Source organism: Dinghuibacter sp., assembly GCF_035492835.1.
GTDB lineage: Bacteria > Bacteroidota > Bacteroidia > Chitinophagales > Chitinophagaceae > Dinghuibacter.
Window position 1 is genome coordinate 1 of record NZ_DATJIY010000181.1, and the last position, 57,671, is coordinate 57,671.

Sequence of the window (57,671 nt, forward strand, 5' to 3'; positions counted from 1 at the left end):
GCGGCCCTGGCGGGCTCGCCCCTGCTGCGGGCGGCCACGTTGACGACTCCGGCAACGCTGATGGGTCACCGCTTCGTGACCTTGTGCATCATGATCCGCACCTCCCCCTGGGAAGTATCGCGTGACGTAAAGCTCATCGACCGGGACGAATATTTCGCGCACACCCCGGAAGTGGTCCGAGGCATGCGCGAAGCGTTTGCCAGACACAACCCCAACGGCCGGCTGACCTGGGGTTTTACGCTGAACGCCCTGGAGGACAAACGGCCGCACTATGCGGACATCCGGAAATACGTCGTCGAATGCCAACAGCGTTACGGGGACGAAGTTTCTTATTTTCCGGGCTATTTCCCCGCGATGTACCTGCCGCGGGAGCGCGTAAACCGGGAAATGAGCGAAGCGATACGGGAGATTTCCTCGATGGTGGGCGGTGGCTACCGCCCCGAGTGTATCATGGGCGGTTTTTTGTCCGCGGACAACCTCGCCTACCTTTCCGAAAAGGAAAACATCCACGTCGCGCATTCGGTGATCTGGAGCCAGCACGAAGTCGACGGCGGCGGCGCGGACGGCTCGATCTCCTATCCCTATTACCCGTCGCGGGAGCACTTCTGCAAACCGGCGCAAGGGGCGGCCGATTTCATCGACTGCGTCTCCCTTGACGGCTGGAGCGTGGACTTCCTGAACGCAACGGTGAGCGGCGGCGTCACCGGCACCACCCTGTACAACGGCGCCAGCAGCCGGCGCGGCGTCGGCCCGATCGAATCTTATGGGGAATGGGGGCTCGACATCGGGAACCTTTCGGTCATGCATACCCAGTCCCTCCACTTCGACCGGGGTTTTGAGCTGAACGGTTTTGGCTGGATACCCAATATCTGGGAAGCCGCGCTGGCCAAAATACCCGAACGGCAGCGGCCCTGGTGGGACGATACCTTTGCGAACCGGGCCATGGAGCGCTGGGTCGGATCGACGCTCGAGCGCTGGCCGGACGTGCGGTTCGTTTCGTTCGGGGAATTCGGTCGCCTTTGGCGGCAGCAGTTCCGCAGCAATGACGCGCTCCACTACCGCTTTGAAGAAAAGGGCCTCGGCATCGGCAGCTCCTGGGGGAACGAGCAGATCCGCTGGTTCATGAACAAGGATTTCCGCCTGGCCCTGCTCCGTAACTGGCACAAGAACACCCCGGAGCTGGTCATCGACTTTACCCGCTACGATCTGCCGGCGCGCGAGCCGGCAGACCCCTCTGTCGCAAAACCGGTCAAGGACTGGAGCCTGATGAACAGGATCAACCAAAAGGGGCTGCGTCCGCAGGATACGCCGGTGCCCATTACGGCGCTGAGCGCCGATGACCGGGCGTTGATCGCGCGGCGCCACCCGGAGCTTATGGGGTAAGATGGTATTGGGAAACGAGCTCCTCGTAGCTGGGCGCCTCGCTTTGCCCCGCCACACCCGGCGGGATGATAACATACCGGAATGCGAATTCGTTCAGGTTGTAGGCGCTGCTGCAGAACAGCGAAATCTGGCCCGGCCACAACAGGTCGTTGATGTAGAAGCCGCTCCCGTTGACGTTGTCATAGGGCACCGGATATACGTAACCGTTTTGCCGGACATACACCATGACCGCGGCGCTGTCCAAAACGCCGGTGGTGAGGGCGGGCACCTGCCAGACGGCGCTGGTCCCGCTAAATGAAGAGTCCCACGCGGAGTAAACGACGTTGGCGTTCCCCTTGGCGCCTGTGGGCCCGGTCGGACCCGAAGGACCCGCGGGTCCCGTGGCGCCGGTCGCGCCGGTGGGACCTTGTTTGGTACAGGCCGGAAGCACCAGCCCCAGAGCGAGAAGGCATAACATGAGCCTTGCGATTACGGATTCTTTCACGATGTATTTTTTTACAAAACTATCGCTGCCGCGTAGCCGCGTCAATACCGCAAACCGGTATTGGGCGCAGATTGCGTAGATGTTTGCATAACGCACGCGTAGATATACGCATCGTTTGTATATTCCCATAAAATTTGAATCGAATGAAAAAGCCTGCCGTATTGCTACTCTTGCACCTCCTCCTGTTTTACTCCAAAAGCCCCGCTCAACAAGGGACCCGACCGGCCTCCTGGTCCCAGGACTTCCCGCCCTTCCGTATCGCGGGTAACCTGTATTACGTCGGAACGGCGGAATTGAGCAGCTACCTCATCACTACGCCGCAGGGGCATATACTGATCAATACAGGGCTGGCCGGTTCCGATACCATGATCCGCCGGCACGTCGAGTCACTGGGGTTCAGGTTTACCGATATCAGGATACTCCTCACCAACCAGGCCCATTTCGACCACGTAGGCGCGATGGCGGCCATCAGGAAAGCGACGGGGGCGCGGCTCATGGTCGAAGAGCGCGATGCGCCCCTCCTTGCGGATGGCGGAAACTCGGATTGCACCATGGGTAGCAAGGGACCCCTATTTGAACCCGTCAAGGTGGACCGGTTGTTACACAACGGAGACAACATCGAATGGGGCGGTATGACCGTTACGGTGCTCCACCACCCCGGTCATACCAAAGGCGCCTGCAGCTATCTTTTTACGGTAAAGGATCAACACCGCTCCTACCGTGTTTTGATCGCCAACATGCCCACAATACTCTCCGAGATGACGTTCCCCGAAATGCCCTGCTATCCCGGGATCTGGCGGGACTTTGCGCATACGTTGGATACCATGCCCCGGATACGGTTCGACATCTTCCTGGCCGGCCACGTCAGCCAATGCGACCTGGAGAAAAAATACCGGCCGGGTTATCATCCCGGGGCATTCTTCGACCGGGAGGGGTATCTCGCGTCCCTAAAGGAATTGAAGGAGGACTACCTGAAAAAGACCGGCGACGCAAAGACCGCGAAGTGACACGGTGACGCGGCGCCCGTGAAATAACGCCCGCGGCCAAAAATGCAAAAGGGCCCGAACTTCGGGCCCCGCCATAAGATATGGGATGATGCGCAAAAGGCTTTTGCGGGATATGGATGGTACTTACAATCAGTGTTTTTTCGGCTTCAGCGTCCGGTTGAAACGGATCACTTCGTACGCAACGTACACAGACGGAGCGACAAAAGTAAAAACGGCAACGGCGATTTCGAGTGTAATCGAATTGTTCATAAGCGACGGTATTTGGTTATTAAGAAAAATGATTGCATTCCGGTCATCGTTATCATGCCGGGCACGGATTACACTGGGTACTCAAAAATGATACAAATGCAAAAAAGGAAAATCTGGATCTTAGAGGAGAAGGTTTCGCGAAGGACTTTTGGAGGATAAGCTGGCGTAAATGTAGAGCAAGATTTTGATATATGGAAATCGATTATGTGTGTCTTTTAAAATAGACATATACGACCCCAATTGAGCGTTGGACGTCATAGCATAAATTCGCTGGAACGCAGTATCAGCCTGGGTTTTTGTATTTTATTAACCCCTTTGGCATGATAAAACCGCCAATAACTTGTTTTATGGAGCTGGAAAACGTGGAGTACTTTTACATCGTCATCGGATCAGAACATATGGCAAGACAATCGTAGAGAGAAGAGTGGCAAACAGTTAGAGGTCCGATAAATAGCTGATTTTTAGAACTTTTTCATATGGCAAGCAATCGTTAGAGGCCGTCTGTTTCTACAGGTGGCTTTTTTCTTTGTAGATGGCTGCTAATGTAGGGATTTTTTGACACTTCCAAACAACAAATCGGTCCGGGGGAACCTTATTTTTGCGCCCTGGATGAAAACACTCACAAACCTGGAACAGGCGTTCACCGACGGCAGAACGCTGTTGATCGATAAACCGCTCGAATGGACCTCCTTCGACGTCGTCGCCAAAGTGCGTAGCGCAATCAAAATCAAGAAAGTAGGACATGCCGGTACCCTGGACCCCCTGGCCACCGGCCTGCTGATCGTCTGCACCGGAAAGTTTACCAAACGCATCAATGAATACATGGGTCAGGAAAAGGAATACCTGGCAACCTTCACCTTGGGGGCAAAAACACCCACGTATGACCTGGAGAGCGAGCCGCAACCCGTAGCGAGCCCGGATAACGTAACGCCGTCGGCCTGTGAAGCGGCGGCCCAACACTTCAGGGGCGACATCCTCCAGGTGCCGCCCGCCCATTCCGCGATCAAACAAGGCGGCAAACCCGTCTACCTGGCCGCCCGCAAGGGGAAGGAAGTCCAGCTGGAACCCCGGCCGGTGACGATAAAGACGTTCGAGATCGTTGCGTTGAACCTGCCGGAGGTAGAGGTGCGCGTCGTGTGTTCCACGGGCACGTATATCCGCAGCCTGGCCAATGACTTCGGCGAAGCGCTGGGGTGCGGCGGCTACCTGAGCAAGTTGCGCCGGACGCGCATCGGGGATTTCCGTGTGGAGGACGCGCAATCGGTCGAAGGGTTTGTAAAGGAGGTGCGCGCGGCGCGGGCCGCGGAAGAGGCATCAGGCGCCGCGTCAGAATGAGTACCCGATCCCGAAGCTGAAGTTATAGTTGTTATACCGCCACTCCTTATTATCCTGGCCCCGCCCGAACACGTGCGCCAGGTTGATATCCGGCCACTGCCACCCGTCGTGGAGGGGCTCGTCGGGCTTTTTGAAGCGGAACCCGAAGTCAAAGCGCAGCACGAAATAGTTGAAGTCAAGCCGGAAGCCGACCCCGGCGCCCACCGCCAGCTCCTGGTAAAAGTGCGAGATGTCGAGGGTGGCGCTGTCGTACGCGGGCGTCGAACCCGGGGCGCTGGGCTGTTTTTTGAAGTCCCACACGTTGCCGATATCGGTGAAAACGGCGCCCTTCAAATACATCGAGTTCGGTACGATCTCGGCGATGTTATAGCGGTATTCGATGTTGCCTTCGAACTGGATGTCGCCGAAACGGTCGAAAAAGTAATTGTTGTTCTGGTACCGCGCCAGGTGGGTGGACCCGGGGCCGAGGTTGCGGAAGGCCCAGGCCCGCATACTGTTGGGACCGCCCGCGACGAACTGCTTGAAGAAGGGTAGGGTGGAGTCGCCCCCCAGCGGGATGCCCACGCCGGAGAACAAACGGAAGTCCCAGGAGTTGTTGTTGCGGTACTTTATCTCGTGCCGGTATTCGACCGTGGGCCGGATATACTCGGAGAGCTTGCCAAAGAGCTCGCCGTTGCTGCTTTTTTTGGCGATCCCGGCCAGCAGGCCGGACGTTTCGATGGCGGCCCTGAGGTTACTGGTGCGGTTGGGATGGCGGTGGTTGGAGAATGTCCAGAAAACGGCGCCGTTCTGCGCCATGATCAGCGCATTGGTGTACGCAAAACGCAGGTTTGGGATCGAATCGAGCGCCTTGTTGAAGACGTCTGTCGTATTGTAGAGATAGGTATACTCCACGTCGACGGGGTTGTAGGTCCAAACGACGTTCGGCTTGGTCTTCCACTGGTAGCCATATTTGAAGCTGAGCATGTTCAGGTCGAAGTAACCAACGCGTTCGACATACGTGGCGCTCGTATTGAATATGGTCTGGGCGGCCAACGGGCGGATATGGTTGACGCTCTTCAGCGGCGTGACAAAACGCGGAATGGTGATCGTATTGGTATATCCCACGTCCACGGAAGCGATACCCCAGCCGTAGGCCGGGTTCACCTCGACGCCGCCGTTGACGCCGTTGGTCATGGCGATCGCTTCCTTGCCCAGGTTCCGGTTGGTGATCGATACGTCGGCGTTGGCGCCAAAAAGGTTACCGGTCGCCACCGGGTTGTTGGTCAGGGTGGCGCTGTTGTTGGAATAGTTCAATTCGGCGCCGGCGTTAAAGCTTTGTTTTTTGGCGGGTGTCAAGAGGTAGTAGAAGTCGAGCAGACCGATGGAGTCCCTCCGGTGCGCGGCGAAGGCTTTATAATCCGGCGAAACGCCCCCGGCCAGCAGGGTTTCGTTGTCTTCGTGGGCCGGCTGCGCGCTGTCGCCCCGCAGTTTCGCCGCCTTCCGCGTGCTGTCCGCGACGGCAGCCCTGGCGGCCCGGATGCTGTCTTCAACAAAGGTATGGGCCGCCTGGGAGCTGTCCGCGATGGTTACTTTCCGCGTGCTGTCGGCCACTTTTTGCACAGACGCGACATCCCGGACTTCGCGGGCCTGGATGATGGGCACCTGCCAGACCCCCAGGAAGTTGAGCGTATTGAGCGTCTTGTTGTAGTCGTCCTGGCGGTAAAGGGCCCCGGGCTGGAGGAAGTTGTTACGGATCAAAAAGCCCGGCTTGAAGCGCAGCTCATGATACCGCAGGTTGATGCTGTCCAGGTACAAACCGGTCAGCGGCGTCTTCCGGTTGTCGCGGGTCGTTTCGAAATCGGGGTAGATGAATACCTGCCGGATGAAATATTTTTTGATCAGGTTGCTGTCCAGGTTGGGCGCCAGGGTCAGGTAGAGGTCGGTGGTCGGGTTCTTTTGCTGGCGCTTTTGCTCGCTGAACAGGTGGATCCGTTCCAGGGGATCGATCGCCGGGTTGATCAGCAACGGGTTGGCGGTATCCAGCTGGACCTGGAAGGCGTCCTGGGTGATGGCGTAGTAGCCGTTGTTCTTATAGACGTCGATCAGCCGGTTGACTTCGCCCTGTAGCTTGTCCTGGTTGAACGGATCGCCATGGACCAGCAGCGTGGCCGGGTGAGAGGAGTCGGTCAGGTGCTGCAGCGTGGAATCGCGTATGTCGTAGACGATGGAGTCGAGCAGCGTCCGGGGACCCGCCTGTACAAAGAAGTTCGTGGTGACCCTGATCTTCCGGTGGTGCTTGCTTTTGGCGCGGACGGTGTCGATCCGGTAGGTGTATCCCTGCTCCGGGCTGAAAAACCCCTGGTTGAACATATAATACCGCATCGTGGCCAGCGAGTTGTTGGCATAGCTCGTGTCGTATACGGCGGGGGTCTGGGTGATGTGTATGAGGAAAACGTAGTCCCTGACGTTTGGCTGGAGACTGTCGTCGAGCTGGAGGGCGAGGTTCCGCTCCAGGTCTTTTTTTTCGTCCGGGCTCACGTCGGCAGTGACTTCTATGTTATTTTTGAAAACGAACGGCTTGTCATACTGGTAGTGACTGGCCCGGTAGCAGCCGTATTGGCCGAAACACAGGGCCAGCAAACACAGCCATTGTAAACGAGACGCCACATTCATAAGTTATGCTCAGTAAGGCACAAATTAAATATATTCAAAGTTTACACCAGAAAAAATTCAGGCTCGAGGCCAAGGTATTTTTAGCCGAAGGACCCAAGATCGCCGCGGAAGTATTGGACCGGGCGCCCGGACGGGTCCGGTTGGTGGCGGCCTTACCCGCATGGATAACCGCAAACGCATCGCTGCTGGAAAGGGTGCCGGCGGGGCGGGTATCGGCCGTGAGCGAAGCGGAGCTGGAGCGGATTTCCGCGTTGGTCACGCCCAACGAAGTGTTGCTCGTGCTGGAGGAAAAAGAGGACGCCTGGTCGCTGCCGCCGGGTAGCTGGTGCCTCGCGCTCGACGCCATCCAGGATCCCGGCAACCTGGGGACCATCATCCGGATCGCGGACTGGTTCGGCGTCGGCTACCTGTTGTGCTCCCCGACCTGCGCCGAGTGGTACAACCCCAAAGTGATACAGGCGACGATGGGCAGCTTCCTGCGCGTACATCACGCCTACACCGACCTGGCGGCCGGCATCGCGTCCTCCGGCCGGCCGGTATACGCCGCCACGCTGGAGGGGGAGCCGGTGACCCGGTTGACCCGGCAGCCGCCCGGTTATATCCTGATCGGGAACGAATCCAAGGGCATAAGTCCCGCGCTCCGCGCGTTGGCTACCCGGGAAGTGACCATCCCCCGCGCGGGCGAAGCGGAGTCGCTGAACGCGGCGATCGCGACGGGGATCATACTGTCGCACCTGGTGCAGCCCGCCTAGTTGAAACGGATGGCCCGCACGGGCGAGATGCGTTTTACCAACTGTACGGGTATCAGCATCACGGCAAAACAAATAACCAAGGTAAAGATGTCGGTCGCCGCGATCTGCCACCAGACGATCTTGATCGGGGCGACGGGCATGTAGTAGGCGTCCTCGTCGAGCTTGATCAGCCCCGTCGACTGTTGGAGCCAGCACAACCCGAGACCGAGGGCGGTGCCCAGGAATATGCCCCAGAATGTGATCAGGCCCGCGTGTATCAGGAATATGCCCTGGATGGTGTTGTCGGTGCTGCCGATGGCTTTCAGGATGCCGACCATGCGGGTGCGCTCCAGGACGAGGATGATCAGACAGGTGACCAGGTTCAGCACCGCGACGATGGTCATGATGATCAGCGTCAGCCCCTTCGTCGTGTTCTGGAGGTTCAGCCAGTCGAAGATGTTCGGGTAGACGTCCTGGATGGTCTGGCAGTTCCATTCGGGGGGGAGCAGCTGCCGCACGGAATCGTTGACGGAGGCCATTTCCCGGTAGTCTTTTACAAAAACCTCGTAGCCCCCGATCTTCGTCGAATCCCAGTCGTTCAAACGGCGGATCAGCCGGAGGTCCCCCAAACAGAAATTATGGTCGTACTCTTCGATCCCGGTTTTATAGATACCCGCTACCTGGAGCTTCCGGGCGCGGGGTGGCGCGTTGGGCTGAATAAAATAGATCAGGACGCCATCCCCCACGTGGAGCTTTAGCTGGCTTGCCGTATATTCGGAGAGGTCGATCTCGTGGCTGTATCCGCTGTCGGGGAAGCTCACCCAGTGACCTTGCCGGAGAAAAGCGGAGAGACGGTCGAAATGGAAGTCCTTTTCGACTCCCTTGAATAATATTCCTTCGATTCCTTCGTTGGTCTTTAGCATGGCCGATTTGGTGGCGAAGGCGTCGATATAGCCGACCCGCGGATCGGAGTGGACGGCTTCCAGGACGGTATCGTTTTTGGCGATGGGCGTCTCTTCGGCGATGATGGTTTGCTCGGGTTCGTAGTGCTCGACGCGGATATGTCCCCAGAAGCTGAACACTTTCTGGCTGATGACAGACTGGAAACCGTTGGTAAAGGACAGGGCCACGATCATTGTCGCCACGCTCAGGGTAACGGCGATGATCGCCAGCCGGATGATAAAACGCGAAAAGGTCCGTTCCCGGTTAAAGGCGATGCGTTTGGCGATAAACTCGGCAATGCTCAAAGCGCGTACTTTTGTTGATCTGTAAAACTAATGGATTTGAAGAACTCTTTACTGGCCCTTCTGTTCCTCGGAACTTTCTGCCGGGCAACCGCCCAGGACGACGACGGCGGCACGCACGTATTCAAGCCCAACATCCGGAGCGTACAGTTGTATGCCAAGGGCAGCCAGACGACGCCGCCGGTCATCCAGCTCAGCGGGGGAGACCTCCTGGACCTCGCCTTCGACGACCTCGACGGCGACGTCAAGAACTATACCTACGCCTTCGAGCTGCGCAACGAAGACTGGAGCCCCACCACCCTCAACGCCATGGAATACCTCAAGGGCTTTGCCGGCGTCCAGCTTAATTCCTACCGGATGTCCTCGATCGCGCTTCAAAAATATACCCACTGGCACACCACGCTTCCCGACGCGGGTTATGCGCCGTCCAAGGGGGGGAACTATCTGCTGAAGGTCTATGTCAACGGCGACCCGGCGGATGTCGCTTTCCAGGTGCGCATGCTCGTCGTCAACAACACCATGCCGGTCACCGCCGAAGTCCAGCCGCCCTATTCCAGCGACACCCACAACACCCACCAGAAGGTCCAGTTTTCGGTGGGCCTGGGCTCGCGCACCTTCACCAGCCCTACGCAGGAGGTAAAGGTCGTCGTCGTGCAGAACTGGTGCTGGGCCCTGGCCAAATACGACATCCAGCCCACCTTCGTGCGCAATAATTCGCTGGAGTACAATCCGGAGCAGGATGCCGTCCTCCCCGGCGCCCGGGAATGGCGCTGGCTGGATAACCGCAGCTACCGTTTTATGAGCGACCGCATCGCCCACATCGACGAAGGCACTTCAGCCATCAACGTGTACCTCAAGCCCGACCCCTCCCGCGCCGCGCTGCCGTTCATCGTCTACCAGGACTATAACGGTTTCTATACCATCACCGCCTCCGAGCAGATCAACGTTCCTTACCAGGGCGACTACGGCCGCGTCCACTTCGTCTACGCGCCCCCAGGCGGGGAGCCCTACGAGGGCAAGGACCTCTTTTTATACGGCGAGCTCACCAACTACGAGCTGGGCGACAGCACCCGCATGACCTGGGACGCGCAGCGCCACGTCTACACGAACTCTCTGCTCCTGAAGCAGGGTTATTATGACTATATGTATCTGCTGCGCTCTTCCGACGGCTCCCTTACGACCGACCAGACCGAAGGGAACTTTTTCGAGACCGAGAACGCGTACCTCATCCTGGTGTATTACCGGCCGCTCGGCGGGCGCTTCGACGAGCTGGTCGGGCTCGGCCGGGTGAATTCGCTGCCGCAAAAGAATGCGCAGCAGACGCCGTAGGCGCTTCCGAGCCATGTTGTTGCACTGCGACTTTTTTTCTTTATTAAGATTCCCTTATCTTTGCCCCGGCAAGTCTTATACGACCAGCTCCTGCTGAACTCCCCCAGGGCCGGAAGGCAGCAAGGGTAAGTGGTTGAGCGGTGCGATATAAGTAACTTGCCATTTTTTTTTGCGGGGCATCGTAGTGCAGGCAAACTTACGATGCCCCGCAAAAAAAGGCTAAAGATGGCCCTTCGGGCAGCGCGCCGGCGGCGCGCTATGGAGCGGCCGACGGCCGCTTGGCCCTTCGGGCCGGATTTTGGCGCGCTATATTTCTTATCTTTGCGGGACAAACATAACACCATACGATCATGAAATTCTTTATCGACACGGCCAACCTCGAGCAGATCAGGGAAGCGCATGAGCTCGGTATCCTTGACGGCGTTACGACCAACCCTTCCCTGATGGCGAAGGAGGGCGTAAAGGGGCAGGAGGCTGTATACAAGCACTACGCCACCATCTGTGACATTGTCAAGACGGGAGACGTCAGCGCTGAAGTCATCTCCACGACCTTCAACGAAATTATCGAGGAAGGGAAAAAGCTGGCCGCCATTCACCCGAATATTATCGTAAAGGTGCCGATGATCAAGGACGGCGTAAAGGCCATCCGCTGGTTCACCGACAACAATATCGCTACAAACTGTACGCTGGTGTTTTCGGCCGGTCAGGCCCTCCTGGCGGCAAAGGCCGGCGCCAAATACGTGTCTCCGTTTATCGGTCGCATCGACGACAGCAACTGGGACGGGGTACAGCTGATCGAGCAGATCTCGCTCATCTACCAGACCTATAGCTACAAGACCGAAATCCTTGCCGCTTCGATCCGCTCTTCCCTCCACATCGTGAAGTGCGCCGAAGCCGGGGCCGACGTGGTGACTTCTCCGCTGGAACCCATACTGGGCCTGCTGAAGCACCCGCTGACCGATATCGGTCTGGCAAAATTCCTGGAGGATGCGAAAAAATTCGCGTAAGTCCCTATATTTGCGTCCATGAACATCCACGTACATCACCATCATCATTTTTGCTCCGCTCAGGTGAGCCGGTGATGTTGTGTACGCCACGATAAACAACACTGAGGTTCGCCCAAAAAGCGAACCTCTTTTTTTTTAAAATTATATGAAACTTAGAATCGGCATCCAGAAATCCGGTCGCCTGCACGAGGACTCGATGAAGCTCCTCAAGGAATGCGGGATCGATGTCTCCAACGGAGTGAACAAGCTCAAAACGGAGGCGAGCAATTTTCCGTTGGAAGTTTTCTTTTTCCGGGACGACGACATCCCGCAGTATGTGGAAGACGGGGTGGCAGACATCGGGATCGTGGGGGAAAACGTGGTGTACGAAAAGAACAAGAAGATCACGGTCGTAGAGAAGCTGGGCTTTGGCAAATGCCGTCTGTCCGTGGCCGTGAGCCGCAACGACGACTACGACGGGCCGCGTTTTCTGGAAGGGAAAAGGATCGCGACCACCTATCCGGTCCTGGTGGACCGCTTTTTAAAGGAACAGAACGTAACCGCGGAAATCCACGAGATCAGCGGTTCGGTGGAGATCGCGCCGGGGATCGGGCTGGCGGACGCGATCTGCGACCTGGTGTCCAGCGGGAGCACGCTCTTCATGAACGGGTTGAAGGAGGTGCAGCCCATCCTGCAATCGCAGGCGGTGCTTATCCGCAACAGCGGGTTGTCCGACGCGCAGATGGCGATCCTTCAAAAGTTGTTGTTCCGGATACAATCGGTCAAAAAAGCGCGGAACAACAAATATATCCTGCTGAACGCGCCCAACGACCGGCTGGACGAGATCATCGGGCTGCTGCCCGGGATGAAAAGCCCCACCGTCCTGCCGCTGGCGGAAAAGGGCTGGAGCTCGGTCCACAGCGTGGTGAACGAAAACGAGTTCTGGGACATCATCGAAAAGCTGAAGGAAGCCGGGGCCCAGGGCATTTTGGTCGTACCCATCGAAAAAATGATTATCTGATGCAGATCGCGTATCATCCCGAGCGGGTAGAATGGGAGCAACTGATCCGCAGGCCCCTGGCCGAGGCGGGCGCGCTCCTGCCAAAGATAAAAGCCGTCCTGGACGAGGTCCGGACCAAAGGGGACAGCGGGCTCCGGGAGCTGACGGAGCGTTTTGACGGCGCCCGTATCACGAACCTGAAATTGACGCCGGACGACATCGGTGCGGGCGCGGCCGCCGTAACGGACGACCTCAGGACCGCCATCGACCAGGCGAAAAAGAACATCGAGGTTTTCCACAACACCCAGCGTGAGACGCCACAGGTGGTCGAAACCATGCCCGGCGTGCGCTGCTGGCGCAAAAGCGTCGCGATCGAAAAGGTCGGGCTGTACATACCGGGGGGGACGGCGCCGCTGTTCTCGACCCTGCTGATGCTGGGCATCCCGGCGAAGCTGGCGGGTTGCAGGGAGATCATCCTTTGCTCGCCCCCCGACCACCACGGTAACCTGCACCCGGCGATCCTTTATGCGGCACGGGTCGTAGGGATCGAATCGGTCTTCCGGCTAGGCGGCGTTCAGGCGATCGGCGCGATGGCCTATGGGACGGAAAGCGTGCCCCGTGTATATAAGATATTCGGGCCCGGGAACCAATACGTAACCGGGGCCAAACAGCTGGTCCAACAGGAAGGCGTTGCCATCGATATGCCCGCGGGGCCGAGCGAGGTGTGCGTTTTGGCGGACGCCACGGCGAACCCCGCTTTCGTGGCGGCCGACCTGCTCAGCCAGGCGGAACACGGCGCGGACAGCCAGGTGCTCCTCGTGACCACCGACGAAGGACTGGCGGGTAGCGTGATGAACGAGGTCCAGCGCCAGGTGCAGGAGCTGCCCCGCAGGGACCTGGCCGAAAGGTCGCTGGCCCACAGCCGGATCATCGTCCTGGGCAATATGCCCGAGGCGCTGGAATTGGTCAACGAATACGCCCCCGAGCACCTGATAATCAATTGCGCCAACCCAGGGCTGGTAGCCGATTGCGTCGTGAACGCGGGTTCGGTTTTTCTGGGACCCTGGTCTCCGGAGAGCGCCGGTGACTACGCGAGCGGGACTAACCACACCCTGCCCACCAACGGATATGCCCGCGCCTATAGCGGCGTGAGCATGGACAGCTTCGTACGGAAGATCACCTACCAGGAGCTGAGTCGCGAGGGGCTCGAAAATCTCGGACCCGCGGTGATGACGATGGCCGAAGCCGAAGGGCTCCGGGCGCACGCGCAGGCGGTGGCCTTGCGGCTGAAACAAGGATAAACCGGCGCGCGGCGCCGCCGCAAAACGGCGCCTGGCGCAAAGACAAAACACGAACTATGGACTTCGACATAAACAACCTCCTGCGGGAGAACATCAAACGCCTCGTCCCCTATTCCTCCGCGAGGGACGAATTCAAAGGCGAAGCCAGCATTTACCTGGACGCCAACGAGAACTCGTTCGGCTCGCCCCTGCCGGTCGCGTACAACCGGTACCCGGACCCGATGCAATGGAAACTGAAACAGCGGATCGCGGAGATCAAGGGCGTACCGGCAGAGCACATCTTCATCGGGAATGGGAGCGACGAGGTGATCGACATCATGTACCGGGCGTTTTGCAACCCGGGCGTGGACAACGTGTTGATCTGCCCGCCGACCTACGGGATGTACGAGGTGAGCGCGCACATCAACGACGTTTCCATAAAAAAGGTCCCCCTGACCAGCGACTTCCAGCTGGATATCGAAGGGCTGGAGCTGGCGGTGGATGAACAGACCAAATTGATTTTCGTGTGCTCCCCCAACAATCCGACCGGCAATGCGCTTAACCGAAACGATATCGAGCTTTTGCTGAATAATTTCGGGGGGATCGTCGTCATAGACGAGGCGTACATCAATTTTTCACGGCACCGGAGCTTTATCCAGGAGCTGACCGAATACCCGAACCTGGTCGTCATGCAAACCCTGTCGAAGGCCTGGGGCCTGGCGGCCTTGCGGGTGGGCATGGCCTTTACTTCCACGCTGATCGTGGACGTGATGAACAAGATCAAGCCGCCCTACAACATCGGCCAGGCGAGCCAGGCGCTGGCGCTCGAAGCCTTACAGCGGGTGGACGAGGTGAACGCGTGGATACGCGAGACCGTGGCCGAGCGCCAAAAGCTGAGCGAAGAGCTCGGCAGGCTGGCGGTCGTTCTGGCAGTATATCCCAGTGATGCGAACTTCCTCCTGGTAAAGACCGTCGATCCACGCGGTATCTACCGGCAGCTGGTTGACAAGGGGATCATCGTCCGCGACCGGAGCCGCGTAGAGCTGTGCGAGGGGTGTCTCCGGATAACCGTGGGCACGCCGGAAGAAAACCGGGCGCTCCTGGCGGTGATGGAGGCGATACCGTTGGCGACGGCTCACTAGAAGGTTAGCCTTGACCGGACATCGGAGATCGCTATTTTTGGGGACCAACTATAATGTATGAAGGTTTACAGCACACTTATCGCCCTTTGCATCCTGTTTTTCCTCATGAGCGCCGCGCCCCATAACGGTGCCGTCCCCCAGCAGACCGCCCAAAACCCGCTGGCCGCTCAAATGGCCCGGGGCAAGAAACTTTACCAGCAGCAATGCCTCACCTGTCACCAGGTCGACGGCACCGGCGTGATGAACATGAACCCGCCCCTGGTAAAAACGACCTATGTCCAGGGGGACAAGACGGCCCTGATCAAGATCGTCGTGAACGGCATGACGACGCCGCTGACGATCGACGACTACGAATACCATAACGTAATGCCCCCGCATACCACGATGACCGACCAGGAGATCGCGGACGTGCTGACCTATGTCCGCCGCAGCTTTGGCAACAAGGCGACGGCGGTGACGGCGGCGGAGGTTAAAAAAGCCCGATGAAGCGCATATTGTTTATAGACCGGGACGGGACGCTGATCAAGGAAGCGCCGCCATCCTACCAGATCGACAGCTTCGAGAAGCTGGTTTTTTACCCGCACGTCTTCGAATGGATGGGCCGGATCGCCCGGGAATTCGACTACGAGCTGGTCATGGTCACCAACCAGGATGGCCTGGGTACGGAGGCCTTTCCACTGGCGACCTTCCAGCCGGTACAGGACTTTGTCCTGGAGTCCTTTAAACACGAGGACGTCGTCTTCAGCGCCGTGCACATCGACCGCACCTTCGCCAAGGACAATGCCCCGACGCGGAAGCCCAACACCGGTATGCTTACGGAGTACATCGACAACCCGGCATACGACATAAAGAACTCGTACGTGATCGGGGACCGCATCACCGACGTACAGCTGGCCAAGAACCTGGGTTGCAAAGCCATCTGGCTGAACAACGATCCAGGGCTCGGGGCCGCGGAGGTCAATGACGACATGGCCGCCCTGCGCGCCGTCACGGCACTGGAGAGTCCTCACTGGGCGGATATCTACAGTTACTTCAGGCTCGGTTTGCGCCAGGTGACGCACGAGCGCAACACCGCGGAGACCCGGATCGCGGTGACGCTGAACATCGACGGCAGCGGCAAGTCGGATATTCATACCGGTATCGGGTTCTTCGACCACATGCTGGATCAGATCGCGCGTCACGGACGGCTGGACCTGGCCATAAAAGTCGCGGGTGACCTCCATATCGACGAGCACCACACCATCGAGGACACCGGGATCGCCCTGGGAGAGGCCTTTGCGCTGGCGCTGGCGGACAAACGCGGGATGGAGCGGTATGGTTTCGCGCTCCCGATGGACGACGCGGACGCCCGGGTGCTGATCGACTTCGGGGGGCGGAGCTGGATCGTGTGGGACGCGGAATTCAAACGCGAGAAGATAGGGGAGATGCCTACGGAGATGTTTTTTCACTTCTTCAAGTCCTTCTCCGACGCGGCCCGCTGCAACCTGAACGTCGTGTGCCGCGGGGACAACGAGCACCACAAGATCGAAGCGATCTTCAAGGCGCTGGCGCGGGCCATACGGATGGCGGTGCGAAGGGACCCGCTGAGCAATCATCTGCCCTCGACGAAGGGGATGCTCTAGACGCCCGCCGCGCCGCTGCGGACCCGGCGAGAAATTTTTTTTGCAAAAATGTATTTTCATCCCATATTTGCATCCGATGAACAAGCAAATTCAAAATATGTCCTGGTGGTGGCACGGAGTCAGTTTTCTGAACGCTGTGTAACAGAGCCTTGCATATTTGCAATATATTCTAAACGAAGGCCCGCTGTACACAGCGGGCCTTCGGAATTTTAGCCCGCCCCGGGCGGCAGACACCCGCCGGAAGGCGGTACAACTGGAAACCATGAGTAAAACAGCGATCACGACGACCTACAAAAAAATGCTCTCCGACGTCTTCACGCCGGTCGGCATCTACCTCCGGCTGAGGGACCGTTTCCGGGACACCGTCCTGCTGGAGAGCACGGACTTTCACGCCGGGCAGAACAGCTACTCCTTTATCGGCATCAACGCCATCGCGGGGATGGAGATCTCCAGCCTGGAGCGGATCGAGACAAAGCTCCCCAGGCAGGAAGCCGAAAGCCGGGCTATCGGTAAAAACGACTCCGTCCCGGAGCTGCTCTGGGGTTTTATGCAGCGTTTCGAGGTGAACGCGGTGGAGGAGAAGCCGGTAAAATTCGCGCAGGGTCTGTTTGGTTATACCGCCTTCGACGCGGAACAGTTCTTCGAGCCGATCCGGTTCAAGCCTTCCGACGGTATACCGCTCATGCGGTACCGGTTGTACCAGTACGTCATCGTGATCGACCACTACAAGGACGAGCTCTACCTCTGTGAGAACGGTATCAAGGGCATGGAAAGCGAACGCGCCGTCGTCGAGTCGCTCATCCGGTCCAAGGACGTGCCGGTGTACCCGTTCAAGGTCAATGGCCAGGAGACGTCGAATATGGAGGACGAGACCTACCGGGAAATGGTGCGCAAGGGCATCAAGAGCTGTTACCGCGGGGACGTCTTCCAGGTGGTGCTCAGCCGGCGTTTCCAGCGGCCCTTTACCGGGGACGAGTTCAACGTATACCGGGCGCTCAGGAGCATCAATCCGTCTCCGTACCTGTTTTTCTTTGACTATGGGGACTACCGGCTGATGGGGTCCAGCCCCGAGAGCCAGGTCATCCTCAAACAGCACAAGGCGGTGATCCATCCCATAGCGGGGACGTTCAAAAGGACCGGCGATGACGCGGTCGACATGGCCGCGGCGGAGCGCCTCCTCCACGACCCCAAGGAAAACGCGGAGCACGTGATGCTCGTGGACCTGGCGCGCAACGACCTGAGCCGTACGTGCACGGGGGTCACGGTATCCGAATACCGTAAGGTGCAATACTACTCCCACGTGATCCATCTCGTCAGCGAGGTGACCGGGGACGTGCCCGCCGGAGCCAACCCCTTCCAGCTGCTCGCCACCACCTTCCCGGCGGGGACTTTGAGCGGCGCGCCCAAGTTCAAGGCCATGCAGCTGATCGACGCCTACGAGCCCACGCCCCGCGGGTACTATGGCGGCGCCATCGGGTACGTCGGGTTTAACGGGGATATAAACCACGCGATCATGATCCGGACCTTCCTGAGTAAGGACAACAACCTGTACTACCAGGCGGGGGCGGGGATCGTGGCGGCCTCCGATCCGGAGAGCGAATTGCAGGAAGTCAACAATAAATTGAACGCACTAAAAAAGGCGCTGGAACTGGCGGAAAATCTATGACAAAGATTCTCGTTTTCGATAACTACGATAGTTTCACGTATAATCTCGTTCACCTGGTGGAAAAAATCCTCCACCAGAAGGTCGATGTCTACCGCAACGACCAGATCCCCCTGGAGGACGTCGCGGCATACGACAAGATTATCCTGTCGCCCGGACCGGGCATACCCGAAGAAGCCGGGTTGCTGCTCCCGCTGATAAAAGCGTACGCCCCCACCAAGTCCATCCTCGGCGTCTGTCTGGGGCACCAGGCGATAGGGGAGGCCTTTGGCGGGCAGCTGGTCAACCTGAGCCAGGTATACCACGGCGTGGCGACGCCGATCCACATAACGGTGAAAACACCCCTCTTCAACGGCCTGCCCGAAACGCTGGAAGTAGGTCGCTACCACAGCTGGGTCGTGGGTGATAAAGGCTTTCCCGAGGCGCTGGAGATAACCGCCGTCGACGACAAGGGCATGATCATGGGGCTCAGGCATAAAAAATACGACGTCCAGGGCGTACAGTTCCACCCCGAAAGCGTACTCACGCCCGAAGGGGAATCCATCCTTCAAAACTGGCTGAAGCAATGAAGAAAATCTTACAATACCTGTTCGAGCACAAGACCCTCACCCGGGAGCAGGCCAGGGAAACCCTGGTCCAGATATCCAAGGGCGCCTTCAGCGACAGCGAGGTGACGGCCTTTATAACGGTCTATCTCATGCGCAGCATCACCATCGGGGAGCTGCAAGGTTTCCGCGACGCCTTGCTCGAGTTGTGCGTACGCGTGGATATGGACGGGTACGACGTTATCGACATCGTGGGTACCGGAGGCGACGGCAAAAACACGTTCAACATTTCCACGCTCTCCTGTTTTGTCGTGGCGGGCACCGGGCAGAAAGTGGCCAAGCACGGGAACTACGGCGCCTCCACGATCAGCGGCGCGTCGAACGTCATGGAGCAGCTCGGCTACAAGTTCAAAAGCGACAGCGCGACCCTGCAAAAGGAAGTGGAGCAAAGCAACATCTGCTTCCTCCACGCGCCCAACTTCCACCCCGCGCTCAAGGCGGTGGGCGCCATCCGCCGCGCCCTCGGTATCCGGACCTTTTTCAACATGCTCGGTCCGCTGGTCAACCCGGCCTTCCCGCCCTTCCAGCTGATCGGGGTGTACAGCCTGGAAATGGCGCGCATCTACAACTACCTCCTCCAGCAGGGGGACCAGGCCTTCACCATCATCCACGGCCTGGATGGCTACGACGAGATTTCATTGACCGGGGATACCAAGGTCATCAGTAATACGGGAGAAAAGATCTATTCCGCCGAACAACTCGGCAAACGGTCAGTCCTCCCGGCGGACCTGTACGGGGGCAATACGGTGGAGGAAGCCGCCAGGCTGTTCCTGCGCGTCCTGAAGGCCGAGGGCACCTGGGCTCAACACGCCGTCGTCGTCGCCAACGCCGCGATGGCGTTATATTGCACCGGGAAATACGGGGACTATGCGGCGTGTTACGACGCGGCCCTGGAAAGCCTGGAAAGCGGCAAGGCCTACCGGGCTTTGGAAACACTCATATCGATGCAATCATGACGATCCTGGATACGATAGTAGCGAACAAGCGGGAAGAAGTGGCGGCGGCCAAAAAGGCCGTGAGCGTAAAAACGCTGGAGCGCGCGCCTCAACGACAGACCTTTTCACTCAAGACCTTTCTGGCCGATCCCACAAAGACAGGCATCATCGCCGAGTTCAAGCGCAAATCGCCCTCCAAGGGCGTTTTCCTGGAAGGGGCTGACGCGGCGGCGATCACAAAGGCGTACACCGAAAACGGCGCTTCCGGCCTGTCCGTACTGACGGACAACAAATTCTTCGGGGGCAGCCCCGAAGACCTGAAGGCCGCGCGGGTCAATGCCATTCCGATATTAAGGAAAGACTTCATGATCGATGAATACCAGGTAATCGAAGCCAGGGCGTTGGGCGCGGACGTGATCTTGCTCATCGCGGCGTGTCTGACACCGAAGCAGGTGCAAACACTTGGAAAGCTCGCGCATTCGTTGAACCTGGAAGTCCTGCTCGAGCTTCACGCCGAGGACGAACTCGATCACGTTTGCCCTGAGATCGACCTCGTCGGTATCAACAACCGGGACCTGAAGACCTTCCAGGTGGACATCGACCGGTCCGTCCGGCTGGCCGATCGCCTCCCCGGGGATATGCCCAGGATCGCCGAAAGCGGGATCAGCCACCCGGAGACCATACAACAAATGCGCGCCCACGGGTTTACCGGTTTCCTGATCGGTGAAACGTTTATGCGGGAGCCGGACCCCGGCGCCGCCTTCCATAATTTTGTCGCTCAACTAAAACCCCATGCGCCTCAAAGTCTGTAGCCTGACACAAATGGAGCAGATCCAGGCCCTGGACGACTGGGGTGTGGAGTTCGTGGGGCTGATGTTCTACCCCAAGTCCCCGCGCTTCCTGGGAAACCTGCTCCGTCCGGAAGACGTGCGCCGGGCGCGGTGGAAGACCAACAAGGTCGGCGTTTTTGTCAACCCGACCTACGACGAGGTCATGCGGGCAGTGGAAGACTATGGTTTGGAAATGGTCCAGCTCCACGGCGACGAAACGCCCAAATTCTGCGAGAGGGTATCGGAGCAGCTGGAAACGATCAAGGCCTTCCGCGTCTCCCCCGACGACAATGTGGAATACCGGGTCCGGAACTACAACAACGTCTGCGACCTGTTCCTGTTCGATACGGCGGGACATCAATACGGCGGGACGGGCCGGAAATTCGACTGGGAACTGCTGGCAAAAGCCGAATTCAGCAAGCCGTTTATCCTCTCGGGGGGGATCGGTCCGGACGATGTGGAGAACATCCGCCACTTCCGGTCGACGGCCGCGGGCGGGAACCTTTTCGCCATCGATGTAAACAGCAAGTTCGAGGAACGACCGGGGGTGAAAGACCTGGAGCGCCTTGGGCCATTTATAAACGCAGTACATAGCATATGACTTCTTTTCAAGTAGATACGAACGGTTATTATGGGCAATTTGGGGGCGCCTATATCCCTGAGATGCTCTACCCCAACGTGGAGGAGCTCCGCAACCGGTACCTCGACATCATACACGAACCGGGTTTCCAACAGGAGTTCCGCGCGCTGCTCCGGGATTACGTGGGGCGGCCTACCCCCCTCTATTTTGCCCGCCGTCTGAGCGAGCGGTACAACAGCCGTATCTTCCTGAAACGGGAAGACCTCTGTCACACCGGCGCGCACAAGGTCAACAACACCATCGGGCAGATCCTCCTGGCCAGGAGGCTCGGCAAACAACGCATCATCGCCGAGACCGGCGCAGGCCAGCACGGCGTGGCCACCGCGACGGTATGCGCGCTGATGGGCATGGAGTGCATCGTCTATATGGGCGCCCGCGACATTGAGCGCCAGGCCCCGAACGTGGCCCGGATGAAGATGCTGGGCGCCCGCGTCGAGCCGGCCCTGAGCGGTAGCCAGACCCTCAAGGACGCCACCAACGAGGCCATCCGCGACTGGATCAATAATCCCATCGATACCCATTATATCATCGGCAGCGTGGTCGGCCCGCATCCCTACCCGGACATGGTCGCCCGTTTCCAAAGCGTGATCTCCGAAGAGATCCGGGCGCAACTAAAAGAAACGACCGGGAGCGAGCTCCCGACCAAGGTCATCGCCTGCGTCGGGGGCGGGAGCAACGCGGCCGGGACCTTTTTTCATTTCCTTGACGAGCCCTCCGTGGAGCTGATCGCGGTCGAAGCCGCCGGCGAAGGCGTGCTCAGCGGCCACTCCGCCGCCACCACCCAGCTGGGTAAGGATGGCATACTCCACGGCAGCCGCAGCCTGGTTATGCAGACCAATGATGGCCAGGTGCTCGAAGCCCACAGCATTTCCGCGGGTCTCGACTACCCGGGGATCGGTCCCCTCCACGCGCACCTGTACAAGAGCGGCCGGGGCCGGTACCTCAACGCCACCGACCAGGAGGCGCTGGTGGCTGCCTTCGACCTGGCCCGGATGGAAGGCATCATCCCCGCCCTGGAATCCTCCCACGCGCTGGCGGGGCTGGGGCAATTGGAGCTGTCGCCCAGCGACACCGTCGTCCTTTGCCTGTCCGGCCGGGGCGACAAAGACATGCAAGCGTACATGACTTATATGGAATCCAAATGAATAGAATAGATACCTTATTTGCCGGGGGCCGCCGCGGCGTGCTCAGCGTCTATTGCACCGCCGGCTATCCCCAACGGGATAGCACCCTCGAAGTGATGGAGGCCCTCCAGGACAGCGGGGTGGACATGATCGAGCTGGGTATGCCCTACAGCGACCCGCTGGCGGACGGACCGGTGATCCAGGCCAGCAGCATGGCCGCAATTGCCAACGGGATGACTGTAGAGCTGTTGTTCCAACAACTGCAGGGGTTCCGTGGACGCGTCAAGGTCCCCGTCCTGCTCATGGGTTACCTCAACACCGTCCTGCAATATGGATTTGAGCGCTTTTGCGCCGACGCGGCCGCGGCGGGCATCGACGGGCTGATCCTGCCCGATTTGCCCATGCACGAGTACGAAACGCAATATGCGCCGGTGCTGCGTACGCATGGTCTCCACCTCGTCTTCCTGGTCACGCCCGAAACCGCCCCCGAACGCATCCGGAAAATCGACGCCCTCAGCAGCGGCTTTCTCTATGCCGTGTCCTCGTCTTCCACGACCGGCAAAAATAAAGAAATGAGCGAGACCTACTTGCAACGCCTGGAGGCCATGGGGCTGACAAACCCCGTCCTCGTCGGTTTCGGCATTCGGGACGCGGCCACCTTTGACGCAGCCTGCGCCCATACCAACGGGGCCATCATAGGCACGGCCTTTATCAAAGCGCTCAAGGGCCCCGAGGCCGCGGGCAACACCTTGTCGGAAGTAACGCGCGGTTTTATAAAAACCATCCGGCCATGACCGTCGTCATCCAATACAACGCCGGGAACATTCAGTCGGTCCGCTACGCGTTGTCGCGCGTCGGCGCCGGGTGTACCGTTACCGACGACCCCGCGCTGATCCGCGCGGCCGACCGGGTTATCTTCCCCGGTGTCGGCGAGGCGAGCACCGCCATGGCGTATCTCCGCGAGCGCGGCCTCGACACCGTGATCCGGTCGCTGACGCAGCCGGTGCTGGGGATATGCCTGGGGATGCAGCTGATGTGCGCGCACTCCGAGGAGAACAACGCGACCTGCCTGGGTATATTCGGGGAATCGGTGCGTCGTTTCCGCCCGGCCGCCGCTCCGGCGGCACCCCGGCCCGCGGAGGCCGCCAAGGTTCCCCAGATCGGCTGGAACACCATCACCGACGTGCAAAGTCCGCTGCTGAGCGGTCTGGGCGACGAGCCCTTCGTATACTTCGTCCACAGCTATTACGCCGATCTGGGCCCGCACACGATCGCGACAACCGATTATATCCATCCTTACAGCGCCGCTCTACAGCACGGCAATTTCTACGGCGTCCAGTTCCACCCGGAAAAGAGCGCCGCCGTGGGAGAACGTATCCTCAAAAACTTCCTGAGTCTATGATTATGGAAATCATCCCCGCCATAGACATCATCGACGGTAAGTGCGTGCGCCTCACCCAGGGCGACTACGCGCAAAAAAAGATATACAACGAAGACCCGCTGGAGGCCGCCAAATCCTTCGAGGGCGCCGGACTTAGCCGGTTGCACCTGGTGGACCTGGACGGGGCCAAGGCTGGAACCGTGCGGAACTGGAAGGTGCTCGAACGGATCGCTGGAGGGACGACGTTGACCATCGACTTTGGCGGCGGCATCAAGACCGAAAAGGACCTGGATATCGTCTTCGACTCCGGGGCGGCGCTGGCCACCATCGGGAGCATGGCGGTCAAACAACCCGACACGATGGCGGAATGGATAAGCCGGCGAGGTGCCGACAAGTTCCTGCTGGGCGCCGACGTCAAGGGAGAGCAGATCGCCGTGAGCGGTTGGCTGGAGACGACGGACCAAAACGTCTTCGACTTCATCGGCGCCTATGTCGATAAAGGCATCCGCCAGGTCTTCTGCACCGACGTCAGTAAGGACGGTCTTCTGCAAGGCCCGTCAGTGGCGTTATACGCCAAGATCATCGACCGCTTCCCCGACCTCTGGTTTATCGCCAGCGGGGGCGTATCCGGCCTGAAAGACCTGGAAGACCTGAAAAAGATCGGCTGCAAGGGCGCCATCGTGGGAAAAGCTATTTACGAAGGCCGCGTAACGCTGGAGGACCTACGGGTTTTCGGCGCTGCGCGGTAAAATGCAACATATGGCACTCGCAAAGCGCATTATCCCCTGCCTGGATATAAAAGACGGCCGTACCGTCAAAGGCATCAACTTCGAAAACATCCGCGACGCGGGCGACCCCGTGGAGCTCGGCGCCCTGTATGCGGAACAGGGGGCGGACGAGCTCGTTTTCCTGGACATCACGGCCACCAACGAAAAGCGGAAAACGCTCCGGGAGCTGGTCGACAGGATCAGCCGGCACATCAACATCCCCTTTACGGTCGGGGGCGGGATATCCAGCATCGAAGACGTGTCCTACCTTCTTCAGTGCGGGGCGGATAAGATATCGGTCAACACCGCGGCGTTCAGAAGACCGGAGCTCATCAGCGAGCTCGCCAGGGAATTTGGCTCCCAATGCGTGGTCCTGGCCATCGATACCCGCCAGGAAGAGGACGGAGAGTGGTATGTTTACCTGAACGGAGGCCGGATAAAGACCGATACCCGTTGCGCCGACTGGGCCAGCGAAGGCGTAAAAAGGGGCGCGGGCGAAATCCTCCTGACCTCGATGAACCACGACGGCACCAAACAGGGGTTTGCCCTGGACATCACCAGCCGGCTGGCCGAAACCCTCCCTGTCCCGGTCATTGCGTCCGGGGGCGGGGGGCAACCCGCTCATTTTCTGGACGTATTCAAAAAGGGGCACGCCGACGCTGCCCTGGCAGCCAGCATTTTTCACTTCAAGGAGGTGGGGATTCCGGATTTAAAAGGATATTTGCAAAGGCATCAAATACCGGTTAGAACAGACCATGCACGTTAATTTCGGGAAATACGCGGACGGCCTCGTGCCGGCCATTGTCCAGGATGAGGATACCTTACGGGTGCTGATGCTGGGTTTTATGAATGAAGACGCCCTGGCCAAAACCCGGGAAACGGGGAAGGTCACGTTTTACAGTCGTTCCAAACAGCGGTTGTGGACCAAAGGGGAGGAAAGCGGACGCTTCCTGCTGGCGGGGGACATCCGCGTCGACTGCGACGAGGACACCTTGCTGGTCAAGGCGCGGCCACAGGGCCCGACCTGTCATACCGGGGCGGACACCTGCTGGTCGGAGGACAACGTGCCCGGGGACTTCCTGACCTACCTGGAGGGCGTCATCGCCTCCCGGAAAGGGGCGGCACCCGAGACGTCTTACACCGCCAAGCTGTTGGCCAAAGGGATCAACAAGGTGGCCCAAAAGGTGGGGGAAGAGGCGGTGGAGCTTGTGATCGAAGCCAAGGACGACGACAAAAGCCTTTTTCTGAATGAGGCGGCGGACCTGCTGTTCCACTACCTGGTATTGCTCCAGGCCAAAGGGTACAGCCTGGCCGAAGTCACCGACATATTAAAAGAGCGACATGCAAAATAAATGGTTCATACCCTGTCTGGCGTCACTGTTGTGGAGCGCCGGCCTCCAGGCCCAGAGCGACACCACCTTTACCCTGACCGGCACCGTATCCGGCATTGCCGACGGGACCCCCGTGTTCCTGTCCAACCCCAATATTTCCAAGGATACCCTGGCCAGGGCCGTAGCCCGCGGCGGCCATTTCATCCTGCATGGCACGCTCCGCGACCCGAACCTGTATTTCCTGTCCACGCCGGCACAGCACCGGCTGCTCTTTCTCGACCCTGCAAAGATCACCGTCACGGGGAGCGACCTGGAGCACGCCGTCGTACAGGGAGCGCCCTCGGAAACGGACTATCTGCAGTTCGAGCCCGTTTTTGCGCCCTTCTTCAACCGGCTCGGCGAGATCGCCCAACGCCTCAACGCAGAGCCCCGGGGGACGCCGGCTTCCGATAGCCTGATCGCGGTCTACCGGCAAAAGCTGGATACGCTCGATGGCATGGTCACCCAGTATGTGACCGCCCACCCGGCTTCCCACGTCAGCACCTTTATCCTGGCCGTCCACATGCAGGTCCGTCAGCAGTACGACTGGCTGGAGGCGAGGTATAACCAGCTGGCGGCGCCGGTACAACACGATTTTTATGGCCGCATCCTGGCCGAACAGATCGCCAAGTCGCACATCGGCAAAGAAGGGACGATGGCGCTCGACTTTACCGAAAACGACGTAAGCGGTCGCCCCATATCGCTGTCTTCCTTCCGCGGAAAATTCGTCCTCGTGGACTTCTGGGCCAGCTGGTGCGGACCCTGCCGGATGGAGAACCCCAACGTCGTCAAGGCCTATTCCGAGTTCAAGGACAAGAACTTCACCATCCTGAGCGTATCCCTGGACCAGTCCAAGGAACCCTGGGTCAAGGCCATCGCCGACGACGGCCTCACCTGGACACAGGTGTCCGACCTCCAATACTGGAATAACGCCGCCGCCCGTCTCTACAACATCTCCAGCATCCCCCAGAACATCCTGGTGGACCCCAAGGGGGTGATCGTGGGCCGGAACCTCAGGGGCGGCGAGCTGGAGGTCAAACTCCGGGAAGTGCTCCAATAAAAGCGCCCCTTCCGACGTTGTATACCCAGAATCGATTCAGCCATGCCTATACATCCCTTGAAAACCGGTCTTTTACTCCTCACGCTCTATGGCGGGCGCGCGGGCGCCCAGTGCCTCACCTATAAGCTCGACGACAAGGGCGACACCCTGAACTGCGTCGACCAGAACCACAAAAAACAGGGCCGCTGGGTGATCCACCAGGACGAGCTGCGGGGCGAACCGGCCTACGACGAGCAGGGCGTCTTTTACAACGACGTCAGGGAAGGGGTCTGGAAGCGCTTCGACGGGATGGGCGACCTGATTGCCGTCGAAAACTACAAATGGGGCAGTAAGGATGGTATACAGGAGTATTTTACCATGGCCGGTGAACCGCTCCGCGAAGAAAGCTGGCTCTCCGCCAATCCCCAGAACCCCTACGACACCGTAGTCGTCTACGACGATCCGCACAACCCCTTCAAGGCCAATCGCCGCGTCGTCAAGCTTGAGGCCTCCACCGTCAAGAACGGCACCTGGAAATACTACGACCCCTCCCTGGGTACCGTGGCCAAGACCGAAAACTACCTACTGGGCAAGCTCCAGAACGGCATCACCACCGCCCGCGCCACCACGGACTCCGCCGGCGCAAAGCCACCGCCCGAGGTCGAGCAATACAATAAGAAGAATTCGGGAAAGAAGAAGTACGACGTGCGTACCGGACAGACCGGGTACTGATCACCCAGGGATTGCATAGGAAAGGTGCCGGCGCAAATCACCAGCCCATCGTCTGCTTTAGGAATGCAGTAAGCTCCCCGGCGATCTCCTTCTGCTCCACTATATCCGGGTGCGCCCCGCACCCATGGTGATACCACTTGCTGAAGCTGTAAGTGAAGACCTTTTTATCGCCACCCGTTTGTGCCGCCAGGACGATCGCGCCGAGGTAGCGCTTGAGCACCCGGGCCAGCCTGGCGTCCGCCATGGGGCTGTTCAGGCAAACGAAGGTCGCGGAAGGATAGTGACCCCGGAGGTCCTGGAGGAAGTGCAGGTAATTCCCGCAAAAAGTCGTCGAATCCTGTATACCGTCGTTCTGACCGAGACACACAGTGACCACGTCGGGCTGGTACCGGCTAAAATCCCATTGGATGGAATCCGCGCGCATATCGACCTTGCCGAATACCTGGGGCATGATGATGTCCATGTTGCAACAGCTGTGCATCAGACCGATGCCGGATACCGCGGATAGATACCACTGCGCGTTCAGCGCGCGCGCCGTAACCGGGCCATACGCCATATAGGCGTTATGCTGGTCGTACCATTCCCCCTGTCCGCAAGGCTTGATCGACATATCGGCCCCGTAACCGCAGGTGATCGAATTGCCGATGAACTCGATCTTGCGCGTAGGGGCCGCGGGCAGGTCGAGTAATTTTTTACAGCGCAGCCCGGCAAGACCGATATAGCCGACGCCCGCTTCGGTATTCTTGCACAGGATGAGCCGGTGGCTGCCGGCCTTGATCCGCGCCTCGATGGTCAGCGTATCTGACTTTCCCCGTGTCTGAAGGCGGTAGGGGGTTTCGTCATCCACCTGTATTTCGATGTAATTATGGGATTTACCATACAGGACCTCGTCCTTTAGGTAGAGCTGGCAGGAAGAGCCTTCGAATTTAACCTCCACATAAACCCCCGGTTGCCAGAAATGCGGCTCTTTGGGGTTGCTGAAGTCCACGCGACCGGTGTACCGGATATGAGGGTCGTCGGCACCATAAAAATTCATGGAACTGCTTGAGGGGATTGCACTTATGAGCGGCAGCAACAGGATCGGCAGCAGGAGGCGGGCGGACATGAATTTTTTTTTAAAGGTAACGCTACCTACCAATACAAAAACCGCTTACATTTGATATCAAATTAATATCAAAATAATGGAAAAGCTTATACGCCCGGTTCCGGGTTTTCTGGCCCTTTTCTTTGCCCTCGTACTGCTGGCTTCGGGCATTGCCTGTTTTTCCCTGAATGACGGCCAGAACGGCTGGCTCGTCGTGGCAGGCGTCGTTTGCCTCGTGGCCTCCTTTTTCCTCCTTAAGGGGATCATGATCATCCAGCCGAACCAAGCCCGGGTTTGCACCTTCTTTGGCCGCTACATCGGCTCGGTCAAGGATAACGGCCTGATGTGGATCAACCCTTTCTATTCCACCACCAAGGTGTCGCTACGGGTCGTCAACCTGAACGGCCAGGTCCTGAAGGTCAACGACAAGATGGGGAACCCGGTGGAAATCGCCTGCGTCATCGTCTGGCAGGTCAGCGACACCTATAAGGCGACCTTTGACGTGGCGGACTTCAAGCAGTACGTCACCATCCAAAGCGAGGCTTCGGTCCGTCACCTGGCGCAGACCTGTCCTTACGACAACATGGAGGACGAAAAGGCCGAGATCACGCTTCGCGAAGGCGGCGAGAAGGTCAGCGAGCTGCTGGAAAGCGAATTGAACGAACGCCTGGCGCCCGCCGGCATCGTCGTCAAGGAGGCCAGGATCAGCCACCTTGCCTACGCCCAGGAAATCGCCGGGGCCATGCTCCAGCGCCAGCAGGCCACCGCGATCGTGGCCGCCCGGACGAAGATCGTGGAGGGCGCCGTGGGCATGGTGGAGCTGGCCCTCGACCAGTTGTCCAAACGCCACATCGTGGAGCTCGACGACGAGCGCAAGGCCACGATGGTCTCTAACCTGATGGTGGTGCTCTGCGGCGAACGTGGCGCACAACCGGTTCTGAACACAGGGTCGTTATACCAATGAGCGGAAAAAAAAGTTTTGCCCTGCGATTGGACGAGGACCTGTACCAGGCTTTGGAGCGATGGGCACAGGATGAGTTCCGCAGCGTGAACGGGCAGATAGAGTGGGCGCTGCACCAGCAGCTGAAGGCCGCGGGACGGCTCAGGGAGAGTCGTCCCCCTTCTCCTCCTCCGAACCAGGCTCCGCCTTCACCGTGACCAGCACCTTATCGATGCGGTGCCCATCCATATCCACGATTTCGAAGACGAAGTTCTTCCACTGGAGCATTTCGCCGGTGGAAGGGATGCGTTCCAGCTCATGGAGGATAAAGCCCGCCAGGGTGTCGTATTCCATCTCCTCGGTGTCGATCCACTCCAGCTTGTCGAAGTACTGCATGAAGTCGTAAAACGGCAGCTGGCCATCGACGAGATAGGACCCGTCGGAGCGGCGGAGTATCTCGTAGTCGTCCTGCCCGGTCTCGGGCATGTCGCCCACGATGGCTTCGAGGATGTCGTTGAGCGTGACCATACCCTGGAGGGTGCCGTATTCATCGACGATAAAACAGGAATGTATCTTCGCCTGCTTGAATTTCTCCAGCACCTGGTAGGCGGAGTTGTTTTCCGGGACATACAACGCGGGTCGCATGATCTCCGAAAGACGGGTAGAGGGCTCCACGCGGAAAAGGTCCTTGAGCGTAATGATGCCCTTGATGTCGTCGATGTTTTTGTCGCAGAGCGGGTAGGTGTAGTGCGTGGATTCGCGGACGCGGTCGCGCACGGCGGCTACTGGCGAGTCCAGGTCGAACCAGATGATGTCGCTCCGGTGGGTCATCAGCGACGTGATGTTGCGGTCCCCCAGGTGGAACACCCGCTCGATGATCTCCTGCTCCGCTTCTTCGATGGCGCCGTGTTCGGTGCCTTCGTTGATGATCGCCTTGATCTCGTCCTCCGTCACCTGGTTTTCGTGGTTTTCGATCCGGAAGATGCGGTAGAGGAAGTTCGAGGATTTGGTGAGCGTCCAGGTGAACGGGAACATCACCTTGGACAGGACGCTCATGATCCCGGAAAGCGCCTTGCCGATGGTTTCGGGGGCGGACAGCCCGATCCTTTTGGGGACCAGCTCGCCCAGTACCAATACGAAGTAACTGACCACCAATACGATGATGACCGTCGCAAGGTCCTCGGTGTGTTGTCCGAGCCAGTGAAAACGCCTCAGCCAGCTGGAAAGGTCCCCCTCCATGGCCCTCCCGGACAGGTTCCCGATCAGGATACCGATCAGGGTAAGACCTATCTGGACGGTCGAAATAAGCCGGGCGGGTTGCGCGGCCAGCTCCAGCGCCTGGCGGGCGGCCTCGTCGCCCTTGGCGGCCTGCGCCTCGAGCCTCGCCTTACGGGCGGATACCAGCGCGATTTCCGCCATCGCAAAAAATCCGTTCAGGAGGATCAAGCCGAAAATGATCAATAACTCGGTCATTCTGGAGAGGGATTGGTGAACAAAAGGGGCCCGATCTTCCGGTTATATAAACGGGCAAACACCATACCGGCCAGGATGCCTAGTACGGCGCCACCCAATACATCCAGGGGGAAATGCACCCCCACATATACCTGGGCGTAGGATATCATGGCCGCCCAGGCCCAGGCCGCCCACCAGCCGCGGCTGATACGCCCCAGCGTGAGAGCCATGAAGGTGGCCATGCCGAAGTGGTTGGTCGCATGGGCGGAGGGGAAACTGCCGCCCTGGGGGCAATAGTTGGCCAGGAACCGCACCGATCCGCCCAGCGCGCATGGCCTTATCCTGCCCACGGCCTCCTTCAGGATATGGCTGGACACGGTATCGGTCACGGCCACACAGCCTATAAAAAAGCAGGCCCACCACCAGCCCCTCCAACCAAAATTCAGGACTACAAACAGGAGCAGGAAAAAATACAGGGGCGTCCAAAAAAGGGCCTCCCGTACAAACAGGAAAAAATGGTCGAAAAAGGGGTTGGTCCAGCGGCTGTTGATGCTTTCAAAGAGGATTCTGTCCCCGTGTATGATCTGCTGAAGGAGGTCCATGCTGGTATAAAAATCCGAAATTTTTGCAAATCAAAGAGTTTTCTGAATTTTGCCCCTTGTGCGTTATGTTTTGGTGAAGGAATCATTAACTCATTATTATCTATTCATATGTTTACATCCCTGCCCAGGTATATGCGGTGGCTTCTCTTTACCGCCGTTGTGTTCCTGGTCGTTATGAGCCTCGCCAGGCTGTTGCTATACCTTACCTATACCTCCACACAGACCTTTGGCCATGTCCTGCCCGCCTTTTGGCTTGGGGTCCGGTATGACCTGCGGGACGTCGGTATACTATCGGTTTTCCTCCTGTTGTTCGGATCGATCCCTGTTTTCCATCCCTACCGGGGCCGCTGGGGCAAAACCGCCTGGTTTGTCATCCTCTGGGTCGCGGCGGTGGTCCTGACGTTTGTCTACGCGTTCGACTTCCAGTACTACGACTATTTGTCACAGCGGCTGAACGCCAGCGTGCTCACGTATATGGGGGACGGGGAAACCTCCCTCAGCATGATCTGGGAAAGTTATCCCGTGATAAAGATATTCCTCACCATCGTCGGCGTAGTACTGATACTCATGGTCGTCCTCCGTTGGGGTTACCGGGTGATCGGCCGAAGCGAGGTTCGCACCTCACGCGCCGCCCGGTGGATCTGGGGCGTGGTTATATTTGTTTTGCTTGCGGGGGGTATCTTCGGTCACATTGGGCAATACCCCCTGCGCTGGAGTGACGCCTTCTCCCTGGCCAGCGACCGTCAGGCGCAGCTGGCGCTGAATCCGTTCCAGAGTTTCTTCAGCTCGATGAAATTCCGTTTCAAGAATTTCGACAAGGACGCGACCCGGAAATATTATCCGATGATGGCGGAGTACCTGGGGGTGGACCGTCCCGACAGTGTGGCGTTGAACTACACCCGCACGGTCGCCCCGCCTACGCCGCTCGCCGCTGTGGCGCGGCCTAACGTGATCCTGGTCATCTGCGAGAGCTTCAGCGGCTATAAAAGCTCGATGTGGGGCAATCCACTCAACACGACGCCCTTCTTCGACTCCCTGTGCGACAGGGGTGTTTTCTTCGATCATTGTTTTACGCCCCACTACGGCACGGCCCGGGGTGTATGGGCCACGGTGACGGGTACCCCCGACGTGGCGATCGACAATACCTCCAGCCGGAACCCGCAGGCGGTCGACCAGCACTCGATCCTCAACGACCTGTCGGGTTACGAGAAGTACTATTTTATCGGGGGGAGCGCCAGCTGGGCGAACATCCGGGGCGTGCTCGAGAACAACCTCAAGGGCCTGCACCTCTACGAGGAGAGCGACTACAAGGCCCCCCGGCTCGACGTCTGGGGCGTCAGCGACAAAAACCTCTTCGTCGAGGCCACGGGCGTGCTGGCCAAACAGAACAAGCCCTTTTTTGCCATCATCCAGACATCCGACAACCACCGGCCGTATACCATCCCCGCCGAAGACCGGAAGGACTTCAATGAGGTGGGCTACCCCGAGGATACGCTGCGTAAATACGGTTTCCAGGAAAACGAGGAGCTCAACGCCTTCCGGTATACCGACTTTTGCTACCGCCGCTTTATCGAAACCGCACAGGGCGCGCCCTGGTTCCGCAATACCGTCTTCGTATTTATCGGGGACCACGGCATACGCGGGGACGCCGGGGATATGCTGCCCCGGGCCTGGACGGACGAAGCGCTGACCTGTTTTCATGTGCCCCTGCTGTTCTATGCGCCGGGTTTGCTGGGCCCCGCCCGGCACACCATGAACTGCTCGCAGGTGGACGTGCTGCCCTCGATCGCGGGTCTGCTGCACGCTCCGCATACCAATACCACCCTGGGCCGGGACCTCTTCCACCCGCGCGACACGACGTCCGACGTCTCGTTCATCATGGACCACGACGCCAAGGAGATCGGCGTCGTGCTCGACGGGTATTACTATGTCCGTCAGATCACCGGCGGCAAGGAGCGGTTTGTGTCGATCCGCGACAACGCGGTCCCCGCCGGGCCTGCCGCGGACAGCCTCGAGGGGCGGATGCGCCGGTTTACGGATGCCTTCTATGAGACGGCGCGGTACCTGCTGGTGAATAATCACAAGAAACCCTGAGCGGGGGCGTTAGGCGCCGCCGCCCCAGCGTTCAACGGCTGCCGTCGCCGCGGGATTTTCCCCGGGTTGCTTGCTTTGAATATAGAATTGTTTTATATTTGAACTATTAAAATCCAACGATCCGGTCTCTAATGAATAAACCGCACCTTCTGGCCACAGGGCATCACGCCTGTCACCCCCTCGACAACATCGTATTTTTTGGTAATTCGGGCCCGACCCGGAAGCCACGGCTTTTATAAATTCCGGCGCCGTAGACGGCGTCGCTTACTTACCCATTATGAACGGGCCCGGGTTTTCCCGGGCCCTATTGCTTTTGCGCAACCATGATCAGCCGCGGGCTTTCATTCATCTTATAGGAGCCGAGCTGGTAATCGCCGAATACCTCCTTGACCTGCATCCCCTGGAAGGCGAGCATCTCGGTGAAGTCGCCGAGGGTGAACTTGGCAATCCTTTCGCAGAACTCCAGCGGGCGGTCGAGCTTTTCGTCCTCGACCTCGATCTTTTTGAAGAAGTGGTTTTCGTCCATCCATTTGGTGATGTGGAAGGCCACGCCCTCCTCTTCGCGTTCCATCTTGTGCTGGAGGTTGTTCTCCCAGAAACGCACGTTCAGGTAGTCGATCACCAGCACGCCCGGTCCGCGGAGGGATTGCGCCATGCTGCGCATCGCGTTGTCGTGCTCGCGCCGGGTATCGAAATAGCCAAAGCTGGTAAAGAAGTTGAACGCATAATCGAAGTACCGTATCCAGAACGGCATACGCATGTCGTGCTGATAAAAGTGGAGCCGGTCGTTCTCGTAAGCCTTGGCGTAAAAGATGCTGTTGGGGGAAAGGTCGATCCCCGTGACGTCATAGCCCAGGGACTGGAGATAGCGCGCGTGACGGCCGCGGCCGCAGGCCACGTCGAGCATCCGCGCGTCGGGGGCGGGACGCAGGTTCGCCAGCAGGGCGTCGATGAAGTCGGCAGCTTCCTGCTCGTTACGACCAGCGTATAGCAGGTGGTAATAGGGTGAATTGAACCAGTCCTTAAACCAGGGTCGTTGGGCCATCGCAGAGGCAAATTTTTCGGGTAAAGATAATCAATTCGGTTGCGCCGGTGCCGCCGGTTGCGTCGCTTGTATCGCTTCCGCCGTTTGTGCCGGCGCTGGCGTCTTGTTCTCGTTCGGGATGGCCTGTGGAGCCGGTCCGGCGGGTGGCGCCATATTGGCCGCCTGCGCCTGGTTGGTCACCGGCACGAGGTCGTCGACGTTGGCGGGTTTGGGCCAGCGGGGTTGGATGACCTTCGCGATCATGCCCGTCCAGCCGGTCTGGTGCGAGGCGCCGAGCCCCATCCCGTTATCCCCGTTGAAGTATTCGTGGAACAGGACGTAGTCCCGGAAATGCGGGTCGGTCTGGCACTTTTCGCGCGTACCGTACACCGTCCGCCGCCCCTCCGCGTCGCGTTTGAAGATCGCGACCAGCCGGCAGCGGAGAAAATCCGCGATCTCGTGCAGGTTGAGGAATTTACCCGAACCGGTGGGGCATTCCAGCGTCATCCCATCCCCATAATAGTAGTGGTACCGAGAGAGCGCTTCGATCAGCAGCGTGTTGATGGGCATCCAGATCGGGCCCCGCCAGTTGGAGTTCCCCCCGAAGAGTGAGCTGTCGCTTTCGGCGGGCAGGTATTTGACTTCCAGGATCTGTCCGTCCACCGGGAACTGGTAGGGATGTTGCAGGTGATACTTGGAGACCGAGCGGATACCGTAGGGGCTCAGGAACTCGGACTCGTCCAGCATTTTTTGAAGGACCGCCTTCATCCGGTGGGCACGCACCAGCCCCAGGAGGCGTTTTTCGTTGTCCCCCCGCTCGTTGAACCGGGTGACCAGACTGGCCAGGTCCGGGCGGTTTTCCAGGAACCATGTCATCCGGGCCTGGAACTCGGGTTGCTGCTTAAGCAGCTTGTCGTCGATCACCTCGACCGCCAGGAGCGGGATCAACCCCACCAGGCTGCGGATCTTGAGGCGTTTGGAGGTGCCATCCCTGGCGCGGATCTGGTCGTAGAAGAACTGGTCCTCGTCGTCCCAAAGCCCCTGGCTCTTATCCCCCAGGGAATCCAGCGCGGCGCCGATGTACAGGAAGTGCGCGAAGAATTTATTGGCCATCTCCACGTACGTCTTGTTGGCTTTGGAGAGCTCCAGTGAAATCCGGAGCATGTTCAGGCAATACATGGCCATCCAGGACGTGCCGTCGGCCTGTTCCACGAGCTGACCTTCGGGCAGCACGATATCCCGGTCGAAAACGCCGATATTGTCCAGGCCGAGGAAGCCGCCTTCAAAGATGTTGTTCCCTTCGGCATCCTTACGGTTTACCCACCAGGTAAAGTTGATGAGGAGCTTGTGGAATAATTTTTCCAGAAAAACGAGATCCCCCCTGCCGCCGTTCTGCTTGGCGTCGATCTGGTACACCCGCCAGACCGCATAGGCGTGTACGGGCGGGTTGGCGTCGCTGAAGTTCCATTCGTAGGCGGGGAGCTGGCCGTTGGGGTGCATAAACCATTCCCGGGTCAGGCTGTAGAGCTGGTTTTTGGCGAAGGCCGGGTCGAGCAGGGTAAACGTGATGGCGTGGAAGGCCAGGTCCCAGGCGGCAAACCAGGGGTATTCCCATTTGTCCGGCATAGATATGATGTGCACCGCCTTGACGTGCTTCCAATTGCTGTTCCGGCCTTTTTTACGGGCGGCCGGAGGCGCCGGTTGTGCGGGGTCCCCGTCGAGCCAATGCTGGACGTTGTAATAGTAGAATTGTTTGTTCCACAGCATGCCCGCCAGCGCCTGGCGGTAGATCAGGCGTTCGTCCCCCGCCTCGATATCGTATTCCAGGTCCTGGTAGAACCGGTCGGCCTCCGCGATGCGTTGGGTCATCAGGTCGTCAAAACCCTTGAAGGGCTGGGCCATGTCCGCCTTGGCCAGCCGCAGCCGGATGGTCACCGACTGGCCGCCGCCCACGGTAAAGGCATAGGAAGCGGCCGCTTTGGTACCCTGGCGGCCGGGGTTGACCGTGGCCTGTCCCGTGACGATATGGTCGTTGATGCCGTCCTTGGGATAGGGGTGGTGGTCGTCGTAGCCAAACAACCGGCGGGCGTTGGTTTCGTTTTCGCAAAAAAGCCATTCCGCGGGGTTTTCCGCGTAGAGGTAGTATCCCTGCAGGTCCCGGTGCTTTACCGACAGCCGTCCGGGACCGTCGGGTTCCAGTACCGGCTTATAAGCGTCATAGCCCCAGTTCCAGGTATTGCGGTACCAGGCCGTGGGCAGCAACCGGATGGGCGCCGGCAGGGTGCCGCGGTTCTCGACGCGGATACGCAGGAGCACGTCTTCGGGGCCGCCCTTGGCGTATTCGACAAATACATCGAAATACTCGTCCTTGTCGAAGATGCCGGTATCCAGGATTTCGAATTCGGGGTCCAGACGCGTCCGCGCGGCGTTCTCCCGCCGCAACCGTTCGTAGGGGTAGGTCGCCTGGGGATACTTGTAGAGCATCTTCATATAGGAATGCGTGGGCGTCCCGTCGAGGTAGTAGTAGAGCTCCTTGACGTCCTCCCCGTGGTTACCTTCCTTGTTGGACAAGCCAAAAAACACCTCCTTTAGGATGGGATCCTTTTCGTTCCACAGCGCCAGCGACAGGCACAGCAGCTGCTGGTCGTCGCAGAAGCCCGCGATACCCTCCTCTCCCCATCGGTAGGTTTTGCTCCTGGACATGTCGTGCGTGGTGTACGACCAGGCGTCCCCGCCCTCGCTGTAGTCTTCCCGTACCGTGCCCCATTGCCGGTCGGATACGTAGGGGCCCCATTTTTTCCAGGCTGGGTCTTCCAGCCGCTGTTGCTCTTCGTTCATCGCTCTTCTATTTTGCACGCGCGCCGCGCACCGCGGGGCGTTTAACCGTTCGTTGAAAATCCTGGGAACAGCGTCATGCCGCCGTCCACAAACAACGTTACTCCGTTCACATAGTCGCTGTCGTCGCTCGCCAGCCAAACCGCGGCCGCGCCGATGTCCTCGACCACGCCGACGCGTCCGTATGGGATGAGCTCCTCGAGCTTGGCTTCGGCCTCGGGGGTCGCCCAGGCCGCGTGGTTGATCGGGGTTTTGATGGCGCCCGGTCCGATGGCGTTGATCCGGATCTTTTTGGGCGCGAATTCCTGGGAGATGGTCTGCATCAGCATATGGATGCCACCCTTGCTGGCGGCGTAGTTGGCGTGGCCGGCCCAGGGTATGATCTCGTGTACGCTGCTCATGCAGATGATCTTACCCAGGGCGCGGGATTTTTCGGGTTGCATGCCCCGGCGCAGGAACTCCCGGACCGCTTCGCGGGCGCACAGGAACTGCCCGGTGAGGTTGACGCCGATCACGGTATTCCATTGGTCCAGGGTCATTTCGGTAAAGGCCGAGTCGCGTTGCAGACCGGCGTTGTTGACAAGTATGTCCACGGTCCCATAGGCGCTCACCACGTCCTTGAACATCCGGACGACCTCGTCCTCTTTGCTGACATCGGCCTGACAGGTCATGCCCTTGCCCCCGGCGGCGGTGATGTCGGCCAGGATGGCCTCTGCGGCGGGTCTGGTGGCGTCCACGGGGTAGTTGAGGACGACGGTGGCGCCGCTGGCGGCCATGGCTTTGGCCACGCCGGCGCCGATGCCGCTGCTGGCGCCGGTAATGAGAGCGACCTGTCGGGAGAGTTTTTGTTCCATGCGGTAGGTGTTAAGGTCCCCTAAGTTCGGCAAAACATTTATCTTTGCGCCCGTTATACGGAGTTTTACATGATCGCAGTAAATAATATAACCCTAGCCTACGGGAAACGGGTATTGTTCGACGAAGTTAACCTCAAGTTTACCAAGGGGAATTGCTACGGCGTGATCGGCGCGAACGGGGCAGGGAAGAGTACTTTTTTGAAAATTTTAAGTGGGGAGATCGATCCCAACAAGGGAACCGTGGACATTACCCCCGGGGAACGCATGGCCGTCCTCAAGCAAAACCACTTTGAATTCGACCAGAATACCGTCCTGGAGACCGTCCTGATCGGCTATAAGAAGCTGTGGGAGGTCATGAAGGAGCGCGAAGCCATATACGCCAAGGACGACTTCACCGAAGCCGATGGCATGCGCGCGGGTGAGCTGGAAGGCGAGTTCGGCGAAATGGGCGGCTATACCGCCGACAGCGACGCCGGCACCCTGCTGGGGGAAGTGGGCGTCGCCGAGGAGTTCCACCAGACGCTGATGAAGGACCTGCCCGGTAACCTCAAGCTCCGCGTCCTGCTGGCCCAGGCGCTGTACGGCAACCCGGACATCCTGCTCCTGGACGAACCGACCAACGACCTGGACGTCACCACCATATCCTGGCTGGAAAACTTCCTGGCGGACTACGAGAACATCGTCATCGTCGTCAGCCACGACCGTCACTTCCTGGACGCGGTGTGTACACACTCGGTGGATGTCGACCGCCAAAAGATCAAGATATACACCGGTAACTACACCTTCTGGTACGAAAGCTCGCAACTGGCCGCGCGTCAGTTGTCCGACAAGAATAAAAAGACCGAGGAAAAGCGCAGGGACCTCATGGACTTTATCGCCCGATTCAGCGCCAACGCCTCGAAGTCCAAGCAAGCCACCTCCCGGAAAAAAGCCCTGGAAAAGCTGGTCATCGAGGACATCCAGCCCTCCACGCGCAAATACCCTGGCATCATCTTCAAACAGGACCGGGAAGTGGGCAACCAGATACTCAACGTCAACGGCTTGTCCAAACGGGCTGAAGAAGGGACGCTCCTCTTTTCCAACGTTACTTTCTCCACGTCCAAGAGCGATAAGATCGCCTTTCTTTCCCGCGACCACCGGGCGCTCACCAGTTTTTTCGACATCATCAACGGGGACGCCAAGGCCGATGCCGGCGCCCTGGAATGGGGCACGACCATTACGAAGGCCTACCTCCCCAACGACAACAGCCCTTTCTTCAAAAACAACCTTCCGCTCCTGGACTGGCTTCGTCAGTTCGTACCAGCCAGCTTTACCGACGTGGACGAAGACTTCCTCCGCGGCTTCTTCGGCAAGATGCTGTTTAGCGGGGACGAGGTGCGCAAAACGACCGGGGTGCTTAGCGGGGGAGAAAAGGTCCGCTGCATGATCAGCCGGATGATGCTGCAGAACCCGAACGTCGTGATCCTGGACGAGCCCACCAACCACCTCGACCTGGAAAGCATCACCGCCTTCAACGACTCGATGATGGACTTCAAGGGCGTGGTGCTCTTCACCACCCATGACCACCAGTTCATGCAAACCGTGGCCAACCGGATCATCGAGATAACCCCCAAGGGGATCATCGATCGCCTGATGACGTATGACGAGTATCTCGAGGACGCGCGGGTCAAGACGCTCCGCGAGGAGCTCTACGCCTAGGGCTAGCCCTCAGCACAATAAGCTGCGACCCAGGGTCGTTTTAGGGTAAATCCCCAGAACATGAAGAGAACTGTTTTGGCGGCTGCCCTCGTGGCAGCCCTTGGCTTTGCCTTACCCGCAAAAGCCCAAACGACGGAGTCGTCATACCAGAACGCCATAGGCGTAGTCTTTGGCTGGTGGGTGGGCGGCGCCCTGTCTCTCAAACACTTCATCAAGGACAATACGGCGATCGAGGCCAGGGTCAGCTTTTACCAGTACGGGGGTGAGGCGGCCGGGCTCTACGAATATTACGGGGACTTTCCGAACGTCCAGAACTTGAGGTGGTACGCGGGGGCCGGCGGGCACTTCGGGGTCTATAACCACGAGTGGTCCAAGGAGTATTCCGGACGTCAGGACGGCGCCTACCTGGGGCCCGATGGTGTCCTCGGGCTGGATTATACATTCGACGGGGCGCCGATCGACCTCAGTTTTGATATACAGCCCCGGTTTGATTTTCCGGGAGCATATTTTAACGTTTGGGGAGGATTGGGTGTGCGATTCGCGTTCTGAGCCTTATTTTCGCGGATACATGAAAAGGTTCCTGTTATCCGTCATCGACTGGTTCTATCCGCCCTTCCGGCGTGTCATGCCCATCCAAACGTTTCGCTACGCAGCCTGCGGAGGCGGGAACACGCTCCTGGATATTTGCATCTACTGGATCAGCTACAAATACATCCTCCACAAGGAGGTCATCATCCACCTGCCCTACCACTACGCCATCTCCCCGGAGATATCCTCGCAGCTGATGGCTTTCTGCGTCAGCTTCCCCACCGGATTTTTCCTGATGCGTAACCTGGTCTTCCCCGAGTCCAACCTCCGCGGCCGGGTGCAGCTCTTCCGCTACCTCCTGCTCGTAGTGGTTTGCCTGTTCCTCAATGTCATCTTCATCAAATTCTTCGTGAGCGTTTGTAACGTGTACCCACCCTTTGCCAAAATACTGGCGACGGTATTCGTGGTGACGTTCTCCTACCTCACCCAGAAACACTTCACCTTCCGGGTGAAGCGGACGCCCACCGCATAACCGCCCGACCTACCACGTAAGGTTATCGACGAAGACGTCCAGCTCCCCGGAAGCCTGGCACCGTATGTCCATCTCCGACAGCCCGACGCCGAGCCGGAGCAGCACGATACGGTCGAGCTGCCCGCTGGTGTGGATGCCCTTGACGATGGGCTGGTTGAGCTGCGTGTTGGCCTTGGCGCGGATCTGCTCCAGGTAGTCCCGGATAGGGAATCGCGTATAGGTCCGGAGCTCCTTGAGGATCTTTTTACTGAACAGCCAGGACGCGGTGCGGATCAGGAGGTTGTTGGTCTCCAGGTGGTAGTCCAGGTCGGTCACGTCGAGGATACCGGCGGCGGTGTCCAGGACGGGCACGCCGCTGAGGAAGAACGTGCCGCTTTGGGAACCGCTGAACTGCATTCGGATGCCTATGTGGCCGCGGTCGAGGGACATCAGCGAGCACTTGTCGATGGTGATGCTGTGGTTGTCCACGTTGAACGTCTGGTGCGCTAGCTGGGCGTTGAGGATGGACGACAACGAGTCATAGTCGAGCCGGGCGTCCAGGTAGACGTTGAAGCCGTGGCGGGGCGTGAAGTCCGACAGGTTCGGCACCGGGGTCACGGTGTCCTTCATCGGCGTGAGGCTGATCAGCGGCCGTCCCGAAATACCCACTGAAAGGTACAGCGTGTCGTTCCGGGCGACGAGGTCGCTGATCCGCAGTCGTTCCGGCTGGAGGCGGAGGTAGCCCACGTTGTAGAGACGGTAGCTGGTCCATAGTTTTTGCCACAGCTGTTGGAACTGCGGACGCAGGTCGAGCTTGGCCAGCGTATCCTGGATACCCCAGCCGGCGGTATCCATCTGGGCGTTGATGGCGGCGATGACCTGGTTGGTGATGTCCTGCCCCCAAAAACAAACCGTGCATTTGTCGAGCGGCGTGGAGGGCAGGCGGGTAACCTTTGCCTGTACGGTGTAGTCGGGCTTCAGGGCGAACCGCATCGTAAAACCGACGTCTACGCGCCGCGCGCCTTCTTTACCGGCGCCGCAGCTGCAGTCGGGCGTCCAGGGGGAATAGGCCGCGGTGCCGGAGCAAAGACGCGTGGAGGCATCGATCTGGTAATATCCCGTGAATTTCAGGTCCATGCTGTTCCCCAGCGCCGTTATCCGCAGGTGGCCGCGGCGGAACCGGTACATATAACGGGTGTCGCAGCTGGGCTGATAATAGGCGACAGGCCAGCCCGGCGAATGGTACACCGTGTCGACCTTTTCCTCCATGAGGTGGTAAAGGGCCTTCATGTTGACCCGGATGGGGATGTCGATGTCGCTCATGGGGAGGGTGTCAGCTCCCGTCTTAATCAACGTATCCGAGGGTCTGATCTCCTGGGCTTTTACGAGGAACGCCGGTATGAGCAGCAGCAGGGTAAGGAACCGTTTCATACACTATTCAAAAACGATGGTTTTATTGTGTGTAATAAAAACCCGGTCCTCGAACACCAGCTGGAGGGCCTTGGCCAGCACCGAGGTCTCAATCTCCTTGCCGGCGCGGACCATGTCGGCCGGGGTGAAGGTGTGGTTGACCGGGATGATCTGCTGGGCGATGATCGGTCCTTCATCCAGGTCGTTGGTGACGAAGTGGGCCGTGGCGCCGATCAGCTTGACGCCCCTTTCGAAGGCTTGGCGGTAGGGGCTCGCGCCCACGAAAGCCGGCAGGAACGAATGGTGGATGTTGATGATACGGTGCGGATAGCGTTCCACGAAAGACGGCGACAATATCCGCATGAACTTGGCCAGCACGATGTAGTCGAACACGTAATCCACCAACACCCCGTTCAATGCGGTCTCGAAGGTTTCCTTGTCCTTGCCTTCGTGGGTGACGAGCCGGAAGGGCATGGAAAAACGATGGCATATATCCCCCAGCAGCGCATGATTCCCGACGACGCATTGCACGCTGGCGCCCAGGGTGCCGAAGTGGTTGCGGAGCAGGATGTCGCCCAGGCAATGGTACTCCCTGGTGACCAATACGACGATGCGTTTGTGCGGTTCGGGGTTGACGCGCACGAGCGCGCCGGCGGGCAGAACCAGCGCCAGCTCCCGCTGAAGCCGTTGCGCGTCGACGGCCGCGGTCTCATCCGCCGCCACAGTCACATCCGCCGCCGGGGCGCCTTCCACGACGAGTCGCGCGAAAAACGCCTGCTGCGCCGCATCCACGTTTTCGCGGATCGACACGATGTTCAGCCCGTGCCCCGCCAGCACTGCGGAAATCGCCGCGACAAGCCCTACCTGGTCCTTACACTGGATCACGATGATCATGCTGTAATATAGTAAATTGCGCATGTTGCGGCACATTAAGGAAATAGCACTAACGGGCGTTTTGGCGGCGCTGTTCGCGGCGCGGGCGGTGGCGGCCCCCGCCGATTCCGCGGTCGCGCGTTTGCTGGATCGGCTGGAAGCCCTGCAGGTCCGCCAGGATGGTTTTTTCTACGCCGGCACGTTCCCCACGACCCGGACCTGGGGCGGTACCCCGGGTTGGCAAAAGGAGGACAATTCCATTTTTTATACCGGGCTGATCGTCTTTACCCTCCGCCAGCTGCGCCCGATGCTCGAGGCTCCGGAACGGATCCGGTGCGACAGCATCATCGCCCGCGCGCTCAGGGCCTACCCGCGTTACCTGAACGCGCGGGGGCGACCCACGTATAATTTCTGGCCCACGGAACACCCCGTTTTTTTCCCAAACTCGACCATCCTTGCGCAATTCAAAAACAAGGACATAACCGACGACCTGGACGACACCAGCATTTTGTGGATGGGGGAGGGGATACCCGACAGCACCGCCCGTATCCTAAAGGCCCTGATGGAAGCCCATGCCGGCGGTCCGGCGCGTCCCGCGCGCGGCTCCTACAAGGCGGTCCGGGACCTCCCCGCGTACTCTGCATGGTTTGGCGTCAGGACCCCCACCGAGCTGGACGCGGGGGTGCTTTGCAACGTGTTGTATTTCGTGCGGTTCGCTGGTCTGCGGTTTACCGCGGCAGACAGCGCCACGGAGCAGTTCCTGCGTTACATCGTTGCGGAACGCAAGTATTGGAAGGACCCGGCGTTTGCGTCGACCTATTACCCGAGGACCCCGGTATTGATATATCATATTTCCCGGTTGATGGGGCGGTTTACCATCGACAGCCTGGAGCCTTACCGGCCGCAATTGATAGCGGATGCGCGGCGGGCCATGGCGGACACGCACAGCGCGATGGACCGGGTGATCCTGGCGACGGCGCTGATGTGGTTGGGCGACACTGCCACCGCCGACACCGCCACCGTCGGGCTACCAGCGGACCCCGACGCAGAGCGATTTCCCTTTTACATCGCCAACCTCGCCTCCCTGTTCCCGCGGATGTTCCGCCGGCTGGCGCTCCACGCGCCGTTCTCCATCTACCATTTTTATTGTCCGGCGTATAACGACGCCCTGGTGTTGGAATACCTTACGCTCAGGCGGTCCCGATCTGGAGGGACGTCATCGACACCGACCCCATCACCGTCCGGTCGTTAAAGAACGAGACGGGCTCGCCCGGCTGCTGCAGACCCAGCACGTATAACAAAGGGAGGTAGTGCTCGGGTGTCGGGATGGCCAGCCCGACTTCCCGCCCCAGCGCGTCGTAGCGGGCGAGCGCCCCGGCGTCTCCTGCCCGGATCAGGGTGTTGAAGCGTTCCTGGGCGGCGGCCGCCCAGTCGTAGGCGCCGTCGGGTAATTGCCAGTTCATCATCCGAAGGTTGTGTACCATGTTTCCGCTGCCGATGACCAGGATGCCCTTGCGACGTAGTGCCTGCAATTCCCGGCCGAGCTCGTAGTGGCGCGACGCGGGTTGCGTATAGTCGATGCTCAGCTGCAATACCGGTATGTCTGCCTGGGGATACATATGCCGGGTAACCGTCCAGGTGCCGTGGTCGAGCCCCCAGTCATGATCCAGGAGCGGCGCCGCCGGCCGGAGCAGCTCCGCGGTAGCCTCCGCCAGGGCCGGGTCGCCAGGCGCGGGATACGTCACCGCCGATAGTTCCGGCGGAAAACCATAGAAATCATGGATCGTTTTGGGGGCCTCCATGGCGGTGATCCGCGTCCCCCGGGTAAACCAATGGGCCGACATGCACAAGACAGCTTTGGGCTGTGGTATTTCCCGTCCTATCTCCGCCCAGCGCCGGCTGAAGGCGTTGTCTTCGATCCCGTTCATGGGGGAGCCGTGCCCGATGAAAAGCGCGGGCGTCAGCCGCTCCTGCGGTTCCAGCTTGTCGGTAAAGGCCCGGAATTCGGAAAACGTATTCATATCATAAAGGTACGGCGGAAATAATTTGCCTATTTTGTGCGCTATGGCCATGCAAAAGCGATCCGCGGCAATCGGGTTCATCTTCGTCACCTTGATGTTAGACACCATCGGATTTGGGTTGTTAATCCCCGTTTTCCCCGATCTTATACGGCAGCTTAAACACTGCAGCGTGAGTGAAGCCGCCGAATATGGGGGCTGGCTCATTACGCTCTACGCGGCCATGCAATTCGTATTCGCGCCCGTCCTGGGAAACCTGAGCGACCGGTATGGCCGCCGTCCCGTCCTCCTTTTCTCCCTGCTGGGGTTCGGGCTGGATTATTTGTTCCAGGGCTTTGCACCGACGCTGGGATGGCTATTCGTGGGCCGCGCGATCGCGGGGATGACCGGGGCCAGCTTCACTACCGCCTCGGCCTACATCGCTGACATAAGCACGCCCGAAAACCGGACACAGAACTTCGGCTTGGTCGGGGTGGCCTTTGGGGTGGGGTTTATCATCGGACCGGCCATCGGCGGGCTGCTGGGGGACTGGGGGCTGCGGGTTCCGTTTTTTGTGGCCGCCGGCTTTAGCCTGCTCAATTTGCTCTTTGGATATTTCATCCTCCCGGAATCGCTGCCAAAGGAGAAGCGCCGCGCCTTTGACTGGAAACGGGCCAACCCGGTGGGCTCCCTGCTGAGCCTTGGAAAATACCCGGCGCTGTGGGGGCTTTTCGTCTCGCTGCTGTTTTTGTACCTGGCGGCCTATTCCGTGCAGACCACCTGGCCCTATTTCAACGAGGAGAAATTTCATTGGACTAAGTCGCAGATCGGCTTTTCCCTCGGTGTGGTGGGCGTCGTAACGGCCCTGGTTCAAGGGGTGCTGATCCGGAAAACCGTCCCCTTGCTGGGTCCTCAAAAAAGCATCTATACCGGGCTGCTGCTGTATACCTCGGGGCTCATATTGTTTGCCTTCGCCCCCCAAGGGTGGATGATGTACGTCTTCCTGGTGCCCTATTGCCTCGGTGGAATCGCCGGACCCGCGCTCCAAAGCACCCTGTCCGGGCACGTACCCGCCGACGAGCAGGGGGAGCTCCAGGGCATGTTGACCAGCATAATGAGCATGGCGGCCATCATAGGTCCGCTTATGATGACCGGGCTCTTCCACTACTATACCCGACCGCACGGGAAAATCTATTTCCCGGGGTCCCCTTTTTTGGCAGGGGCTATCTTTATGGTGTGCAGTATTGTCATCGCCTGGTGGACCCTTCGGGGGGAGGCTGCCGAGGCGGCGCCCGCCAAAGGCCGGCCCTGACGCGGCAAATGCACGTCCAGCGGGACCTCAGACAATTACCTGACATTTTTGCATCCTGCCTTGCCTTGGCATAATGATTGACGCCTGTATAGGAAATTTCTGACTAAAGTATCATTACTATATGGGAAAGATTATTGGTATCGACCTGGGAACAACTAACAGTTGCGTTGCCGTTATGGAAGGCAACGAGCCGGTGGTCATCGCAAATGACGAAGGCCGGCGCACCACCCCCTCCGTGGTGGCATTTTTGAAAAACGGGGAACGGAAGGTGGGAGACCCGGCCAAGCGTCAGGCGATCACCAATCCCGTCAACACGATCATGTCCGTAAAGCGCTTCATGGGTAGGAAATACAATGAAGTGCTGGAAGAGATCAAGCACGTCAGCTACAAGGTAGTGCAAGGTGACAACAATACGGTGCGCATCGACATCGATGGCCGTCTCTATACGCCGCAGGAAATCTCCGCGATGATCCTGCAAAAGATGAAGAAAACCGCTGAAGACTACCTGGGTCAGGAAGTATCCGAGGCCGTTATCACGGTTCCCGCCTACTTCAACGACGCCCAGCGCCAGGCCACCAAGGAGGCCGGTGAGATCGCCGGGCTGAACGTCCGCCGGATCATCAACGAGCCGACCGCCGCCGCCCTGGCCTATGGCCTGGACAAGAAGCACCAGGACATGAAGATCGCCGTCTTCGACTTAGGGGGCGGTACCTTCGACATCTCCGTCCTCGACCTGGGCGACGGGGTATTCGAAGTAAAGTCCACCAACGGGGACACCCACCTCGGCGGGGACGACTTCGACAAGGTCATCATGGACTGGCTGGCCGACCAATTCAAGGCCGACGAAGCCGTCGACCTGCGCAAGGACCCGATGGCCTGGCAGCGCCTGAAGGAAGCCGCTGAAAAGGCGAAGGTAGAGCTCTCTTCCTCCTCGGAAACCGAGATCAACCTGCCCTACATCACCGCCGTCGACGGGGTGCCCAAGCACCTGGTCAAGAAGCTGACCCGCGCCAAGTTCGAACAGCTCTCCGACTCGCTCTTCGAGCGTTGCCTGAAGCCGTGCGAGCAGGCCCTCAAGGACGCCGGCTATAAGCCCGCCGACATCGACGAGGTCATCCTCGTGGGTGGTTCTACCCGTATCCCCAAAGTACAGGAGCTGGTAGAGAAGTTCTTCGGCAAGAAGCCCAACAAGGGCGTAAACCCCGACGAAGTGGTAGCCGTTGGCGCCGCTATCCAGGGCGGTGTCCTGACCGGGGAGGTAAAAGACGTACTGCTCCTGGACGTTACCCCGCTCAGCCTGGGTATCGAAACCATGGGTGGCGTGATGACGACCCTGATCGGCTCCAACACCACTATCCCGACCAAGAAATCGGAATCCTTCTCCACGGCTTCCGACAACCAGCCGGGTGTACAGATACACGTCCTCCAGGGCGAACGCTCCCTGGCCAAGGACAACAAGAGCCTGGGTACCTTCAACCTCGACGGTATTCCCCCGGCGCCGCGCGGAGTACCCCAGATCGAAGTCACCTTTGACATCGACGCCAACGGTATCCTGCACGTAAGCGCCAAGGACAAGGGCACCGGTAAGGAACAAAAGATCCGGATCGAAGCCGGTAGCGGTTTGAGCAAGGAAGAAGTCGAAAAGATGAAGGCCGAAGCAAAGGCCAACGAAGCCACCGACAAGGCGGCCAAGGAAAAGATCGAAAAGCTCAACCAGGCCGACAGCCTGATCTTCCAGACGGAAAAACAGCTGAAGGAATTCGGCGAGAAGATCCCGGCCGACAAGAAGGCCCCGATCGAAAACGCCCTCAACCGCCTGAAGGAAGCGCACAAGTCGCAAGATGTGTCTTCCATCGACGGCGCCGTCGAAGAAATGAACAAGGCCTGGACAGCAGCCTCCGAAGAAATCTACAAGGCCAGCCAAGGCGCCCAGGGCCCCGGCGCCGAGGGCCACGACCAAGGCGGTCAATCGACCTCCGGTAACGGTGCCGCCCAGGGCGACCAGGTTACGGACGCCGAGTATGAAGAAGTGAAGTAAGTAAACGGTCCCCAATAGAAAAAGGCCGCTCAGCGATGGGCGGCCTTTTCCATTATCGATAGAAAGGTTAGATGATGTCGATCGCCTTTACGAAGAAATAGCACACAAACGGTAACAAATAGACGTTGGTAAAGCCCACTTCCATGGCGAGATAGATGTAGACGGGCACGCTAATGAGGAACAGGACCCACCAAATGAGCGTAGATTTTTTCGTGTTGGTTTCCATCGTATTTCCGGTTTTATCGGCACGAAGATACAGGTTTTCTGTATTTTTCCGCTTTAAAATGAGGCGGTGCTGATGATAGTGCACTTTTATATACGTTTTCACACTCAATACGGACAATCCCTTTTACTTAGCGGCAACCATCCTTTACTGGGAGAAGGCGACCTTTCCAGGGCGCTTCCCATGCAATACCTCAACGAGCAATTCTGGCACGTGTCGATCGAAGTAAAAAGCGTGGACGAGCCATTGCAATACAAGTACGTCCTGAGGACGGAGGACGGGCTGCTGACCGAAGAGTGGGGGAACGACCGGGTGATCGACCACGAGTCGCGGCCGGTCAGCGAGATCCGGTTGATCGATACGTGGGACTTCGCCGGCGAATACGAAAACGTTTTTTATACGCTGCCCTTTCAGCAGACCCTGCTCCTGGAGAGCAAGGGGGCGAGCCGGAAGATCAAGTGGCCGGAAGAATATACCCACGAGTTCCGGGTGAAGGCGCCCTTGCTGAGACCCAACGAGGTGCTGTGTATGATCGGTAGCAGCGCGGGCACGGGCGCCTGGTCGTCGACGGATCCCATGCTCGGCAAGCGGGAAAACAACTGGTGGGTGTTCCGGTTCGACCTCTCGGGGGACGTTTTCCCCCTGGCCTATAAATATGGCGTATACGATATAGAGACCGGCGCCTTCCTTCAATATGAAGGGGGGGACAACCGCATCCTTTTCGAGGCCAGCGGGCACGACAAGATCAAGATCATGCACGATGGCTTTGTCCGCCTGCCCAACAACGTTTGGAAGGGCGCGGGGGTGGCCATTCCCGTATTCAGCCTCCGGACCGGGGATAGCTTTGGGGTAGGGGAGTTTACCGACATCGCCCTGCTGGTGGATTGGGTCAAGCTGACGGGGATGAAGCTGATCCAGCTCCTCCCCGTCAACGATACCGGTGCGACCGGCACGTGGGTGGACTCGTATCCGTACGCGGCGATCTCGGCCTACGCCCTTCACCCGCTCTACCTGAACATTGGCCGGGTCGCCGGCAAGCAACACGCCAGCCTGCTCAAAAACTACAAGAAAAAACAAAAGGAGCTCAACGCCCGGCCGGAGCTGGAATACGAGACCGTAATGCAGTGCAAGCTGGAGACGCTCCGGAAGATATACGAGCGCGTGGGCGCCAGTTTCGAAGAGCACCCGGACTACCAGCGCTACTTCGAAAAAAACCGCCACTGGCTCGTCCCCTACGCCGCCTTTTGTTATTTCCGGGACGTGTACGGGACGACCGATTTCTATAGCTGGAAGGAGCACGCGCAATACGATGCCGCGGCCGTAGCCGCCTTTGTCGAGCCGGGACAACCCCAGTATGCCGACATCGCGTTTTACTATTTTACCCAGTACCACCTCCACCTCCAGCTGACCGAGGCGGTGCACTACGCCCACCAGCAGGGTATCATCCTGAAGGGCGACATCCCCATCGGCATCTATCGGTACAGCTGCGACGCCTGGCTGGCCCCGGGGCTATACAACATGACCCTGCAGGCGGGGGCGCCTCCCGACGCCTTTGCGGTCCGGGGCCAGAACTGGAGTTTCCCCACCTATAACTGGCAGGCGATGCACGCCGACGGTTACGAATGGTGGAAGAGCCGGTTCGAACAGATGAGCCACTACTTTGACGCCTTCCGGATCGACCATATCCTGGGTTTTTTCCGCATCTGGAGTATCCCCATGCACGCGGTCGAAGGCATCATGGGACGGTTCGTCCCGGCGCTGCCGGTGATGGTGAACGAGTTCGCGGACAAACACATTTCGTTTGAACCGACCCGTTATACGATGCCCTACATCACCGAAGACGTGCTTTGGGAGATGTTCGGCTCCAACAAGGACCACTTCCACGAATTCCTGCACCCGGTCGGACCCGACGGGAGGTACCGGCTGAAAGACGAATTCGCCACCCAGCGCCAGGTAGAGCTCCACTTCGCGGACGTCATCGCCAGCGAGAATACGCAGTTCCTGAGGCAGGGCTTGTACGACCTGATCAGCAACGTCATCCTGTTCGAGGAAAACGGCAGTAACCAAACCCGCTTCCATTTCCGCTTCGGGATGGAGCAGACGCCATCCTTCAAACACCTCCACCCGGAAGAACGGACGGCGGTCTATGAACTATACGTGGACTATTACTTCCGCCGCCAGGACGACTTCTGGATGAAGGAAGCGATGGAGCGCCTGCCCGCCCTGAAACGCGCGACCAACATGCTCATCTGCGGGGAAGACCTGGGCCTGGTGCCGCACTGCGTCCCCGAGGTCATGCGCCAGCTGGGTATACTCAGCCTCGAGGTACAACGCATGCCCAAGACCCTCGGGGCGGAATTCGCCAGCCCCGGCCAGGCGCACTACCTGAGCGTCGTCACGCCATCTACCCACGACATGAGCACCATCCGCGGCTGGTGGGAGGAAGACCGGGCCCGTACCCAGCGCTTCTTCAACACCGTGCTGGGACAACCCGGGGACGCGCCTTTCTTTTGCGAGCCGGAGATCAACCGCATGATCGTCGACCAGCACCTGCATTCGGGGGCCATGTGGAGCATCTTCCAGCTCCAGGACATCCTCGGCAGCGACGGACGTCTCCGCAAGGAAAACCCCCAGTCGGAGCGCATCAATATTCCGGCGAACGCCAAGCACTACTGGAGATACCGCATGCACCTTCCGCTCGAAGAGCTGGCGGCGGAGAAAGACTTTAACGAGGCATTCCGGGCCAGCCTGTTCCGGGCGGGGAGGGGATAAGCTATGAGAGTCCGCACCGCCGTTTCCAACCTCCCGTTCCAGTATCCCTTCACCATATCCAAGGGTACGAAAACGCACCAACCCTCCCTGCTGATCGAGCTCGAAGGCCTCGGACAGCGCGGTTACGGGGAAGCCCCGGCCATCGCCTATTACGACGTCACCACCGACAAGATGCTCGCGGCGCTTACCGCCAAGCGCGTCTTTGTGGAGAAGTTCGCCTTTACCGACCCCGAGCGCTACTGGCACTACTTGCACCACTTGTTACCGGGCGACCCTTTCCTGGTTTGCGCCCTCGACATCGCCGCCTGGGACCTTTTTGGCAAGCTCAAACGCGCGTCGCTGCAAAAGCTGTGGGGGCTCGACGCGGCCGGCGCGCCGGTTACCGATTACACGATCGGCATAGATGCGCCGGAGCGCATGGTGGAAAAGATGCTCGCCAAACCGTGGCCGGTCTATAAGGTCAAGCTCGGCGCTCCCGACGACCTCGACATCGTCCGAAAGCTGCGCGCCCACACCGACATGCCTTTCCGGGTAGACGCCAACGCCGCCTGGTCCCTGGATGAGGCGTTGTTGAAAATTCCCGCGCTCGCGGACCTCGGCGTCGAATTGGTCGAGCAGCCGCTGGCAAAGGATAATTGGGAAGGTATGAAGACGCTATATGCGGCGTCGCCCCTCCCGCTGTTTGCCGACGAAAGCTGCGTATTCGAGGCGGACGTCGATCGCTGCGCCGGGTTTTTCCACGGCATCAACATCAAGCTCACCAAATGCAGCGGGTTGACTCCCGCGCGTCGTATGGTCACCCGCGCCCGGGAATTGGGGTTACGAGTCATGGGCGGCAGCATGAACGAAACGTCCATTGGCACCGCGGCCCTGGCGGCGCTCGGACCGCTGCTCGACTACGCGGATTTCGACGGGCCCCTGCTGCTCGACGGCGATGCCGCAACGGGGTTGGCTTTTACAGACGGTCGCGTTGTGCCCTCGGGCCAGCCGGGGCTGGGTATCCGGGTGAATGAGGGGATTTTTTCGTGACGCCGCACGCCACCGGGTGTGTTACATAGAAACATTGAAATGTTTCGATATTTCCCTTATCTTTGTGGGGTGAAGAGTGACGTACAAATAGAAAAAATCTCCAAGGCGCTCAGCGACGCCAGCCGGATTGCTATCCTGCAGCAGCTCCGGACGAGGGATTGTTTGTACTGCCAGGAAGTCTACGACTTTCTCGACCTGACGCAGCCGTCCATCTCCCACCACCTGAAATTGTTGGTGGACGCGGGTTTGCTGATCCCGATCAAAGAGGGCCGGAACCTGAAGTACAAGCTCAACGAGCCGGTACTGAACGATTACATTGCCAGTTTGAATGGATTAAAGGGCTAGCCGCCGTACGGCCTGCCCGTTGGGGGTGTGCCGCCGCACGACCGCCCGAGGAAAACGCACCGCCGCACGGTTCGCGGAAAACGTGCCGCCGCACGGCCTTACTGCGGAAACGTATGCTGTAACACATCGAAACATTTGAATATATAAATCTATGAAGAAGTCCATTTACTTCATGGCGCTCGGCGCCTTCGGCATCATCACCACGGAGTTCGGCGTGATCGGCATCCTGCCGCAACTGGCGGAAAGATTCAACATATCATTGGATACCGCGGGCTGGCTGATCAGCGGATTCGCGCTGACGGTCGCCCTTTTCGGCCCGTTCATGACGATGCTCACGGCTCGGGTCAACCGCAAGGTCATCATGTGCGCGGTGCTGGCGGTGTTCGTGTTGTCCAACGCGCTATCGGCCCTGGCGCCCAACTTCACGGTGCTGATGATCGCGCGCATCCTTCCGGCCTTCCTGCACCCCGTTTTCTGGGCGGTTTCCGTATCGGCCGCCGCCAAGGCCGCCGGTCCCAAAGAAGCGCCCAAGGCGGTTTCGATCGTCATGGCCGGTTTGAGCGTGGCCACGGTGCTGGGTGTGCCGGTGACGACTTATGCGGCCGACTTGTACGGCTGGCAGGCGTCTTTCGTGCTCGCGGGGATCGTCAACCTGCTGGCGCTGGCCGCGCTGATGATCGGCGTGCCGTCGATGCCGGCTGACGCCAAAACGGCATCCGAAAAGGGCGAGAACGTTTTGGCCAGCCCCCAGCTATGGGTGAAGATCGTCGCCTCGATCGTAGCGGTGGCGGGGATGTTCGCGACCTATGGATACCTGGCGGGATTCCTCGACAAGGTATCGCATATGAGCGGCGTGCAGGTGAGCATCATGCTGCTGGTGTTCGGCGCCACGGGGATCGTCGGGAACTGGGCGATGGGCATCGCGCTCAGCAAAAACGTACAAGCCACGACGCGCTGGTTCCTGGCCTCGCTGATCGTGACCCACGTGCTGGCCTACACGCTGGGCGGCCTCTTCGTCCCCATGGTGGTATTGCTGTCCGTCTGGGGCTTTATCCATACGGGGGGCTTTCTGGTGGTGAACCTCCACGTAACGCACGACGTACCGCACCACGGGCTGGAATCGGTGAACGGCCTGCTGCCGTCGGCATTCAACGCGGGAATAACCCTGGGCACCCTGCTGGGCGGTTTTGTCATCGCCCACTACGGGATCCGCCAGGTGGTTTGGGCCAGCGTGCCTTTGCTCACACTGGCCTGGGCGCTCAGCTTTGTGAAACTCAGTCCTTTTTCAGCTCCCATACCAGCGCGCTCGCTCCAAGGATAGCCGCGTCGGCTTCCTTCAGCTCGCTGAACACCAGCTTGACTTTATTCTGGAAGATCGGGAGCAGGTTCTTCTCCATGCTCGCCTTGGTCGGTTTGAGGAGCAGGTCTCCGGCCTTGGTCAGCCCGCCGAACAGGACGATGGCCTCGGGTGAAGAGAACATCACGAAATTGGCCAGCGACATGCCGAGGATTTCGCCGGTATACCGGAAGACCTCGCCCGCGATGGCGTCGCCCTTGACGGCGCATTCAAACACGATACGGCTGTCGATCTCGTCCGCGGGGTAGTCGCGCAACAGGGACGATGAACCGGGGTCCTTGTCCAGGAACTCCCTGGCGGTGCGGGCAACGCCGGTGGCGGAGGTATAGGCTTCGAGCGAACCGTGGGCCCCGGTCCCGGGGTGATAGCGGCCGCCCGGGATGACGATGTTGTGTCCCAATTCACCGGCGAAACCGTCGTGACCATAGATCAGCTGGCCGTTGGCGACGATACCGCTGCCGACCCCGGTACCCAGCGTGATCATGATGAAGTCCTTCATGCCCTTGGCCACCCCGTACATCATTTCCCCGACGGCGGCGGCATTGGCGTCGTTCGTCAGAGCCGTAGGCAATCCGAACTTCTTTTGCATGATCTCGGCCAGCGGGATGATACCCTGGAACTTCAGGTTAGGAGCGTATTCGATGGTGCCGTTGTAATAATTCCCATTGGGGGCGCCCACGCCGATGCCCCGGACGTATTGCAAGCCCCCTACGTGCTCGATCGCCGGTAGCAGGGCTTCGTAAAGCTCCTCGATGTAGGGTTCGATGGTATCGTGCTTGCGGGTCGAAATAGCGCCGCGGTAACGGATGTCCCCCCTATGATCGACCATGCCAAAGACGGTGTTCGTGCCGCCGATGTCGATGCCGATCGCATAGTCCTTTCTGTTGTTCTTGGCTTGCATTGTCATTAGTCAACTTTTACGGGCGGCCGAAGTCCGCCCGGGGCGGGAAATTAAACCGTTTTTAGTAATGATTAGCTAAAACGTTTAAATTTAGTTACGAAAGGATAAAAAAATGTTAGGTATTGAATTTGTACCTAAATTGTTGTTCACATGGAAATTGTACACGTCAGCGCGGAATGTTACCCCGTGGCCAAGGTGGGAGGGCTCGGGGACGTGGTGGGGGCCTTGCCCAAGTACCAGCAGCTGCTGGGCCATACCGCCAAGGTCGTCCTGCCGATGTACCGCACCGCTTACCTGTACAAGCACGACTGGGACGTGGTCCACAAGGGCCGGACGCACCTGGGGAACTGGTGGTTCGACTATACCGTCATCAAGGAGCATACCAGTGAATTGGGATTTGACCTGTACCTGATCGACATCTACGGCCTGCTGGACCGGGAAGGCGTCTACGGTTACGGAGACGACGCCGAACGGTTCACGGCCTTCCAGGTTTCCTTCGTGGACTGGCTTTCCCGTTGGAGCCACCAGCCGGACGTGGTCCACGTGCATGACCACCAGGCGGGGCTCATCCCGTTCATCATGCAATATTCCTATGACTATGGACACCTCAAACGGGTACCCACCATCCTGACCATACACAACGCCCAGTACCAGGGTTGGATGCCGTGGGAGAAGGCTACGTACCTTCCCCGGTACGATACGTGGAAAGCGGGATTGCTCGACTGGAAGGGGATGATTAACCCGCTGGCCTGCGCCGTCCGCTGCGCCTGGAAGGTTACGACCGTTAGCCCCAGCTATATGACCGAGCTGATGTACAACGCCAACGGGCTGGAGGCACTCTTCGAGTACGAGAAAGGGAAGTGCTCCGGCATCCTGAACGGCATTGACTCTCAGGTATGGGACCCGGCGACGGACGCCTACCTCACCACCCACTTCGACGCCTCCAGCGTACACGAGGGCAAGGCCGCGCACAAAAGGGCTTTATGCAAACGTTTTCACCTCGACCCCTCGAAACCCTTGTTCATCTTTATCGGACGGTTCGTGGGCGAAAAGGCGGCGGACCTCCTGCCCGCGGTGATCGGAGATTGTTTCCACTATATCGGCCGGACGATGAATTTCCTTATATTGGGCAGCGGAGATCCGAACGTCGAACGGAACCTGGCGCATGTACAGGAAATGGTTGGGAAGGATTTCAAGCTTTACCGCGGATACAACGAACAGCTCAGCCACGAGATGTACGCCGGGGCCGATTTCCTGCTCATGCCTTCCCGCGTCGAACCCTGCGGATTGAACCAGATGTATGCGCTCCGTTACGGTACCATTCCCATCGTCCGGAGTACGGGCGGTTTGCGCGATACCGTGGTGGACTTCGAAGACTGGCAGGGATTTGGCGTCCGTTTCAACGATGCTAGCGTCGGCGACATCACCCAAGCTATCTATAGGGCATTAGGCCTGTACCAGGACCAGGAACGGTTTGGCGCGATCCAGGAGCGCATCATGCACATCGACCACTCCTGGGAAAGCAGCGCGCAACAATACCTGTCCACTTATCCAGTCCCCTAGAAACGTTGATTTTTGTCAACAATCATCCTTCATCATCATAAGACAGACTTATGTTCAACATTTCTAAATCGGTGGTAGCCGTGATCCTCGGAGGGGGCGCCGGAACGCGTTTGTATCCGCTTACCGCAAATCGTTCCAAACCGGCGGTGCCCATCGCCGGTAAGTACAGGCTCGTGGATATCCCCATTTCGAACTGTATCAATTCGGACATCAACCGCATGTTCGTGCTGACACAGTTCAATTCCGCTTCCCTGAACAAGCACATCAAGAACACCTATCATTTCAGCGTCTTCAGCAGCGCCTTCGTGGACATCCTGGCCGCCGAGCAGACGCCCGACAACCGCTCCTGGTTCCAGGGCACCGCGGACGCCGTGCGTCAGTCCCTGCGCCACCTCAACCAGCACGACTTCGAATATGTCCTCATCCTGTCGGGCGACCAGCTCTACCAGATGGACTTCGAGGAGATGCTCAAGCGGCACATCGAGCAGAACGCGGACATCTCCATCGCCACCATACCGGTGGCCGAACGCGAGGCTACCGAGTTCGGCATCATGAAGGTCGACGGCAGCGACCTGATCACCTCCTTTATCGAAAAGCCCAAAAAGGAGCTGTTGCCCGACTGGCACAGCGACACCGGCCCCGCGATGAACGCCGAGGGCAGGAACTACCTGGCCTCGATGGGTATCTATATCTTCA

General features: G+C 59.0%; 52 protein-coding genes and 1 other RNA gene (1 of these 53 running past the window's edge). 39 read left to right on the plus strand and 14 right to left on the minus strand.

Going from position 1 to position 57,671, the window contains the following annotated elements; genetic code table 11:
* On the plus strand, positions 1-1,383 hold a 1,383-nt coding region (locus VL547_RS17050), incomplete at its 5' end, for a DUF3863 domain-containing protein (protein ID WP_325580062.1).
* Here the strand turns inward: VL547_RS17050 and VL547_RS17055 are convergent.
* A complete protein-coding gene (locus VL547_RS17055; RefSeq protein WP_325580064.1) occupies positions 1,373-1,840 on the minus strand; it encodes a hypothetical protein in 468 nt (155 codons plus the stop codon). The genes VL547_RS17050 and VL547_RS17055 overlap by 11 nt on opposite strands.
* A gap of 170 nt (positions 1,841-2,010) precedes the next feature.
* Here VL547_RS17055 and bla point away from each other — a divergent pair, with 170 nt between their 5' ends.
* Both bla and truB read left to right on the plus strand, forming a co-directional pair.
* On the plus strand, positions 2,011-2,874 hold the full coding sequence (gene bla, locus VL547_RS17060) for a subclass B3 metallo-beta-lactamase (RefSeq protein ID WP_325580065.1): 864 nt from the start codon (positions 2,011-2,013) through the stop codon (positions 2,872-2,874).
* An 858-nt stretch (positions 2,875-3,732) separates the two neighbouring features.
* Entirely contained in the window at positions 3,733-4,458 is a 726-nt protein-coding gene (gene truB / locus VL547_RS17065) for a tRNA pseudouridine(55) synthase TruB (protein WP_325580067.1), read from the plus strand.
* Here truB and VL547_RS17070 read toward each other — a convergent pair.
* Positions 4,450-7,107 carry a BamA/TamA family outer membrane protein gene (locus tag VL547_RS17070; RefSeq protein ID WP_325580069.1) on the minus strand — a complete coding sequence of 886 codons (2,658 nt, stop codon included), beginning with the start codon at positions 7,105-7,107 and terminating at the stop codon, positions 4,450-4,452. The genes truB and VL547_RS17070 overlap by 9 nt on opposite strands.
* Before the next feature lie 11 nt (positions 7,108-7,118).
* Here VL547_RS17070 and VL547_RS17075 point away from each other — a divergent pair, with 11 nt between their 5' ends.
* Positions 7,119-7,865: an RNA methyltransferase gene (locus VL547_RS17075; protein ID WP_325580073.1), complete on the plus strand. Its 747-nt coding sequence runs from the start codon at positions 7,119-7,121 to the stop codon at positions 7,863-7,865.
* On the opposite strand, the gene VL547_RS17080 is transcribed toward VL547_RS17075, so the two are convergent.
* Positions 7,862-9,091: an ABC transporter permease gene (locus tag VL547_RS17080; RefSeq protein ID WP_325580075.1), complete on the minus strand. Its 1,230-nt coding sequence runs from the start codon at positions 9,089-9,091 to the stop codon at positions 7,862-7,864. The genes VL547_RS17075 and VL547_RS17080 overlap by 4 nt on opposite strands.
* Before the next feature lie 36 nt (positions 9,092-9,127).
* Between VL547_RS17080 and VL547_RS17085 the strand changes: the two genes are divergently transcribed.
* From VL547_RS17085 to VL547_RS17185, 21 genes are all read left to right on the plus strand, one after another.
* Complete coding sequence (locus VL547_RS17085) at positions 9,128-10,417, plus strand: type IX secretion system plug protein domain-containing protein (protein WP_325580077.1); 1,290 nt, start codon at positions 9,128-9,130, stop codon at positions 10,415-10,417.
* 66 nt (positions 10,418-10,483) lie between these two features.
* An RNA gene (gene ffs, locus VL547_RS17090) (signal recognition particle sRNA small type) lies at positions 10,484-10,582 on the plus strand.
* 185 nt (positions 10,583-10,767) lie between these two features.
* Positions 10,768-11,424 carry a fructose-6-phosphate aldolase gene (gene fsa / locus VL547_RS17095; RefSeq protein WP_325580080.1) on the plus strand — a complete coding sequence of 219 codons (657 nt, stop codon included), beginning with the start codon at positions 10,768-10,770 and terminating at the stop codon, positions 11,422-11,424.
* A 145-nt stretch (positions 11,425-11,569) separates the two neighbouring features.
* The gene (hisG, locus tag VL547_RS17100; RefSeq protein ID WP_325580084.1) at positions 11,570-12,424 is read left to right on the plus strand and encodes an ATP phosphoribosyltransferase; all 855 of its coding nucleotides are present in this window, start codon (positions 11,570-11,572) and stop codon (positions 12,422-12,424) included.
* Positions 12,424-13,704 carry a histidinol dehydrogenase gene (gene hisD, locus VL547_RS17105; protein ID WP_325580086.1) on the plus strand — a complete coding sequence of 427 codons (1,281 nt, stop codon included), beginning with the start codon at positions 12,424-12,426 and terminating at the stop codon, positions 13,702-13,704. The genes hisG and hisD overlap by 1 nt, the downstream gene beginning before the upstream one ends.
* Before the next feature lie 56 nt (positions 13,705-13,760).
* Positions 13,761-14,825 (plus strand): histidinol-phosphate transaminase, encoded by a 1,065-nt coding sequence (gene hisC, locus VL547_RS17110; protein WP_325580088.1) that lies wholly within the window; start codon positions 13,761-13,763, stop codon positions 14,823-14,825.
* Between the two features lie 57 nt (positions 14,826-14,882).
* The gene (locus tag VL547_RS17115) at positions 14,883-15,311 is read left to right on the plus strand and encodes a cytochrome c (protein WP_325580090.1); all 429 of its coding nucleotides are present in this window, start codon (positions 14,883-14,885) and stop codon (positions 15,309-15,311) included.
* The gene (gene hisB, locus VL547_RS17120; RefSeq protein ID WP_325580092.1) at positions 15,308-16,447 is read left to right on the plus strand and encodes a bifunctional histidinol-phosphatase/imidazoleglycerol-phosphate dehydratase HisB; all 1,140 of its coding nucleotides are present in this window, start codon (positions 15,308-15,310) and stop codon (positions 16,445-16,447) included. Before VL547_RS17115 ends, hisB begins: the two co-directional genes overlap by 4 nt.
* Positions 16,448-16,709: 262 nt before the next feature.
* The gene (locus VL547_RS17125; protein ID WP_325580094.1) at positions 16,710-18,113 is read left to right on the plus strand and encodes an anthranilate synthase component I family protein; all 1,404 of its coding nucleotides are present in this window, start codon (positions 16,710-16,712) and stop codon (positions 18,111-18,113) included.
* Entirely contained in the window at positions 18,110-18,679 is a 570-nt protein-coding gene (locus VL547_RS17130; RefSeq protein WP_325580096.1) for an aminodeoxychorismate/anthranilate synthase component II, read from the plus strand. Before VL547_RS17125 ends, VL547_RS17130 begins: the two co-directional genes overlap by 4 nt.
* On the plus strand, positions 18,676-19,671 hold the full coding sequence (gene trpD / locus VL547_RS17135; protein ID WP_325580098.1) for an anthranilate phosphoribosyltransferase: 996 nt from the start codon (positions 18,676-18,678) through the stop codon (positions 19,669-19,671). The genes VL547_RS17130 and trpD overlap by 4 nt, the downstream gene beginning before the upstream one ends.
* On the plus strand, positions 19,668-20,462 hold the full coding sequence (gene trpC / locus VL547_RS17140; RefSeq protein ID WP_325580100.1) for an indole-3-glycerol phosphate synthase TrpC: 795 nt from the start codon (positions 19,668-19,670) through the stop codon (positions 20,460-20,462). The genes trpD and trpC overlap by 4 nt, the downstream gene beginning before the upstream one ends.
* Positions 20,443-21,081 carry a phosphoribosylanthranilate isomerase gene (locus VL547_RS17145; protein ID WP_325580102.1) on the plus strand — a complete coding sequence of 213 codons (639 nt, stop codon included), beginning with the start codon at positions 20,443-20,445 and terminating at the stop codon, positions 21,079-21,081. The genes trpC and VL547_RS17145 overlap by 20 nt, the downstream gene beginning before the upstream one ends.
* Entirely contained in the window at positions 21,078-22,265 is a 1,188-nt protein-coding gene (gene trpB / locus VL547_RS17150; protein ID WP_325580104.1) for a tryptophan synthase subunit beta, read from the plus strand. The genes VL547_RS17145 and trpB overlap by 4 nt, the downstream gene beginning before the upstream one ends.
* Entirely contained in the window at positions 22,262-23,038 is a 777-nt protein-coding gene (gene trpA, locus VL547_RS17155; protein WP_325580106.1) for a tryptophan synthase subunit alpha, read from the plus strand. Before trpB ends, trpA begins: the two co-directional genes overlap by 4 nt.
* A complete protein-coding gene (gene hisH, locus VL547_RS17160) occupies positions 23,035-23,646 on the plus strand; it encodes an imidazole glycerol phosphate synthase subunit HisH (protein ID WP_325580108.1) in 612 nt (203 codons plus the stop codon). Before trpA ends, hisH begins: the two co-directional genes overlap by 4 nt.
* Positions 23,643-24,374, plus strand: a complete 732-nt coding sequence (hisA, locus tag VL547_RS17165) for a 1-(5-phosphoribosyl)-5-[(5-phosphoribosylamino)methylideneamino]imidazole-4-carboxamide isomerase (protein WP_325580110.1) — start codon at positions 23,643-23,645, stop codon at positions 24,372-24,374. The genes hisH and hisA overlap by 4 nt, the downstream gene beginning before the upstream one ends.
* A 10-nt stretch (positions 24,375-24,384) precedes the next feature.
* Positions 24,385-25,158 carry an imidazole glycerol phosphate synthase subunit HisF gene (gene hisF / locus VL547_RS17170; RefSeq protein ID WP_325580115.1) on the plus strand — a complete coding sequence of 258 codons (774 nt, stop codon included), beginning with the start codon at positions 24,385-24,387 and terminating at the stop codon, positions 25,156-25,158.
* A complete protein-coding gene (gene hisIE / locus VL547_RS17175; protein WP_325580117.1) occupies positions 25,148-25,744 on the plus strand; it encodes a bifunctional phosphoribosyl-AMP cyclohydrolase/phosphoribosyl-ATP diphosphatase HisIE in 597 nt (198 codons plus the stop codon). Before hisF ends, hisIE begins: the two co-directional genes overlap by 11 nt.
* Positions 25,734-26,822, plus strand: coding sequence for a redoxin domain-containing protein (locus VL547_RS17180; RefSeq protein WP_325580119.1), 1,089 nt, complete (start codon positions 25,734-25,736; stop codon positions 26,820-26,822). Before hisIE ends, VL547_RS17180 begins: the two co-directional genes overlap by 11 nt.
* A 42-nt stretch (positions 26,823-26,864) precedes the next feature.
* Positions 26,865-27,533, plus strand: a complete 669-nt coding sequence (locus VL547_RS17185) for a hypothetical protein (RefSeq protein WP_325580121.1) — start codon at positions 26,865-26,867, stop codon at positions 27,531-27,533.
* A gap of 37 nt (positions 27,534-27,570) precedes the next feature.
* On the opposite strand, the gene VL547_RS17190 is transcribed toward VL547_RS17185, so the two are convergent.
* Entirely contained in the window at positions 27,571-28,638 is a 1,068-nt protein-coding gene (locus tag VL547_RS17190) for an SGNH/GDSL hydrolase family protein (RefSeq protein WP_325580123.1), read from the minus strand.
* Between the two features lie 76 nt (positions 28,639-28,714).
* Between VL547_RS17190 and VL547_RS17195 the strand changes: the two genes are divergently transcribed.
* Positions 28,715-29,581, plus strand: coding sequence for an SPFH domain-containing protein (locus VL547_RS17195; protein ID WP_325580125.1), 867 nt, complete (start codon positions 28,715-28,717; stop codon positions 29,579-29,581).
* Between the two features lie 138 nt (positions 29,582-29,719).
* Here the strand turns inward: VL547_RS17195 and VL547_RS17200 are convergent, their stop codons facing one another.
* Positions 29,720-31,030, minus strand: a complete 1,311-nt coding sequence (locus VL547_RS17200) for a hemolysin family protein (RefSeq protein ID WP_325580127.1) — start codon at positions 31,028-31,030, stop codon at positions 29,720-29,722.
* The gene (locus VL547_RS17205) at positions 31,027-31,611 is read right to left on the minus strand and encodes a phosphatase PAP2 family protein (protein ID WP_325580129.1); all 585 of its coding nucleotides are present in this window, start codon (positions 31,609-31,611) and stop codon (positions 31,027-31,029) included. The genes VL547_RS17200 and VL547_RS17205 overlap by 4 nt, the downstream gene beginning before the upstream one ends.
* A 108-nt stretch (positions 31,612-31,719) precedes the next feature.
* Here VL547_RS17205 and VL547_RS17210 point away from each other — a divergent pair, with 108 nt between their 5' ends.
* Positions 31,720-33,705 (plus strand): LTA synthase family protein, encoded by a 1,986-nt coding sequence (locus tag VL547_RS17210; RefSeq protein WP_325580131.1) that lies wholly within the window; start codon positions 31,720-31,722, stop codon positions 33,703-33,705.
* Between the two features lie 304 nt (positions 33,706-34,009).
* Here the strand turns inward: VL547_RS17210 and VL547_RS17215 are convergent, their stop codons facing one another.
* The 3 genes from VL547_RS17215 to VL547_RS17225 are packed head-to-tail and all read right to left on the minus strand — an operon-like array spanning position 34,010 to position 38,418.
* Complete coding sequence (locus tag VL547_RS17215) at positions 34,010-34,750, minus strand: class I SAM-dependent methyltransferase (RefSeq protein ID WP_325580133.1); 741 nt, start codon at positions 34,748-34,750, stop codon at positions 34,010-34,012.
* A gap of 30 nt (positions 34,751-34,780) precedes the next feature.
* On the minus strand, positions 34,781-37,567 hold the full coding sequence (locus tag VL547_RS17220; protein WP_325580135.1) for an MGH1-like glycoside hydrolase domain-containing protein: 2,787 nt from the start codon (positions 37,565-37,567) through the stop codon (positions 34,781-34,783).
* Between the two features lie 41 nt (positions 37,568-37,608).
* On the minus strand, positions 37,609-38,418 hold the full coding sequence (locus tag VL547_RS17225) for an SDR family oxidoreductase (RefSeq protein WP_325580137.1): 810 nt from the start codon (positions 38,416-38,418) through the stop codon (positions 37,609-37,611).
* A gap of 69 nt (positions 38,419-38,487) precedes the next feature.
* Between VL547_RS17225 and VL547_RS17230 the strand changes: the two genes are divergently transcribed.
* Genes VL547_RS17230 through VL547_RS17240 form a run of 3 tightly spaced genes read left to right on the plus strand, consistent with a single transcriptional unit; the run spans position 38,488 to position 41,176 of the window.
* Positions 38,488-40,116: an ABC-F family ATP-binding cassette domain-containing protein gene (locus tag VL547_RS17230; protein WP_325580139.1), complete on the plus strand. Its 1,629-nt coding sequence runs from the start codon at positions 38,488-38,490 to the stop codon at positions 40,114-40,116.
* Positions 40,117-40,176: 60 nt separating this feature from the next.
* Positions 40,177-40,665 carry a hypothetical protein gene (locus VL547_RS17235; RefSeq protein WP_325580141.1) on the plus strand — a complete coding sequence of 163 codons (489 nt, stop codon included), beginning with the start codon at positions 40,177-40,179 and terminating at the stop codon, positions 40,663-40,665.
* 19 nt (positions 40,666-40,684) lie between these two features.
* Positions 40,685-41,176 carry a GtrA family protein gene (locus VL547_RS17240; protein ID WP_325580143.1) on the plus strand — a complete coding sequence of 164 codons (492 nt, stop codon included), beginning with the start codon at positions 40,685-40,687 and terminating at the stop codon, positions 41,174-41,176.
* Between the two features lie 9 nt (positions 41,177-41,185).
* Here the strand turns inward: VL547_RS17240 and VL547_RS17245 are convergent, their stop codons facing one another.
* Together VL547_RS17245 and purU are read right to left on the minus strand one after the other, a co-directional pair.
* On the minus strand, positions 41,186-42,586 hold the full coding sequence (locus VL547_RS17245; protein WP_325580145.1) for a DUF4403 family protein: 1,401 nt from the start codon (positions 42,584-42,586) through the stop codon (positions 41,186-41,188).
* Positions 42,587-42,589: 3 nt separating this feature from the next.
* Positions 42,590-43,483 (minus strand): formyltetrahydrofolate deformylase, encoded by an 894-nt coding sequence (gene purU / locus VL547_RS17250; protein ID WP_325580147.1) that lies wholly within the window; start codon positions 43,481-43,483, stop codon positions 42,590-42,592.
* Here purU and VL547_RS17255 point away from each other — a divergent pair.
* Positions 43,482-44,690 carry a hypothetical protein gene (locus VL547_RS17255; RefSeq protein ID WP_325580148.1) on the plus strand — a complete coding sequence of 403 codons (1,209 nt, stop codon included), beginning with the start codon at positions 43,482-43,484 and terminating at the stop codon, positions 44,688-44,690. The genes purU and VL547_RS17255 overlap by 2 nt on opposite strands.
* Here VL547_RS17255 and ygiD read toward each other — a convergent pair.
* Positions 44,629-45,459, minus strand: coding sequence for a 4,5-DOPA dioxygenase extradiol (gene ygiD / locus VL547_RS17260; RefSeq protein ID WP_325580150.1), 831 nt, complete (start codon positions 45,457-45,459; stop codon positions 44,629-44,631). The two genes, VL547_RS17255 and ygiD, sit on opposite strands and share 62 nt — an antisense overlap.
* Before the next feature lie 49 nt (positions 45,460-45,508).
* Between ygiD and VL547_RS17265 the strand changes: the two genes are divergently transcribed.
* On the plus strand, positions 45,509-46,747 hold the full coding sequence (locus tag VL547_RS17265) for a TCR/Tet family MFS transporter (RefSeq protein WP_325580151.1): 1,239 nt from the start codon (positions 45,509-45,511) through the stop codon (positions 46,745-46,747).
* 121 nt (positions 46,748-46,868) lie between these two features.
* The gene (dnaK, locus tag VL547_RS17270; protein WP_325580153.1) at positions 46,869-48,785 is read left to right on the plus strand and encodes a molecular chaperone DnaK; all 1,917 of its coding nucleotides are present in this window, start codon (positions 46,869-46,871) and stop codon (positions 48,783-48,785) included.
* Between the two features lie 67 nt (positions 48,786-48,852).
* Here dnaK and VL547_RS17275 read toward each other — a convergent pair whose 3' ends face one another.
* Positions 48,853-49,011, minus strand: a complete 159-nt coding sequence (locus tag VL547_RS17275) for a hypothetical protein (protein WP_325580155.1) — start codon at positions 49,009-49,011, stop codon at positions 48,853-48,855.
* 72 nt (positions 49,012-49,083) lie between these two features.
* Here VL547_RS17275 and VL547_RS17280 point away from each other — a divergent pair, with 72 nt between their 5' ends.
* The 4 genes from VL547_RS17280 to VL547_RS17295 all read left to right on the plus strand — a co-directional run bounded on the left by VL547_RS17280 (position 49,084) and on the right by VL547_RS17295 (position 54,475).
* Entirely contained in the window at positions 49,084-51,780 is a 2,697-nt protein-coding gene (locus tag VL547_RS17280) for a 4-alpha-glucanotransferase (protein ID WP_325580157.1), read from the plus strand.
* Between the two features lie 3 nt (positions 51,781-51,783).
* Positions 51,784-52,809, plus strand: a complete 1,026-nt coding sequence (locus VL547_RS17285) for a dipeptide epimerase (RefSeq protein ID WP_325580159.1) — start codon at positions 51,784-51,786, stop codon at positions 52,807-52,809.
* 69 nt (positions 52,810-52,878) lie between these two features.
* Complete coding sequence (locus VL547_RS17290; RefSeq protein ID WP_325580161.1) at positions 52,879-53,154, plus strand: metalloregulator ArsR/SmtB family transcription factor; 276 nt, start codon at positions 52,879-52,881, stop codon at positions 53,152-53,154.
* Between the two features lie 151 nt (positions 53,155-53,305).
* Positions 53,306-54,475, plus strand: a complete 1,170-nt coding sequence (locus VL547_RS17295; RefSeq protein ID WP_325580163.1) for an MFS transporter — start codon at positions 53,306-53,308, stop codon at positions 54,473-54,475.
* On the opposite strand, the gene VL547_RS17300 is transcribed toward VL547_RS17295, so the two are convergent.
* A complete protein-coding gene (locus tag VL547_RS17300; RefSeq protein WP_325580165.1) occupies positions 54,429-55,418 on the minus strand; it encodes an ROK family protein in 990 nt (329 codons plus the stop codon). The two genes, VL547_RS17295 and VL547_RS17300, sit on opposite strands and share 47 nt — an antisense overlap.
* Positions 55,419-55,562: 144 nt before the next feature.
* On the opposite strand from VL547_RS17300, the gene VL547_RS17305 reads away from it, so the two are divergent.
* Both VL547_RS17305 and VL547_RS17310 read left to right on the plus strand, forming a co-directional pair.
* Positions 55,563-56,975 carry a glycogen/starch synthase gene (locus VL547_RS17305; RefSeq protein ID WP_325580167.1) on the plus strand — a complete coding sequence of 471 codons (1,413 nt, stop codon included), beginning with the start codon at positions 55,563-55,565 and terminating at the stop codon, positions 56,973-56,975.
* A 50-nt stretch (positions 56,976-57,025) separates the two neighbouring features.
* On the plus strand, positions 57,026-57,671 hold the 5' portion of the coding sequence (locus VL547_RS17310) for a glucose-1-phosphate adenylyltransferase (RefSeq protein WP_325580170.1). The gene runs 638 nt beyond the window's last position; only the first 646 of its 1,284 coding nucleotides appear in the window; its start codon is at positions 57,026-57,028; its stop codon lies beyond the right edge, outside the window.

Bases quoted from the DNA above. Each gene is read 5' to 3' on its own strand.
- VL547_RS17115 (WP_325580090.1), top strand. From the start codon at position 14,883: ATGAAGGTTTACAGCACACTTATCGCCCTTTGCATCCTGTTTTTCCTC.
- VL547_RS17245 (WP_325580145.1), bottom strand. From the start codon at position 42,586: ATGAAACGGTTCCTTACCCTGCTGCTGCTCATACCGGCGTTCCTCGTA.
- hisB (WP_325580092.1), top strand. From the start codon at position 15,308: ATGAAGCGCATATTGTTTATAGACCGGGACGGGACGCTGATCAAGGAA.
- VL547_RS17190 (WP_325580123.1), bottom strand. From the start codon at position 28,638: ATGTCCGCCCGCCTCCTGCTGCCGATCCTGTTGCTGCCGCTCATAAGT.
- VL547_RS17205 (WP_325580129.1), bottom strand. From the start codon at position 31,611: ATGGACCTCCTTCAGCAGATCATACACGGGGACAGAATCCTCTTTGAA.
- VL547_RS17230 (WP_325580139.1), top strand. From the start codon at position 38,488: ATGATCGCAGTAAATAATATAACCCTAGCCTACGGGAAACGGGTATTG.
- VL547_RS17280 (WP_325580157.1), top strand. From the start codon at position 49,084: ATGATAGTGCACTTTTATATACGTTTTCACACTCAATACGGACAATCC.
- VL547_RS17265 (WP_325580151.1), top strand. From the start codon at position 45,509: ATGCAAAAGCGATCCGCGGCAATCGGGTTCATCTTCGTCACCTTGATG.
- hisG (WP_325580084.1), top strand. From the start codon at position 11,570: ATGAAACTTAGAATCGGCATCCAGAAATCCGGTCGCCTGCACGAGGAC.
- VL547_RS17145 (WP_325580102.1), top strand. From the start codon at position 20,443: ATGCGCCTCAAAGTCTGTAGCCTGACACAAATGGAGCAGATCCAGGCC.
- VL547_RS17185 (WP_325580121.1), top strand. From the start codon at position 26,865: ATGCCTATACATCCCTTGAAAACCGGTCTTTTACTCCTCACGCTCTAT.
- VL547_RS17285 (WP_325580159.1), top strand. From the start codon at position 51,784: ATGAGAGTCCGCACCGCCGTTTCCAACCTCCCGTTCCAGTATCCCTTC.
- VL547_RS17180 (WP_325580119.1), top strand. From the start codon at position 25,734: ATGCAAAATAAATGGTTCATACCCTGTCTGGCGTCACTGTTGTGGAGC.
- truB (WP_325580067.1), top strand. From the start codon at position 3,733: ATGAAAACACTCACAAACCTGGAACAGGCGTTCACCGACGGCAGAACG.
- VL547_RS17305 (WP_325580167.1), top strand. From the start codon at position 55,563: ATGGAAATTGTACACGTCAGCGCGGAATGTTACCCCGTGGCCAAGGTG.
- VL547_RS17055 (WP_325580064.1), bottom strand. From the start codon at position 1,840: ATGTTATGCCTTCTCGCTCTGGGGCTGGTGCTTCCGGCCTGTACCAAA.
- hisD (WP_325580086.1), top strand. From the start codon at position 12,424: ATGCAGATCGCGTATCATCCCGAGCGGGTAGAATGGGAGCAACTGATC.
- VL547_RS17130 (WP_325580096.1), top strand. From the start codon at position 18,110: ATGACAAAGATTCTCGTTTTCGATAACTACGATAGTTTCACGTATAAT.
- purU (WP_325580147.1), bottom strand. From the start codon at position 43,483: ATGCGCAATTTACTATATTACAGCATGATCATCGTGATCCAGTGTAAG.
- VL547_RS17125 (WP_325580094.1), top strand. From the start codon at position 16,710: ATGAGTAAAACAGCGATCACGACGACCTACAAAAAAATGCTCTCCGAC.
- fsa (WP_325580080.1), top strand. From the start codon at position 10,768: ATGAAATTCTTTATCGACACGGCCAACCTCGAGCAGATCAGGGAAGCG.
- VL547_RS17300 (WP_325580165.1), bottom strand. From the start codon at position 55,418: ATGACAATGCAAGCCAAGAACAACAGAAAGGACTATGCGATCGGCATC.
- VL547_RS17075 (WP_325580073.1), top strand. From the start codon at position 7,119: ATGCTCAGTAAGGCACAAATTAAATATATTCAAAGTTTACACCAGAAA.
- hisC (WP_325580088.1), top strand. From the start codon at position 13,761: ATGGACTTCGACATAAACAACCTCCTGCGGGAGAACATCAAACGCCTC.
- hisF (WP_325580115.1), top strand. From the start codon at position 24,385: ATGGCACTCGCAAAGCGCATTATCCCCTGCCTGGATATAAAAGACGGC.
- VL547_RS17200 (WP_325580127.1), bottom strand. From the start codon at position 31,030: ATGACCGAGTTATTGATCATTTTCGGCTTGATCCTCCTGAACGGATTT.
- trpB (WP_325580104.1), top strand. From the start codon at position 21,078: ATGACTTCTTTTCAAGTAGATACGAACGGTTATTATGGGCAATTTGGG.
- hisH (WP_325580108.1), top strand. From the start codon at position 23,035: ATGACCGTCGTCATCCAATACAACGCCGGGAACATTCAGTCGGTCCGC.
- VL547_RS17210 (WP_325580131.1), top strand. From the start codon at position 31,720: ATGTTTACATCCCTGCCCAGGTATATGCGGTGGCTTCTCTTTACCGCC.
- VL547_RS17215 (WP_325580133.1), bottom strand. From the start codon at position 34,750: ATGGCCCAACGACCCTGGTTTAAGGACTGGTTCAATTCACCCTATTAC.
- hisA (WP_325580110.1), top strand. From the start codon at position 23,643: ATGATTATGGAAATCATCCCCGCCATAGACATCATCGACGGTAAGTGC.
- VL547_RS17240 (WP_325580143.1), top strand. From the start codon at position 40,685: ATGAAAAGGTTCCTGTTATCCGTCATCGACTGGTTCTATCCGCCCTTC.
- VL547_RS17255 (WP_325580148.1), top strand. From the start codon at position 43,482: ATGTTGCGGCACATTAAGGAAATAGCACTAACGGGCGTTTTGGCGGCG.
- bla (WP_325580065.1), top strand. From the start codon at position 2,011: ATGAAAAAGCCTGCCGTATTGCTACTCTTGCACCTCCTCCTGTTTTAC.
- VL547_RS17195 (WP_325580125.1), top strand. From the start codon at position 28,715: ATGGAAAAGCTTATACGCCCGGTTCCGGGTTTTCTGGCCCTTTTCTTT.
- VL547_RS17295 (WP_325580163.1), top strand. From the start codon at position 53,306: ATGAAGAAGTCCATTTACTTCATGGCGCTCGGCGCCTTCGGCATCATC.
- VL547_RS17220 (WP_325580135.1), bottom strand. From the start codon at position 37,567: ATGAACGAAGAGCAACAGCGGCTGGAAGACCCAGCCTGGAAAAAATGG.
- dnaK (WP_325580153.1), top strand. From the start codon at position 46,869: ATGGGAAAGATTATTGGTATCGACCTGGGAACAACTAACAGTTGCGTT.
- trpD (WP_325580098.1), top strand. From the start codon at position 18,676: ATGAAGAAAATCTTACAATACCTGTTCGAGCACAAGACCCTCACCCGG.
- trpC (WP_325580100.1), top strand. From the start codon at position 19,668: ATGACGATCCTGGATACGATAGTAGCGAACAAGCGGGAAGAAGTGGCG.
- VL547_RS17275 (WP_325580155.1), bottom strand. From the start codon at position 49,011: ATGGAAACCAACACGAAAAAATCTACGCTCATTTGGTGGGTCCTGTTC.
- trpA (WP_325580106.1), top strand. From the start codon at position 22,262: ATGAATAGAATAGATACCTTATTTGCCGGGGGCCGCCGCGGCGTGCTC.
- ygiD (WP_325580150.1), bottom strand. From the start codon at position 45,459: ATGAATACGTTTTCCGAATTCCGGGCCTTTACCGACAAGCTGGAACCG.
- VL547_RS17225 (WP_325580137.1), bottom strand. From the start codon at position 38,418: ATGGAACAAAAACTCTCCCGACAGGTCGCTCTCATTACCGGCGCCAGC.
- hisIE (WP_325580117.1), top strand. From the start codon at position 25,148: ATGCACGTTAATTTCGGGAAATACGCGGACGGCCTCGTGCCGGCCATT.
- VL547_RS17235 (WP_325580141.1), top strand. From the start codon at position 40,177: ATGAAGAGAACTGTTTTGGCGGCTGCCCTCGTGGCAGCCCTTGGCTTT.